General features: G+C 68.1%; 49 protein-coding genes, 2 tRNA genes and 1 pseudogene. 27 read left to right on the top strand and 25 right to left on the bottom strand.

Translation table 11 applies throughout. The features are described from left to right. Positions 1-175 precede the first annotated feature (175 nt). From MKK65_RS08815 to MKK65_RS08780, 8 genes and pseudogenes are all read right to left on the bottom strand, one after another. A complete protein-coding gene (locus MKK65_RS08815) occupies positions 176-433 on the bottom strand; it encodes a hypothetical protein (RefSeq protein ID WP_243957075.1) in 258 nt (85 codons plus the stop codon). Positions 434-586: 153 nt separating this feature from the next. Next, positions 587-1,251 (bottom strand): annotated as a pseudogene (locus MKK65_RS08810) (response regulator transcription factor). An 18-nt stretch (positions 1,252-1,269) separates the two neighbouring features. Continuing rightward, the gene (locus MKK65_RS08805; RefSeq protein WP_243957074.1) at positions 1,270-3,375 is read right to left on the bottom strand and encodes a PAS domain-containing sensor histidine kinase; all 2,106 of its coding nucleotides are present in this window, start codon (positions 3,373-3,375) and stop codon (positions 1,270-1,272) included. 249 nt (positions 3,376-3,624) lie between these two features. Continuing rightward, positions 3,625-4,122: a PRC-barrel domain-containing protein gene (locus MKK65_RS08800; protein ID WP_243957073.1), complete on the bottom strand. Its 498-nt coding sequence runs from the start codon at positions 4,120-4,122 to the stop codon at positions 3,625-3,627. Between the two features lie 1,273 nt (positions 4,123-5,395). After that, a complete protein-coding gene (gene glmS / locus MKK65_RS08795) occupies positions 5,396-7,222 on the bottom strand; it encodes a glutamine--fructose-6-phosphate transaminase (isomerizing) (RefSeq protein ID WP_243957072.1) in 1,827 nt (608 codons plus the stop codon). A gap of 149 nt (positions 7,223-7,371) precedes the next feature. Further along, positions 7,372-8,751, bottom strand: a complete 1,380-nt coding sequence (glmU, locus tag MKK65_RS08790) for a bifunctional UDP-N-acetylglucosamine diphosphorylase/glucosamine-1-phosphate N-acetyltransferase GlmU (RefSeq protein ID WP_243957071.1) — start codon at positions 8,749-8,751, stop codon at positions 7,372-7,374. A 78-nt stretch (positions 8,752-8,829) separates the two neighbouring features. Then, positions 8,830-10,407: an RNA polymerase factor sigma-54 gene (gene rpoN / locus MKK65_RS08785; RefSeq protein WP_243957070.1), complete on the bottom strand. Its 1,578-nt coding sequence runs from the start codon at positions 10,405-10,407 to the stop codon at positions 8,830-8,832. A 331-nt stretch (positions 10,408-10,738) separates the two neighbouring features. After that, entirely contained in the window at positions 10,739-11,449 is a 711-nt protein-coding gene (locus MKK65_RS08780) for a Crp/Fnr family transcriptional regulator (protein ID WP_058191486.1), read from the bottom strand. Positions 11,450-11,804: 355 nt separating this feature from the next. Here MKK65_RS08780 and MKK65_RS08775 point away from each other — a divergent pair, with 355 nt between their 5' ends. Next, a complete protein-coding gene (locus MKK65_RS08775; protein ID WP_058191485.1) occupies positions 11,805-12,083 on the top strand; it encodes a DUF6894 family protein in 279 nt (92 codons plus the stop codon). A 9-nt stretch (positions 12,084-12,092) separates the two neighbouring features. Here the strand turns inward: MKK65_RS08775 and MKK65_RS08770 are convergent, their stop codons facing one another. From MKK65_RS08770 to MKK65_RS08755, 4 genes are all read right to left on the bottom strand, one after another. Next, the gene (locus MKK65_RS08770; protein WP_243957069.1) at positions 12,093-12,464 is read right to left on the bottom strand and encodes a hypothetical protein; all 372 of its coding nucleotides are present in this window, start codon (positions 12,462-12,464) and stop codon (positions 12,093-12,095) included. A 4-nt stretch (positions 12,465-12,468) separates the two neighbouring features. After that, complete coding sequence (locus tag MKK65_RS08765) at positions 12,469-12,699, bottom strand: hypothetical protein (RefSeq protein ID WP_058191483.1); 231 nt, start codon at positions 12,697-12,699, stop codon at positions 12,469-12,471. A gap of 98 nt (positions 12,700-12,797) precedes the next feature. Beyond that, entirely contained in the window at positions 12,798-14,387 is a 1,590-nt protein-coding gene (locus tag MKK65_RS08760; RefSeq protein WP_243957067.1) for a glucan biosynthesis protein, read from the bottom strand. A gap of 94 nt (positions 14,388-14,481) precedes the next feature. Continuing rightward, entirely contained in the window at positions 14,482-15,147 is a 666-nt protein-coding gene (locus MKK65_RS08755) for an SCO family protein (protein WP_243957065.1), read from the bottom strand. A 240-nt stretch (positions 15,148-15,387) separates the two neighbouring features. On the opposite strand from MKK65_RS08755, the gene MKK65_RS08750 reads away from it, so the two are divergent. Then, positions 15,388-16,290: an MBL fold metallo-hydrolase gene (locus MKK65_RS08750; RefSeq protein WP_243957063.1), complete on the top strand. Its 903-nt coding sequence runs from the start codon at positions 15,388-15,390 to the stop codon at positions 16,288-16,290. 106 nt (positions 16,291-16,396) lie between these two features. Here the strand turns inward: MKK65_RS08750 and MKK65_RS08745 are convergent. After that, positions 16,397-16,473 (bottom strand) — tRNA-Pro (locus MKK65_RS08745). Positions 16,474-16,632: 159 nt separating this feature from the next. Between MKK65_RS08745 and MKK65_RS08740 the strand changes: the two genes are divergently transcribed. The 9 genes from MKK65_RS08740 to MKK65_RS08700 all read left to right on the top strand — a co-directional run bounded on the left by MKK65_RS08740 (position 16,633) and on the right by MKK65_RS08700 (position 26,977). Beyond that, positions 16,633-17,913 carry a glycosyltransferase family 4 protein gene (locus MKK65_RS08740; RefSeq protein WP_243957061.1) on the top strand — a complete coding sequence of 427 codons (1,281 nt, stop codon included), beginning with the start codon at positions 16,633-16,635 and terminating at the stop codon, positions 17,911-17,913. A gap of 107 nt (positions 17,914-18,020) precedes the next feature. Further along, complete coding sequence (locus MKK65_RS08735) at positions 18,021-18,341, top strand: rhodanese-like domain-containing protein (protein ID WP_243957118.1); 321 nt, start codon at positions 18,021-18,023, stop codon at positions 18,339-18,341. A 147-nt stretch (positions 18,342-18,488) separates the two neighbouring features. Beyond that, positions 18,489-19,646, top strand: coding sequence for an efflux RND transporter periplasmic adaptor subunit (locus tag MKK65_RS08730; protein ID WP_058191479.1), 1,158 nt, complete (start codon positions 18,489-18,491; stop codon positions 19,644-19,646). Positions 19,647-19,753: 107 nt separating this feature from the next. Then, a complete protein-coding gene (locus tag MKK65_RS08725) occupies positions 19,754-22,951 on the top strand; it encodes an efflux RND transporter permease subunit (RefSeq protein ID WP_058191478.1) in 3,198 nt (1,065 codons plus the stop codon). 122 nt (positions 22,952-23,073) lie between these two features. Beyond that, positions 23,074-23,592: a hypothetical protein gene (locus MKK65_RS08720; protein WP_243957059.1), complete on the top strand. Its 519-nt coding sequence runs from the start codon at positions 23,074-23,076 to the stop codon at positions 23,590-23,592. An 84-nt stretch (positions 23,593-23,676) separates the two neighbouring features. Next, positions 23,677-24,456, top strand: a complete 780-nt coding sequence (locus tag MKK65_RS08715) for a lysophospholipid acyltransferase family protein (RefSeq protein WP_243957057.1) — start codon at positions 23,677-23,679, stop codon at positions 24,454-24,456. Positions 24,457-24,604: 148 nt separating this feature from the next. Beyond that, on the top strand, positions 24,605-25,051 hold the full coding sequence (locus tag MKK65_RS08710; RefSeq protein ID WP_058191475.1) for a hypothetical protein: 447 nt from the start codon (positions 24,605-24,607) through the stop codon (positions 25,049-25,051). 141 nt (positions 25,052-25,192) lie between these two features. Next, a complete protein-coding gene (locus tag MKK65_RS08705) occupies positions 25,193-26,299 on the top strand; it encodes a DUF2125 domain-containing protein (RefSeq protein WP_243957055.1) in 1,107 nt (368 codons plus the stop codon). Positions 26,300-26,317: 18 nt separating this feature from the next. Beyond that, the gene (locus tag MKK65_RS08700; RefSeq protein ID WP_243957053.1) at positions 26,318-26,977 is read left to right on the top strand and encodes a phosphoribosylanthranilate isomerase; all 660 of its coding nucleotides are present in this window, start codon (positions 26,318-26,320) and stop codon (positions 26,975-26,977) included. Positions 26,978-26,987: 10 nt separating this feature from the next. On the opposite strand, the gene MKK65_RS08695 is transcribed toward MKK65_RS08700, so the two are convergent. From MKK65_RS08695 to MKK65_RS08670, 6 genes are all read right to left on the bottom strand, one after another. Then, the gene (locus MKK65_RS08695; RefSeq protein ID WP_058191472.1) at positions 26,988-27,359 is read right to left on the bottom strand and encodes a LapA family protein; all 372 of its coding nucleotides are present in this window, start codon (positions 27,357-27,359) and stop codon (positions 26,988-26,990) included. Positions 27,360-27,378: 19 nt separating this feature from the next. After that, positions 27,379-27,690, bottom strand: a complete 312-nt coding sequence (locus tag MKK65_RS08690) for an integration host factor subunit beta (RefSeq protein ID WP_007559930.1) — start codon at positions 27,688-27,690, stop codon at positions 27,379-27,381. A 62-nt stretch (positions 27,691-27,752) separates the two neighbouring features. Continuing rightward, the gene (sppA, locus tag MKK65_RS08685; protein ID WP_243957052.1) at positions 27,753-28,715 is read right to left on the bottom strand and encodes a signal peptide peptidase SppA; all 963 of its coding nucleotides are present in this window, start codon (positions 28,713-28,715) and stop codon (positions 27,753-27,755) included. A 317-nt stretch (positions 28,716-29,032) separates the two neighbouring features. Further along, a complete protein-coding gene (locus MKK65_RS08680) occupies positions 29,033-30,163 on the bottom strand; it encodes an FAD-dependent oxidoreductase (RefSeq protein WP_243957051.1) in 1,131 nt (376 codons plus the stop codon). Positions 30,164-30,530: 367 nt separating this feature from the next. After that, positions 30,531-32,243, bottom strand: a complete 1,713-nt coding sequence (gene rpsA, locus MKK65_RS08675) for a 30S ribosomal protein S1 (RefSeq protein WP_058191469.1) — start codon at positions 32,241-32,243, stop codon at positions 30,531-30,533. A gap of 749 nt (positions 32,244-32,992) precedes the next feature. Next, entirely contained in the window at positions 32,993-33,841 is an 849-nt protein-coding gene (locus tag MKK65_RS08670) for a transglutaminase-like domain-containing protein (RefSeq protein WP_243957050.1), read from the bottom strand. Positions 33,842-34,165: 324 nt separating this feature from the next. Between MKK65_RS08670 and serA the strand changes: the two genes are divergently transcribed. Next, positions 34,166-35,416 carry a phosphoglycerate dehydrogenase gene (serA, locus tag MKK65_RS08665; RefSeq protein ID WP_058191462.1) on the top strand — a complete coding sequence of 417 codons (1,251 nt, stop codon included), beginning with the start codon at positions 34,166-34,168 and terminating at the stop codon, positions 35,414-35,416. Between the two features lie 136 nt (positions 35,417-35,552). Next, on the top strand, positions 35,553-36,029 hold the full coding sequence (locus tag MKK65_RS08660; RefSeq protein WP_152997451.1) for a hypothetical protein: 477 nt from the start codon (positions 35,553-35,555) through the stop codon (positions 36,027-36,029). Positions 36,030-36,080: 51 nt separating this feature from the next. On the opposite strand, the gene MKK65_RS08655 is transcribed toward MKK65_RS08660, so the two are convergent. Next, the gene (locus MKK65_RS08655) at positions 36,081-36,341 is read right to left on the bottom strand and encodes a hypothetical protein (protein ID WP_243957049.1); all 261 of its coding nucleotides are present in this window, start codon (positions 36,339-36,341) and stop codon (positions 36,081-36,083) included. A gap of 218 nt (positions 36,342-36,559) precedes the next feature. Between MKK65_RS08655 and MKK65_RS08650 the strand changes: the two genes are divergently transcribed. Beyond that, positions 36,560-36,775, top strand: a complete 216-nt coding sequence (locus tag MKK65_RS08650) for a hypothetical protein (protein WP_058191465.1) — start codon at positions 36,560-36,562, stop codon at positions 36,773-36,775. 329 nt (positions 36,776-37,104) lie between these two features. On the opposite strand, the gene MKK65_RS08645 is transcribed toward MKK65_RS08650, so the two are convergent. From MKK65_RS08645 to MKK65_RS08635, 3 genes are all read right to left on the bottom strand, one after another. Beyond that, a complete protein-coding gene (locus MKK65_RS08645) occupies positions 37,105-37,437 on the bottom strand; it encodes a hypothetical protein (RefSeq protein WP_243957048.1) in 333 nt (110 codons plus the stop codon). A 413-nt stretch (positions 37,438-37,850) separates the two neighbouring features. Next, complete coding sequence (locus MKK65_RS08640) at positions 37,851-38,429, bottom strand: NADPH-dependent FMN reductase (protein ID WP_243957047.1); 579 nt, start codon at positions 38,427-38,429, stop codon at positions 37,851-37,853. Between the two features lie 21 nt (positions 38,430-38,450). Next, positions 38,451-39,056 (bottom strand): cell wall anchor protein, encoded by a 606-nt coding sequence (locus MKK65_RS08635; protein WP_243957045.1) that lies wholly within the window; start codon positions 39,054-39,056, stop codon positions 38,451-38,453. Between the two features lie 634 nt (positions 39,057-39,690). On the opposite strand from MKK65_RS08635, the gene MKK65_RS08630 reads away from it, so the two are divergent. From MKK65_RS08630 to MKK65_RS08595, 8 genes are all read left to right on the top strand, one after another. Beyond that, the gene (locus tag MKK65_RS08630; protein ID WP_007559906.1) at positions 39,691-39,780 is read left to right on the top strand and encodes a K(+)-transporting ATPase subunit F; all 90 of its coding nucleotides are present in this window, start codon (positions 39,691-39,693) and stop codon (positions 39,778-39,780) included. Positions 39,781-39,802: 22 nt separating this feature from the next. Next, positions 39,803-41,518 (top strand): potassium-transporting ATPase subunit KdpA, encoded by a 1,716-nt coding sequence (gene kdpA / locus MKK65_RS08625; protein ID WP_243957044.1) that lies wholly within the window; start codon positions 39,803-39,805, stop codon positions 41,516-41,518. Position 41,519: 1 nt separating this feature from the next. Beyond that, positions 41,520-41,717: a hypothetical protein gene (locus tag MKK65_RS08620; RefSeq protein WP_243957043.1), complete on the top strand. Its 198-nt coding sequence runs from the start codon at positions 41,520-41,522 to the stop codon at positions 41,715-41,717. Between the two features lie 50 nt (positions 41,718-41,767). Continuing rightward, the gene (kdpB, locus tag MKK65_RS08615; protein WP_243957042.1) at positions 41,768-43,858 is read left to right on the top strand and encodes a potassium-transporting ATPase subunit KdpB; all 2,091 of its coding nucleotides are present in this window, start codon (positions 41,768-41,770) and stop codon (positions 43,856-43,858) included. Between the two features lie 22 nt (positions 43,859-43,880). Further along, complete coding sequence (locus tag MKK65_RS08610) at positions 43,881-44,486, top strand: K(+)-transporting ATPase subunit C (protein ID WP_058191457.1); 606 nt, start codon at positions 43,881-43,883, stop codon at positions 44,484-44,486. 274 nt (positions 44,487-44,760) lie between these two features. Next, positions 44,761-46,020, top strand: coding sequence for a hemolysin family protein (locus MKK65_RS08605; protein WP_279596608.1), 1,260 nt, complete (start codon positions 44,761-44,763; stop codon positions 46,018-46,020). A gap of 166 nt (positions 46,021-46,186) precedes the next feature. Next, on the top strand, positions 46,187-48,904 hold the full coding sequence (locus MKK65_RS08600; protein WP_243957040.1) for a sensor histidine kinase: 2,718 nt from the start codon (positions 46,187-46,189) through the stop codon (positions 48,902-48,904). Beyond that, entirely contained in the window at positions 48,901-49,611 is a 711-nt protein-coding gene (locus tag MKK65_RS08595) for a response regulator (protein WP_243957039.1), read from the top strand. The genes MKK65_RS08600 and MKK65_RS08595 overlap by 4 nt, the downstream gene beginning before the upstream one ends. Positions 49,612-49,663: 52 nt before the next feature. On the opposite strand, the gene MKK65_RS08590 is transcribed toward MKK65_RS08595, so the two are convergent. Together MKK65_RS08590 and MKK65_RS08585 are read right to left on the bottom strand one after the other, a co-directional pair. Then, the gene (locus tag MKK65_RS08590) at positions 49,664-49,894 is read right to left on the bottom strand and encodes a hypothetical protein (RefSeq protein WP_243957037.1); all 231 of its coding nucleotides are present in this window, start codon (positions 49,892-49,894) and stop codon (positions 49,664-49,666) included. 525 nt (positions 49,895-50,419) lie between these two features. Further along, the gene (locus MKK65_RS08585; protein WP_243957035.1) at positions 50,420-50,863 is read right to left on the bottom strand and encodes a CHRD domain-containing protein; all 444 of its coding nucleotides are present in this window, start codon (positions 50,861-50,863) and stop codon (positions 50,420-50,422) included. Positions 50,864-50,998: 135 nt separating this feature from the next. On the opposite strand from MKK65_RS08585, the gene MKK65_RS08580 reads away from it, so the two are divergent. The 5 genes from MKK65_RS08580 (at position 50,999) to MKK65_RS31355 (ending at position 57,020) form a co-directional block, all read left to right on the top strand. Continuing rightward, complete coding sequence (locus MKK65_RS08580) at positions 50,999-53,017, top strand: OPT family oligopeptide transporter (protein ID WP_243957034.1); 2,019 nt, start codon at positions 50,999-51,001, stop codon at positions 53,015-53,017. Positions 53,018-53,084: 67 nt separating this feature from the next. Then, positions 53,085-53,161: transfer RNA gene (locus MKK65_RS08575), tRNA-Met, on the top strand. Positions 53,162-53,364: 203 nt separating this feature from the next. After that, positions 53,365-54,687 carry a tyrosine-type recombinase/integrase gene (locus MKK65_RS08570; protein ID WP_243957033.1) on the top strand — a complete coding sequence of 441 codons (1,323 nt, stop codon included), beginning with the start codon at positions 53,365-53,367 and terminating at the stop codon, positions 54,685-54,687. Positions 54,688-54,906: 219 nt separating this feature from the next. Then, positions 54,907-55,869, top strand: a complete 963-nt coding sequence (locus tag MKK65_RS08565; protein ID WP_243957032.1) for a DUF1837 domain-containing protein — start codon at positions 54,907-54,909, stop codon at positions 55,867-55,869. Beyond that, positions 55,866-57,020 carry a DEAD/DEAH box helicase gene (locus MKK65_RS31355; protein WP_243957031.1) on the top strand — a complete coding sequence of 385 codons (1,155 nt, stop codon included), beginning with the start codon at positions 55,866-55,868 and terminating at the stop codon, positions 57,018-57,020. Before MKK65_RS08565 ends, MKK65_RS31355 begins: the two co-directional genes overlap by 4 nt. Positions 57,021-57,092: the final 72 nt, after the last annotated feature.

The following is a 57,092-nucleotide window of genomic DNA, read 5'->3' as shown; positions in this document are numbered from 1 at the left end:
ACGTGCAAGGCAGACATCGCGTCGGTTAGTTCTTTGACGGGCTGATCTCGGAGCCCCACGTGAAACATCCGGTTCCCGTGGAGCTTCACAGATTGCGATCGCGCACCGAGACGAGGTACGGAGTTCCGACCCGGAACAGTCTTCGTGACGGTGCGCGTGTAGAAAAGGGCGCGCGTTACTTCACGCCACTCGGCTGCCCGGTCGGGCCCATGCCATATCCAACGCCGTTTGGCGCCGAGGAAGATGCAGTGCCCGCACCGTTACGCGGCATGCGCGCGCGATGTGCATTCTTGCGGTAACGGCTCATCCGCACCCACGTCGTCGGTGCGCCGGTCATCCGGACGCCGTGATCGGTCTCTCCGGCAGAGGCCGGCGCGGAGACACCAGCAAGAAGGATCAGACCGGCTGCTGCGGTCATCATTTTGATCGCCATAGATCGTATTGCTCCCAGGTCCGCGGAAAAGTCCGCGAGGACTGGCGATCGAACATTTCTACAACGAGCGGGTTCCTGCCGGGTTTGTCAGGTAAAGTCCTACAGGGCCGGCGTTTCTGAGTAGATGGACCCGGGCTGATAGCGTTCCGGGGCCTAGCGCAGCGTCAGCGCATCAAGCCAGCCATGGGCCGCACCGTAGCGGATGATCTCAGCGCGCGTCTTCAAGCCGAGCTTCTCGGCAGCGCGCGCCTTGTAGGTCTCGACCGACTTGATACTGACCTCCATGCGATGCGCGATCTCCTTGTTGCTGAACCCTTGGGCAATCAATCGGAGCGTTGCGGTCTCGCGCGGGCTGAGGGTCTCCCGCCCCTGGCCGCCCCCAACGCTGCTCTTGGCCGAAGGCTGGTCGGCAAGAGCATGGCCCGCAATGGATGGGTCCAGGTACAGGCCGCCAGCCGCGACCGCCCGCAGCGCGCGAAGGAGATCCTCTGCCGCTGAGCGCTTCAGCAGATACCCCCGCGCACCAGCCCGCAAGAGGGGCTGGACGTACGCCGCGTCCTCATGAACCGTGAGAACCAGCACCTGGGTTCCCGGGCATTCAACCGAGATCCGTTCCGTCATGCTAGGCCGTTGAGGCCGGGCATCGAAATGTCGATGACGGCCACATCGGGCTTTGCGGCATGAATGAGCGATAAGGCTTCGCTCCCGCAGGTGGCGTCACCGACGAGCACGATGTCCAGGTCGGCGGCGAGCAATGCTCGGATCCCGGCCAGGACGATTGGGTGGTCGTCAGCCAGAACGACCCGGATGCGGTCCAAGATGCTATTCCTCGGGCGTCAGGTGGGGCGCGGAAGCGGGATGTAAACGAAGAGCGCTGCGCCGGATCCGGGCGAGGATTCGAGCGTGAGCTTGCCGTTGAGGAGGGACAAGCGCTCGCGAATGCCGGACAATCCCAGCCGGGGTTTCGGCCCTGATCCTTCCGGAGATCCGACAGGGCAGGCATCTGTATCGAAACCGACGCCATCGTCCTCGATGATGACCCGTACTTGCTCCGGGCGTCGTTCCACGGACACGCTGACGTCGGAGGCCTGCGCGTGCTTGAGGACATTCGTCAGGGCCTCCTGCACGATCCGGTAGATTGCCGTCTCGATTCGCGTGGGCAGGCGAACGCTGTCACCGATAAATTGCAGGTCTGAGCGGATGCCATGCCGCTCACTCCAATCGCGCAAAAGCGTTCCGAGGGCCTCGCGCAAACCGAGATCGTCCAGGGCGGTCGGCCGGAGATCGACGGCGGCGTGGTGAATGTCGCGACCGATCTCACCGGCGATGGTTTGCAGCCAGTGGAGTTGCTCCAGAGCCTGCGGTGGCGGGGAGGAGCTCTTTAACAGCCCTTCCAAATTCTTCAGGCCAAGCGAGAGGCCCGTGACGGTCTGCCCGACCTGATCGTGAAGCTCCCGCGCGATGCGGCGCTGCTCATCCTCCTGCGCCTCGTTGAGCTTGCGAAGCAATTCCGCGTGATCGGCCTCGGCACGCTTGCGCGGTTCGATGTCGGATATGACCCCGTAGAAGAGGCTGGTCGAGGTGTCTGCATCCAACACAGGCGTACGACCAGTCAAACGGACCCAATTCGGCTCCGATCCCGACCGGTTGACGCGGAACTCCACGTCGAGCGTCGTTCCGTCCGCGAGGCTTCCGCGCAAGGCCTCGGCGAGGCGTTGCCGGTCGTCGACGGAGATCGCACTGAGGGCGTCATGCGCATCGGTTTCGGTCTCGCGCAGGCCCGTCACCCCCGCCTTCCAGCCGAGAAGGTGAGCGGCTCGTGCGGATCCGGTCACGCGTCCCCGCGCCGTGTCCCACCGCAGCGTGCCGAGTTCCGCCGCCTCGGCGGCTACTGCACCCTGCTCCTCGCTCGATCGAAGCGCCAAGGCGAATTGCGCCTGCTCTCCAGAGCGCCGTTGCGCCATGTCCCGGCCCACAAGCCCGACAAGTGCAAGGGCCAGCCCGACGCTGAGCACGCTTCCTCCAGCCAGCACGTAGTACGAACGCGCGACCGGCGCGTCGAGCTTTGCCGCCGGCACGCTGAAATGGACCGACCAACCGCCGGTATCCTTGAGGGTGCGGTACACCACCTCGACGTCGGAGCCTTCCAACGCCGAGCCCATGTAGAATCCCTGCGGAGCGCGTCGGATGGCCGCCAGCAGGGCCGCGTCGGCGGGGTGGCCGAGTTCCTCCGCTTCCGCCCGGGTCCGGGCAATGGTGTTTCCGTCCGCATCGACGATCGTTCCGACCCAACCTTCCGGCGCACAGGCGTTGCGCAGGATCGCGCTGACCGCCTTTGTGGCCAGACCTATGGATAGAACGTAAGGAAAGGCGGCGCCGCGGATGACAGGGACGCGCAGGGCGACGAGACGCTTGCCCGAGATGGGCCCGACCGGACCGATGCCGCCCACGGTGGGGCGTCTCGTCCTCATGACTTCGTCAAAGCTCTTTCGATCGGCTGTCGGGCCGAGTCCATCCGTGAGGGCTCGAAGAAGGTTGACGACTTGAATGCCGTCGGACCCGGAAAGTTCGACGGTCTCCCATAATGGGTGCGCGCGTTTCAAACGCTCCGCTTCGGCGTAGAATATGGTGAAATCCGGCTGATCGAGGCTGGTTGCGGCGGCCTGGACTTCAAGGGCGGCCATCTGCATGGCGATGTCGGCGGCAACCCGCTCGGCCACGCGGGCCGCACTGATAACGGCGGCATGGCGGGTGAGATCACGCTGCTGCTGCGCCATCACCGTGGCGACCCAACCGCTCAGCAGCAGGACCGGGATGGCGGCCGCCAGAGCCAAGGCCACCAGGGTTCGGCCGCTGCCCCGGCCCAAGCGTCGCCGGCCTGTCTTCTCAGCCGGGCCTACGCCCCGGATATTCAGAGGCACGTGTTCGAGGATCCCGTGCACGCGACGCCCCCTCCTTGTCGGTGGAGTTGATCGCGTGGTTCGGTCATTTCCAGTCCGACCATATGCCTCGATAGATCCGTTGGATGTTGCACGTGACGTCTGCAACTCGGACCGTTGTCTAAAAGCTCCAAGGATCGAGAGATAAAGACGGGAACAAGGGGAGTGATCGTACCGTCTCGCCGAGCCCACTGCCCGGCAGAGGCCGCGAGGGACCGCGCCCGCGAGTGGCGCGCCCTCGCGGGTTAAAAATCAGGTATTCTTCTTGTTGTATTTGAACGCGGGAGCGTTCTTCAAAGTATCCTTGTCGGTGTCGACGATCGCCTTGATGGATCCATCGGCCTGATGCAGGAAGATCGTCGCTGGATCGACGAGCACGTATCGTTCGCCCAACCCGAGGAAGCCGCCGACACTCACGACGACACCCGTGACGGTCTTGCCGTTGTCGATCACCAGATCTTCGATTTCGCCGACGTTTTCGTTCTTGTTGTTGTAAAGTGTCTTTCCGACGAGCTTCGAAGACATGATGTCCGCCGGCTTGGCCGTGATGAACCTGATCTTGACCGTGGCAGAGTTGGCCATCGTCAGGCCGCCAGCGCCGTCGGTTGCAGTCGGCATCGCTGTGCCGGCCGGCGGCGCTGCCATCGGTTTCGCCTGCGCGTCGGGATGGGACGTCGATTTATCCTCGGCGAACGCCGGGCCGGCAAGCAACGACCCTGCGAGGAATGCAAGACAAACGATATTCTTCATAGTTGAACCTTGATCTCAATGATGGAATTCGGAGCGGTGTACCGAACGTCGGACTTGCGCCGTTGGGCGACGCAATCGGCGATGGGCGTGACGAACCGTATCGGGGCGTAAAGCACCGTTTGAGGCGCGAGTGATGGGCGAGGCTTTTTAGAAACTTCGTATCGCTCACGGACCAATCTGTGACTCGCAGACCGGGATTGCAGTCAGAGAAGACCGCAGTCCCGTCAGGACAATCCTGACATCCGCTCGGTTCACCGTCTTATGCCGCTTGTCGGAGACGTAGAAACGCATCGCCGACGGTGCGTTGCTGGCCATCGAGCCTTCGCATTCATCTGGTTTGACGAACCAGCGGCGGCCTGAGAGAAAAGATGGTTGGGCGTGTTGAATCGATAAGATCTTAGCACGGGCGTTGCCATAGACGACGAGCAATCCATTGACGGCTCAATCCGGTATGGCAGCATTCATCCTTCGGCGTTGCCCGGTCGTATTGCGCAGCCGAGCAAGGGTATCGGTATCGATGGCCGTAACCCATATTTTGGGCAATGTTGCGCTAACGTCAGTCCGATCTAGGTCCAGGGGAGCTTGATATCAGTCTCTTCCATGTTCCATGAATGATATTATCGATCGTCGATTATTTCTGGCCCATGCCGGCAACAAAGAAAGCCCCGGGCTTGCGCCACAGGGCTTAGGCTTGGGTTCGAGAATGCCGTTCTGACCAGCGGAGGGCTTGGTCGGGGATGAAGACGTCTACGCCAGCGTCAGTTGATCGGGGGATTTGACAGTGGCGTAGACGTCATCGGCTTGAGACCGACGGGCTCGTCTTTAAACGACCACTCCCGGCTTTGCTTGTCAGGTAAAGTCCTCCCTGCAATCCGCTTCGGAACCGCGATGCTATATCGCTGTCGTGCCCCGCGACGAGCCTCTCCGGAATCCGTCCGCGGCAAGGACGCGCTCAAGGGACCCATCGCGCGCTCGCCACATCGCACGCTTGTCAAAGCCTTCAACAACGCGCGCAGTGGACTGGTTCTGAGCGTGTCGAAGGACGTGCTGCGATCGCCTGCCGGGGTGGTCGAGCGAACCTTTGCCTGGGGGACGCGATGCCGAGACAAGCTTTGGGAGCCTGACGCCACCTCGCTCGCAGACCTTCATGAGGCTGCTTGCGTCGGTTTTAGTCTCCGACAAACCGAACGTCTCATGGCAACGTCATCATACGCACGACAGATGCCACGCGATTCGACTGACCGCGGACGAAATTCCCCGATCGGCGGTGGGGTTACTCGACGGTGACGGACTTTGCGAGATTCCGGGGCTGGTCGACGTCTTTACCCATGAACACCGCGGTGTGGTAGGCTACCAGCTGGATCGGCACCGCGTACACGATCGGTGCCACCGTGGCGTCGAGATCCGGCATGGTCACGGTGGCCATGGTGTCGAGCCCGTGCTCGGCCGCGCCCTTGGCGTCGCCGATCAGCACGATGCGCCCGCCGCGCGCCGCGACCTCCTGCATGTTCGAGACCGTCTTCTCGAACACCGCGTCATGGGGCGCTATCACGATCACCGGCACGCTCTCGTCGATCAGGGCGATCGGCCCGTGCTTCAACTCGCCTGCGGCGTAGCCCTCGGCGTGAATGTAGCTGATCTCCTTGAGCTTCAGCGCGCCTTCGAGCGCCATCGGGTAGCTGGTGCCGCGGCCGAGATAGAGCACGTCGCGGGCCTTTGCGACGTCGCGGGCCAGCAGTTCGATCTCGGATTCCCGGGTCAGCGCCTCGGCCATCAGGCCCGGGGCCTTGATCAGCGCGTCGACCAGCCGGCGCTCGCCCTCGGCGTCGAGGGTGCCGCGGGCGCGGCCGGCCGCGATGGCCAGGCACAACAGCACGGTCAACTGGCAGGAGAACGCCTTGGTCGAGGCGACGCCGATTTCGGGGCCGGCGAGCGTCGGCATCACCACGGAGGATTCCCGTGCGATCGTCGAAGTCGGCACGTTCACGACGCAGAGCGTGTGCTGGCCCTGGCTCTTGGCGTAGCGCAGCGAGGCCAGGGTGTCGGCGGTCTCGCCCGATTGCGAGATGACCAGCGTCAGCCCGTCCTTCTCCAAGGGCGCCTCGCGGTAGCGGGCCTCGGAGGCGACGTCGATCTCCACCGGCAGGCGCGCGACCTGCTCGAACCAGTAGCGCGCCACCAGCCCGGCATAGAAGGCCGTGCCGCAGGCGGTGATGTAGACGCGGCTGAGCTTGGCGAAATCGAAGGGCAGCGCCTCGGGCAGCATGACCCGGCCGTTGGCCATGTCGACGTAGTGGGCGAGCGTGCGGCCCACCACCTCGGGCTGCTCGTGGATCTCCTTCGCCATGAAGTGGCGGTACTCGCCCTTGTCGATCCGGTAGGCCTGCGTGGCGATCTTCTGGCGCGGGCGCTCGACGCGGGCGCCCGCCTCGTCGCGGATCTCGGCGCCGTCCCGGGTCAGGATCGCCCAGTCGCCTTCGTCGAGATAGGTGATGGCGTCGGTGAACGGGGCCAGCGCCAGGGCGTCCGAGCCGAGATAGGTCTCGCCCTGGCCGAAGCCGATCGCCAGCGGCGCGCCGTGGCGGGCGCCGATCAGCAGGTTCTCCTCCCCGGAGAAGATGAAGCCCAGCGCGAAGGCGCCGCGCAGCCGCGGCAGGGCGGCGGCCACCGCGTCGACCGGGCTCATCTGCCGATCCATATTGCGGCTGACCAGCTGGGCCACGACCTCGGTGTCGGTCTGGCTCTCGAACACGACGCCATCGGCTTCGAGTTCGGCCTTCAACTCGCGAAAATTCTCGATGATGCCGTTATGGACGACGGCCAAGCGCTTGGTGGCGTGTGGGTGGGCGTTGGTCTCGTTGGGTCGGCCATGCGTCGCCCAGCGGGTGTGGCCGATGCCGATCGTGCCGGTGAGCGGCTCCTGCGCGAGCCGCGCCTCCAGATTGATCAGCTTGCCCGAGGCGCGGCGGCGTGCCAGCTGCCCATGCTCCAGGGTGGCGATGCCGGCGGAATCGTAGCCGCGGTATTCGAGCCGCCGCAGGGCCTCGATCACCTGCCCCGCCACCGCGTCGCGCCCGACGATGCCGACGATGCCGCACATGGACGTGTCTCTCGCTGTAACGCCCGGCCGTTGAGCGCGGGCACGCCGCGCAAGGTCCAGGCCGCCCCGCGCAATGCGGTGCCGAGCGTGCCTTGTACCGGATGGTGACGGCGCAGGGCCACCCCTGACCGCGCTTCGGCGTCCCGGCTTCAGGAACTCTTGCCGCGCCGGGCCTTCTCGGCCAGCAGGGCCGCGCGCTTCTCGGCTGCCCAGCCCGGCTTCACCGTCTGGCGGCCGCGGGCAATCGCCATCGCGCCGTCGGGCACGGCGTCGGTAATCACCGAGCCGGAGGCCACATAGGCGCCCTCCCCGATCGTGACCGGGGCGACCAGCGCCGAGTTCGAACCGATGAAGGCGCCGGCGCCGATATTGGTCCGGTGCTTGAGCACGCCGTCGTAATTGCAGGTGATCGTGCCGGCGCCGATATTGGCCTTCGCGCCGACCTCGGCGTCGCCGAGATAGGTGAGGTGTGCGGCCTTGGCCCCCGGTCCCATCCGGGCGTTCTTGAGCTCGACGAAGTTGCCGAGTTCCGCGCCGGCCTCAAGGACGGCATGGCCACGCAGCCGGACGAAGGGCCCGATGCGCACGCCCGCCTCCAGAACGGTGTCGGTGAGGTGGGCGAAGGCCCGGACCGTGCAGCCGTCGCCGACCCGCACGCCGGGGCCGAACACGACATTCGGCTCCACCACGACATCGCGTCCGAGGATGGTGTCGTGGCTGAGGAACACGGTCTCGGGGGCGACGAGCGTGGCGCCGCCTAGCATGGCGCTGCGGCGCAGCCGGGCCTGGATCGCGGTCTCGGCGACGGCGAGCTGTACCCGGTCGTTGACGCCCTGCGCCTCCGCCTCGTCCACGGGCACGACCGTGACCGAGAGCCCCTCGGCGACGGCGAGCGCCACCGCGTCGGGCAGGTAGTATTCGCCGGCGGCGTTGTCGTTGCCGATGCGCGTGAGCAGCGCCAGCGCATGTTGCCCCGCGAGCGCCATCAGCCCGGCATTGCACAGGGTCACGGCCCGCTCTGCCAGGCTCGCATCCTTCTCCTCGCGGATCGCCAGGACGCGGCTACCCTCGGTGAGCACCCGGCCGTAGCCGGTCGGGGTCGGGCTCTCGAACGCCAGGACCGCCACCGCCGCGCCCTCCGCGAGCGGCGCGCGGAGTCTCAAAAACGTTTCGGCGCTGATCAGCGGCGTATCGCCGAAGGCGATGACCACGTCGTCGTCCGGGCCTTCGAGCACGGCCCGGGCGGCCAGAACCGCGTGGGCGGTCCCGAGCCGCTCGGCCTGCGGGAAAACCTGCGCGCCGGGCGCCTCCCGGGCGATCTCGGCGGCGACGTCCTCACGGCCGGGCTCGGCCACCACGGCGATCCGGCCGGCGCCCGCGGCCTGCACGGCCGCCAGCACATGGCCGAGCATGGTCCGCCCGGCAATCCGGTGGAGCACTTTCGGCAGGTCCGAGCGCATCCGCGTGCCCTTCCCGGCCGCGAGCACGATGGCGGTGAGGCTGCGCGGGGGCGTGGCGGGAGGAGTCATTGCGGGTCCGGGCGTCATGATTCGGCGCGCCCCGGATGGGCCGGACGCCGGCGCGACGCAAGACCGTCCCGGCGGATCTCAGCGCAGGGCCAGCGCCCCGTGATGGGCCGAGCCGTGGGCGTAATGCTCCCGGCGGCGCTCGATCGAGCTCGGGATCCGGAGAGATTCCCGGTACTTGGCTACGGTCCGGCGGGCGATGTCGACGCCCTCGCTGCGCAGCTTCTGCACCAGTGCGTCGTCCGACAGCACGTCGTCCGGCGTCTCGCCATCCACCAACTGCTTGATCCGGTGACGCACGGCTTCCGAGGAATGGGCCGCCATACCGGCCGCGCCGGGGATCGCCGCGGTGAAGAAGTACTTCATCTCCAGGGTGCCGCGGCTGGTGCCGATCGCCTTGTTGGAGGTGACACGGGAGACGGTCGATTCGTGCATGCCGATCGCCTCGGCCACGGTCTTAAGGTTCAGCGGGCGCAAATGCGTGACGCCGTGGACGAAGAATCCATCCTGCTGGCGGACGATCTCGGTGGCGACCTTCAGGATCGTGCGGGCGCGCTGCTCCAGGGAGCGGGTGAGCCAATTGGCGTTCTGCAGCGCCTCCGACAGGAACGCCTTGTCGCCGTCGGCCGAGGCGCCGCGAACGACCCGGGCATAATAGCTCTGGTTGACCAGCACGCGCGGCAGGGCCTCGCCGTTGAGTTCCACCAGCCAGGATCCGTCCGGGGCGGCGCGCACGAACACGTCGGGGATCAGCACCTCGACGCCGCTCGATCCGAAGGCCCGGCCGGGCTTCGGGTCGAGCCGGCGGATCTCGCCCAGCATCTCGACGAGGTCCTCGTCGTCCACGCCGCAGAGGCGGCGCAGGGCGCTGAAATCGCGCTTGGCGACAAGGTCGAGACGCGAGACCAGGGCCTGCATGGCCGGGTCGAACCGGTCGCGCTCGCGCAGCTGGATCGCCAGGCATTCAGCGAGGTCCCGGGCGGCGATGCCGGGCGGGTCGAAGCTCTGCACCAGGGTCAGGACCAGGGCCACAGTGGTGGGCTCGGCGCCGAGGCGCTCGGCCACGCCCTCGACCGTCTCGCGCAGGTAGCCGGCCTCGTCGACCGCATCGATCAGGAATCCGCCGATCAGCCGCTCGGCCGGATCGCGGGTTGCCAGCTCAAGCTGGCCCGCGAGGTGATCGCGGAGGGAAATCTCGGCCGTCAGGGCGGCCTCGAAGTCGGGGGCGTCGGAATCGAAGCTGCCGCCGCTGCTGCCGTACGGCGGGGGCGTCAGCGAAAGCATGTCGCCCGCGGCGGATTCCTGGACCTGCGTCGGGGCGTCGTCCGGAAAGACGTTGTCGAGCCGCGTATCGAATTCGGTCTCGATCTCGCCGCGGCTTGGGTTGAGCTCGGTGGCGAGCCACGAATCAGACTCGGCGCCATCAAAGCCGTCACCGGAGGCCGCCTCGTCGGACGGGCCGCTCGCCTCGGCTGCGTCGGTCGGTGCTGAGCCTTCGGATTCGGCGCGTTCCAGCAGCGGGTTGCGCTCCAGCTCGGCCTCGACATAGGCAGCGAGATCGAGGTGCGACAGTTGCAGGAGTTTGATCGCTTGCAGGAGCTGCGGCGTCATCACCAGGGCCTGGCCCTGACGCACTTCCAGCCGTTGCACCAAACTCATAAGAGGCCCCGATGCCCTTTCAGCGTTATTGACCAGCCGAGCAACGTTGCTTGCGGCATGGTTATTGCATCTCGTGCCCGATCACCTCTAAACCGATCTTATGCGCGCGTCAAAGATCGCCGACGCTGATCGGTGTTGGCAACGGATCGAACGTTGCGCGCGTGGTGCGCAGGCCACAGAGGGCCACCGCTCAGTGTCACGGATAGCGTTTAACGAAGCTGTGCATCCACGCCGCCGCTAACGGTCTGGTGCCGACAGCACGCGATCCCGTGCCGCTTGGATCCCATGCCATTCGGCACGGACGTGAGGACGCGCCACGACCGTCGAGGCATCAATCCTTCGCGAGGAGCCTCTCGTATTCGGCCTCGGCCGGCCCGTAGGCGTCCCCGGCCAGATCCTCGAGTTTGTCGCGATCGATCACGATGATTCGCCCGCGCCGGGCTCGGATCATGCCCGAGCCTTCCAGCACGTGCGTCGCGGTCGTGACACCGGGACGCCGAACGCCGAGCATCATCGCCAGAAATTCGTGCGTCAGGATCAACTCGTCCTTCTGCAGCCGGTCGTGGGTCATCAGGATCCATCGGGCGAGCCGCGCCTCGATGGTGAGATCCGTGTTCGCGTAGACGGTATGTCCCACCTGCACGATCAGGCTCTGGACGTATCGCCCGAGCAGGCTGCGCAGGGTCGGGCTCTGGGCCAATGCCGTCTGCAGGGCCTGCGCAGGAAGCCGCAGGGCCACGAGATCGGATTGGACCAGGGCCGTGTGCGGCGTACGGTCCGTGCCGAGCACGAGCGGCGCGCCGCACATCCCCTCGTATCCGACAACCCCGATTTCGATCCGACCTTCGAGTGTGTCGGCAACCAGCGACACGATGCCTTCCTCGACGAAATGGGCGTGGGCGATCGGCTCGAGCGGCAGGATCAGCAGCTCGCGCAGCGGCACCGAGACGGTCTCGAGCGCCGGCGCGAGGCGGGCGAAGTCATCGGGTGTCATGAGACGGAGCAGCCGATTTCGGACGCCGTCCTGCTTCGGTCGATCCAAGGCTCCGCTCCACAGTCGGGGTTAGGGCGCGGACGGTCTCACAATCATCGGCGCTCAAGCGTGTCAGCTCGCGATCGGATCGAGGTAAACGGCCGCAGCTTGACCACAAGCAAAATTAAGCTGACTTCCAGTCTATGTACGGTTTCAGACGATAACGGGTCCGCATACCGGATCTGTTCCGATCAAACGTTGGAGACAGCATTCGTTCCCATGCGAAACATTCCGCGTCCGCAGCGTAGAACGCCAAACAACTTTCGCGCCTGCGTAGTGATGGCGCACGACGCCTTGACCCACGTTAGCGACAATAATCGTCCGGCGAGGCTAGTATCTCCTTTGCCTCAGGAGCCGGTGTGCCGTGCGCTACTTCACCGATTTCATCGAGGGCGAGGTGCTTTCTCGCGACGAGGAAGGCCTTGAATTCTCCGGCCGGCAGGATGCGTGCCGATCCGCTGCAGAAGCGTTGGTGGAAGTCGCCAACGATACGCTTCGCGTCAAACAGAATGCGCCGTTTGCCTCCGATCCCATCGGTCTCCATTTGGAGGCGCAGGTGCGAAACGAAGCCGGAACGATCGTTTTCCGGGCTCACCTCACCCTTGTCCTGGACTGGCCCGAGAGCGTGGCCGCCCCGAGCTGACCCAGCCGGTCACCAGCCGCAATTGGGGATCGGCGGTTGTGGCTTGGCCAGCGCCGCCTTCTCGATCGCCACCATCGGACCCCAGGCGTATTTCTGCGCGTGTGGGGTGACGTTGGCGAACAGGCAGCCGAGCTGGAAATGGCTGGCGCCTATCTCGCCCGAAAAGCCCATGCAATCCAGGAAGGTCCAGGTCTTCGGGACCGGGGTCATCGAGCGCCAGCGCGGCATTGCCACCGGCGCGCAGACCTTGACCGCTCCGGTGCCGTCATCCGCGTTCAGGGCGCTCTCCGGCGTCTGGGCCCCGGCCGGTGCCGCCAGGAGAGGCAGTGTGGCGAGGACCGCGGAGAGCAGGCCGGGATAGCGCGACGTGGGTGTGTTCATCGGGTCAGTGCATCGTCCGCCACAGGGTCGCGAGGATCGCGAAGCCCATCACGTTGTACAGGATCGCCCAGATCCACACGCCCATCACGGCCCGGCTCGGCTCGCGCGGACTCTGGCGACCGAGGCGCAGTCGGTTCCGATCCTCAGGCGTCGGCCAGATCGCGCCGCGGGGCGCTTTCAGCAGGCGGGTCAGGGCCTCGGGTAGAGTGAGGCCGGGCGGCGGTTCGCCGTTCATGACGGCCTCGGATGCGGCGGGCGGCTCGGCGCCGCCCGGGATGACCTTACTACAGACGGCCGCCCCGGGCCGGCAATGCGACGGAGCGGCCTTTCGGCCTACAGCACCGTCCCCGGCGCCTCGGGATAATACTGATAGGCCCAGGTCTCGGAGAGCAGGCGGTCCCCGTTCTTGAGCTTGAGCCGCATCTCGACCGGATCGGGCCCGTCCGCAAAAACCTTCAGGAAGACCCGCCAGGGGCTCGGCTTACCGTAGGGCGCCCAGGTCGCCCCGACCTCCTCGGCACTGCCGCGCGACAGCGTCAGCACCACCTGAGCCTTCTCTGGATCGAGGCCCGCCAGGGCCGCCCCCTCGAATTCCAGGACGAACTGGCGCACGAGGTTCGCCCGGCCCGGGCGCCTGTCCGGGGCGGACAGCCAGGACGCCTTGGTCGCCCGTGTCGCGACACAGCGGGCGAGATCGGTGGCGACCGGCTCGGTCACCGGCCAGTGCAGGCGATAGGCGAAGCTGCGCTCCGCCCCCGCGGCCGGCGGATCGGCCGGCACCCACATGGCGCCGATATTGTCGTCGGTCTCCTGGTGCGTCGGGATCTCGACGAGCTGCACGCTGCCGGCCCCCCAGTCGCCCTGCGGCTCGACCCAGATATGCGGGCGGTTCTCCTCGAACCCGTCGTCGATATAGGTTTCGAACGACCGGTCCCGCTGGAGCAGGCCGAACCCCTTGGGCGAGCGGTCCGCGAAGGCGCTGACGCTGAGGCGCGGCGGATTGTTGAGCGGACGCCAGATCAGCTCGCCGGCGCCGGTCTGAATCAACAGCCCGTCGGAATCGTGCACCTCCGGCCGCCAGTCGCTGGCGAGGAACCGGCTCATCCCCTCGGAATACCAGAGCATCGAGGTCAGCGGCGCGACGCCGAACCGCTCGACCGCCTTGCGGATGTAGAGCGTGCAGGCGACATCGATCACCACATGCGGCTCCTTGCGGGCGGTGAACCGGTAGGCGCCGGTGAGGCTCTGACCTTCGAGCAGGGCCAGGATCGTGACCGCCCCGTCCGAGGCCGGCGACACGTAGAAGCGGGTGAAGACCGGGAACTCCTCCGTCTTGCCCGGTCCCGGTGCCGTGTCGATGGCGATACCCCGGGCCGAGGCGCCGTATTGCGCCCCGTCGCCGGCGGCGCGGAAATAGGAGGCGCCGAGGAAGGCCAGCCAGTCGCCGTCGGCGCCCGGCTGGTCGGCCGGGACCTTCTGGAAGCGGACGCCGGCAAAGCCGGCGCCGTCGGGCAGGTCCTTGCCGGGATTGCCGGGCGGGTAGGCGAAGAGATCGCGGGAATACAGCACCTCGCGGGCCTGGCCGCCTTCGAGGGCAAAAATCTTCACCGGATGTCGGAAGAAGTTGCCGAGGTGGAAGAAGGTGACTGGGTACGGGCTTTCCGAGAACAGCGCGTGCGCCGGCGGATAACGGATCTCCTGGAGGGGCCCGTAGGTCAAGGCGTCGAGGGTCGGCGAGGCCGGTGCCTCGGGAGGGGGCGCGTAGGGGCGATCGCGCAGGGTGCGGGCCAGCGCCTTCAGCCGTTCGAAATCCATCGGTTCCGGCTGCGCCAGGCGCGGACCGCCGGACGCGGCCCGGGCGGGACGCGCGAGGGGCGAGAGGGCCAACAGGCCCACGGCTGTCAGGGCGCGTCGCGTGATCAAGCTCGAATCTCCGGGAATCGCCGGTCGGACGACCTGCTTCGCCCTCTAGTCACGCTTGCATGACCGCGCAATTGACCGCGGCGGCGGCCTCCGTTCAGCTTCGCGGGCCGCAGGCGTTGGTGGGGCCGTCGGTTTCCCAGAGCGCGGCGCCGCCCCCGGGGGCGCATTGGCCCGGCAGCGCCAGGGTGATCAGCTTGGACAGGGTGCGATCCTCGTTCTCGCCGTAGCCGATCTCCCCGACCATCCGGCCGGCCTTGTCGAACAGCCCGACGGTGGCGGAATGCTCCATCGTGTAGTCGCCGCCCGGAACCGGCACGCGCTTGTAGGCGACGTGATAGGCGTCGGCCATGCGCGCTACCTGCTCTGGGGTGCCCACCAAGCCGCGGATCCGCGGATCGAACGCGGTCAGGTACTCCCGCAGGCTCTCGGGCGTGTCGCGCTCCGGGTCGAGGCTGACGAACACGACGTTGATGCGGTCGGCGTCGCGGCCCATCCGGCCCAGCGCACCGGAGAGCGTCGTGAGCGTCGTCGGGCAGACCTCCGGGCAATGGGTGAAGCCGAAGAACAGGGCGGAGGGCTTGCCGCGCAGGTCGGCCTCGTTCACCGGGCGGCCGTCGAGATCCGCCATGGCGAAGCTGCCCCCGACCCGGCGGGGATGGCTGAACTGCGAGCTCTGCTGCAGAACGATCGCCCCCGTGCCGGTGGCGACCAGGGTGACGAGTGCGGCGGACGCGATGAGGGCGAGCGGGCTCGGTGCCATGCTTTGACCTGCGGCGGGAGCGTCGATGGGATCCATATGGGGTCGGGATCGCCCTGCGCGATCCCGCTGCGGCGATCCGGGAACTCACTTCTACGAGCCCGGTTTGCGGTACACCAGCGGCCGATGCTTCCCCTGCCAGAGCGGATGCAGCCGCGGCGGGGAAGACCTCCCGGTCGCGCCGACCCGGGCAGCCTTGCCGATACCGGTCTGCCCGGGCAGCCCCCAAGGGAGCCGCCCCGCATGGCCCAGCAGATTCCGGTCGATCCGAAGGCCCGCGCCGACGATCCGGCACGCGATGCCGAGCGGGACGATTCCACCCATGAGATCACCGGAGACGTCGCCTATCAGCGGCTCGTCCTCGTCAACGTCGTGTTCGTCGGCGCCCCCGGGGCCGGCGACCGCGGCTGGGTTCTGGTCGATGCCGGCGTGATGGGCGCCAAGGGCGCGATCAAGGCCGCGGCCGGAAAACGGTTCGGCGCCGGCGCGCGGCCCACCGCGATCGTGCTGACCCACGGCCATTTCGATCATGTCGGCGTGCTGGAGGATCTGGCCGAGGAATGGGACGTCCCGGTTTTCGCGCACGCGCTGGAGCGGCCCTATCTCGATGGCAGCGCATCCTATCCGGCACCCGATCCGAGTGTCGGCGGCGGCCTGCTGGGCCGCCTGTCGCCCCTCTTCCCGACGAAACCCGTCGACGTATCCCGCCGCCTGCAGGATCTGCCGGGGGACGGAGCCATCCCACCGATGGGAGGCTGGCGCTGGATCCACACGCCCGGCCACGCGCCGGGCCACGTCTCGCTCTGGCGCGAGACAGACCGCACCCTGATCGTCGGCGACGCCTTCGTCACCACGGCGCAGGAATCGGCCTACGCAGTGGCTTTGCAGGAGCCGGAGCTCCACGGTCCGCCGATGTATCTGACGATCGACTGGGGCGCGGCGCACCATTCGGTCCGAGCGCTCGCCGGCCTGGAACCTGAGCGCGTCATCACAGGCCACGGCCGCCCGCTTCAGGGTCAAGAGATGCGCCGTGCGCTCCACGCCTTGGCCGAGGATTTCGAACGCGTCGCGGTTCCCGAGCACGGACGTTACGTGGCGGCGCCTCTGCGGGCCGCCGACGGTTCGGCCTACGCGCCACCACAGTGAACGCCGCGCGCATACGGCGATGGGCTTCACCGAAGCCCCATCTGACCGTCTGGATATATAAAGATGGTCGCCCGCGCTGTCAGAGGGGCGCTGGGCAAGGTCGATATGGTCGGAGTGGCCGGACTTGAACCGACGACCCCCTGTCCCCCAGACAGGTGCGCTACCGGGCTGCGCTACACTCCGACGCCACGTGGGCCTGGCGCTCTTAGCCGTCGCGCCCTCCCCGCGCAAGCCCTTCACGGTGGATCGGCGGCGCTAGCCCTCTCCAGCCCGGGCGGGTACGGGGATCGTCTCCCGCTCTATTTCGCGCGCCGAGCCGCCTGCGCCACGCCAACGAGGACCATGACGGACCGACCGATCGCCTTCGATCTCACCCGCCTCGTCACGCGGCTGCGCCATGCGAGCCCGTCGGGAATCGACCGGGTCGATCTCGCCTATGCGCGCCATTTCCTGGGCCGGCCCGGGCCGGGTGTCGGCGTGGTTTCGACGGCCTACGGGCCGCGGGTCCTGGACCGCGCGCTGGCTCTGGGCATCGTGGAGGCGGTGGCGGCGGGCTGGGTCGAGGATCGGGACGCGCTCTCGGATTCGGTCTATCGTGGCCTCTCGGCGCGGCTCGGCGGCCCGGTGGCGGCCGCCCCATCGGCTCCGGCCGCGCGGACAGGCGGGCCACAACGCCGCCGGATCCAGGCCCGGACGGCGATCGACATCGCCCTGCGGGGGCGCCCCCTCACCGCCCTGCCCCGGGACGCCCTCTACCTGCACACCTCGCACCTGCGTCTCGACAAGCCCGGCCGGTTCGACTGGCTTTACGATCGGCGGGATGTGCGCGCAGCGTTCTTCGTCCACGACCTCATCCCGATCACGCATCCCGAATACGGGCGCGACGGCGAGGCCGACCGCCACCGGGTCCGGATGCGCACCATCGGCCGGCACGCCGCCGCGATCCTGGTCAACTCCGCCGATACCGGCGCCCGCACCCTCGATCATCTGGCGACCGAAGGGTTCGGCCGGCCTCCGGTGGCGGTGGGCCATCTCGGCGTCGAGCCGGCCTTCGGGCGCACCGGGCCGCGATTCCGACCGGACCGCCCGACCTTCCTGGTCTGCGGCACGATCGAATCGCGCAAGAATCACCTGCTGCTGTTCCAGCTCTGGCGCCGCCTGGCCGAGCGCCATGGGACCGTGACGCCGCGCCTGGTGGTGGTCGGGCGCCGGGGCTGGGAGGCGGAGAGCGCCATCGACATGCTCGAGCGCTGCCCCGGCGTCCGCGCCCATGCCGTCGAGGTCACCGGCCTTTCGACGCACGGTCTGGCTGCGCTGACCCGCAGCTGCACCGCGCTGCTGATGCCCTCGTTCACCGAGGGCTACGGTATCCCGATCGTTGAGGCGGCGGCCTCCGGCCTGCCGGTGGTGGCCTCGGACATTCCCGTCCACCGGGAGATCGCCGGCGTCTTCGCCCTGTTCCGCGATCCCCTCGACGGCCCGGGCTGGCTGGACGCGATCGAGGCGCTCGCCCGCCCGGACGCTCCGCTCAGGGCTGAACTCGCCGGCCGCCTCGACGGCTACGCGCCGCCGAACTGGGATGGCCATTTCGCGGCAATCGCACCGACGCTGGCGGCGATCTGAACGGACCCGACGTCAGCACCGCGAGTTGCGCCGCCCCGGCCTGACGAATAAGGGAAAGCGTCAGCCTTAAAGGCCGACCCCGGTTGGACGTTACGGAGATCCTGTCGATGCAGGTGGTCGATCTCGATCGCGAGACGGTCAAGCGCGGGTTGAGTGACAGCACAATGCTGATCATCGACGTGCGCGAGGACCATGAATACGAGGCCGGGCACATCCCCGGCGCCGTCTCGCATCCGCTCTCCACGTTCGATCCGCAGGCCGTGGCGGCCCTGATCGCCGCCGATGGCCGTAGGCCGGTCCTGTCGTGCGGGTCGGGCGTCCGGTCGGTCAACGCGTTGATGGCCGCACAGAACGCCGGACTCGACATCTCGGAGCACTACAAGGGTGGCTTCAAGGATTGGTACGCGGCCGGCGAAGCATTCGAGTAGCCGTTTAAAACAATCCGCCCTGTTCGGGGCGCGATGTGCGCTCTCGCACAAGAAGCAGGAGGGCGCGCGGGTTAGGGCGCGTCTACCAAGGACGCTATCGTCAAGCTCGGTTCGACCGACCGGTCGGCCAACGGACAGCAGGACCCGATGCGCAGCCGGCTTTCCAGCCTCTTCCCCGTGCTCTCCGGTCTTGCTGCCGGCGTTCTGCTCGCGGGTCCCCTGGCACCGATCGCTCACGCCCAGGCACCCGGCGGCCCGCCGCCGAAGGTCACCGTGGCCAAGCCGGTGGTTCGCGAGATCGTCGAGCAGGACCAGTATACCGGCCGCTTCGATGCGATCGAGTATGTCGAAGTCCGCGCCCGGGTTACCGGATACCTGGAGAAGATCAACTTTACCGACGGCCAGACGGTGAAGAAGGGCGATCTGCTGTTCGTGATCGACCGGCGCCCCTACAAGGCGGCCTTGGAGCAGGCCCAGGCCGCCCTCGCTTCCGCTAAGGCCCGCCAGTCCTTCTCGCAGACCGACTTGGAGCGCGCCCAGACCCTGTCCCGGAGCGGCAACATCTCCGAGCAGGTGACCGACCAGCGCCGGCAGGCCTCGCTGACCGCCCAGGCCGACGTCGACAGTGCCCAGGCGGCGCTGAACAACGCACAGCTCAACTACGATTTCAGCGAGGTGAAGGCACCGGTCAACGGCCGGATCAGCCGGCGGCTCGTCACCGAGGGCAACATCGTCAGCGCCGACCAGACGATGCTGACCACGATCGTGTCCCTCGACCCGATCTGGTTCAGCTTCACCGTCGATGAGAAGTCCTTCCTCAAGTATCAGAACAGCCTCGGCATCGGCATGGGCCAAACCCAGCAGGGCAAGGGCGTGCCGATCATGATATCCCTCTCCGGCGAGGCGAAGCCGACCCGCAAGGGCACCCTCGACTTCGTCGATAACCGCGTCGACAACGCCACCGGCACGATCCTGCTGCGCGCCACCGTCCCGAACGCCGACCAGTACATCAAGCCCGGCCTGTTCGGCATCGTTTCGATGCCCGCCACCAAGCCGTTCCAGGGCGTGATGATTCCCGACGAGGCAGTGGCCGCCAACCAGGACAAGCGCATCGTCTACGTGCTCGGGCCCGACAACGTGATCCAGCAGAAGGACGTGGTGCTGGGTCCGAAGGTCGACGGCTACCGGGTGATCCGCAGCGGTCTGAAGGGCGACGAGACCCTGGTGGTCAACGGCATCGCCCGCGTCCGCCCGGGGGCCAAGGTGACCCCGGAGACGGTCGAGCTGCCCCCGAGCAAGACGTGAGCCTGATCAGCTCGACACGATTGCATGCGTGCGCGCCGCGCCGCGTGCGCCGCACCGACGACGCAGGGCCCCGACCGGGTGACCGGCGGGCCTCAGAGGTTTGACCGATGCGTTTCGCCCATTTCTTCGTCGATAGGCCGATCTTCGCGTCGGTCACGTCGATCGTCTTCCTGATCCTCGGCTTCGTCGCCTACGAGAGCCTTCCGGTCTCGCAATACCCCGAGATCGTGCCGCCGACCGTGACGGTGCGTGCCTCCTATCCGGGCGCCAACGCCGAGACCGTCGCCGCCACGATCGCGACACCGATCGAGCAGGAGGTCAACGGCGTCGACAACATGCTGTACATGACGTCGTTGTCGACCAACGACGGCAACATGCTGCTGACCGTGACCTTCAAGGTCGGCACCAACCTCGATATCGCCAACGTGCTGGTGCAGAACCGGCTCTCGGTGGCGCAGCCGCGCCTGCCGCCGGACGTGCGCAACCTCGGCGTCACCGTGCGCAAGGCCTCGCCCGACCTGATGCTGGTCGTGCACCTGCTCTCGCCGAACAAGACCTACGACCAGAATTACCTCGCCAACTACATCTACCTGAACATCCGCGACGAGCTGCTGCGCCTCGACGGCGTCGGCGACATCACGGTGTTCGGCGGTAACGAGTACGCCGAGCGGATCTGGGTCGATCCGAACAAGCTCGCTGCCTACGGCCTCTCGGTCACCGACGTCACCACGGCCCTGCAGGAGCAGAACGTCCAGGTGGCCGCCGGCCAGCTCAACGGTCCGCCCGCGGCCAAGGGCGAGGCCTTCCAGCTCGTCGTCCAGTCGCAGGCCCGCTTCAAGACGCCGGAACAGTTCGCCGAGGTGATCATCAAGGCCCAGGACGGACGCCTCGTCCGGGTCAAGGACATCGCCCGCGTCGAGATGGGCCAGAAGGACTACACGACCAACTCCTACCTCAACGACACGCCCGCGGTGGGCATCGGCGCCTTCCAGCGGCCGGGCACCAACGCCCTCGAGGCGGCGACCTCGGTCAAGCAGGTGATGGAGACGGTCAAGAAGAACTTCCCGCCGGATGTCGAGTACCGCATCGCCTACAACCCGACCGAGTTCATCGAGGAGTCGATCCAGGAGGTCTACAAGACCCTGTTCGAGGCGGTCGGCCTCGTGGTCATCGTGGTGCTGGTGTTCCTGCAGAGCTGGCGGACGGCCCTGATCCCGGTGATCGCGATCCCGGTGTCGCTGATCGGCACCTTCGCGGCGATGGCGGCCTTCGGCTTCTCGCTCAACAACCTGACCCTGTTCGGGCTGGTGCTCGCCATCGGCATCGTGGTCGACGACGCGATCGTGGTGGTGGAGAACGTCGAGCGCAACATGGCCGAGGGGCTCTCGGCCGGCGATGCCGCGCACAAGACCATGGACGAGGTCGGCGGCGCGGTCATCGCCATCGCTCTGGTGCTCGCCGCGGTGTTCGTGCCGACCGCGTTCATCCCGGGCATCTCGGGCCAGTTCTACAAGCAGTTCGCGCTCACGATCGCGGCCTCGACTCTGATCTCCGCGTTCAACTCGCTCACCCTGTCCCCGGCTTTGTGCAAGCTGCTGCTCGTGCCGCACCATGCGCGCAAGGAGCCGAAGTTCTTCCTGACCCGGTTCGTGAACTGGCTCGCCAACGGCTTCAACCGCGCCTTCGACGCCACGTCGAACGCCTACGGCCGCACGATTCGGGTCCTGACCGGCGGGTTCGTCGGGTTGGCGGCGATGCTGCTGGTCTATGCCGCGGTGATCGCCGGCACCCTGCACCTCGCCCAGACGACGCCAACGGGGTTCATTCCGGACCAGGATCAGGGCTATCTGATCGGTGTCGTTCAGCTGCCTTCCGGCTCCTCGCTCGATCGCACCACCGACGTGATCCTGCGGGCCGCCAAGCAGGCTAGGACGGTGCCGGGTGTCGCCAACGCTGTGATCATCGCGGGCTTCGACGGAGCGACCTTCACCAACACCACCAATGCCGGCGTGATGTTCCTCACCCTTACGGGGGCGAAGGAACGCGCTGGTCAGGGGCGCAGCGCCGGGGTGATCACCGGCGAGGTGCTCAAGGCGACCTCCGACATCCAGGAAGCCCGCGTCATCGTGATTCCGCCCCCGCCGGTGCGCGGTCTCGGCAACGGCGGCGGCTTCAAGATGCAGATCGAGAGCCGCCAATCCTCGGAGATCGGTCCGCTGATGGCCGCCGCCGGCGAAGTGATCGGCCAGGCGAACCAGAGCGCGGATGTGCAGCGCGTTTTCACGACCTTCGACAACGCGACGCCGCAGCTCTTCCTCGACATCGACCGCACCATCGCGCGGATGCTGAACGTGCCGCTCGCCAACGTGTTCTCGTCGGTCCAGGCGGATCTCGGCGGCACTTACGTGAACGACTTCAACACCCTGGGCCGCATCTACCAGGTGCGCCTGCAGGGCGATGCCGCCTTCCGCTCGTCGATCCAGGACATCTCGCAGATCAAGGTGCGCTCCTCCACGGGCGCACTGGTGCCGATGGGCACGCTCGCCTCGGTGCGCGACGTGACCGGCCCACAGATCGTTCAGCGGTTCAACCTCTACTACTCGGTCCCCATCCAGGGCGTGGCCAAGCCCGGCGTCTCGACGGGACAGGCCCTGACCGCCATGGAGGAGATCGCCAAGAAGGTGCTGCCCGACGGCTACGCCTACGATTGGACCGAGATCGCCTTCCAGCAGAAGGCCGCGAGCGGCACCGCCGGCGCCGTCTTCGCCCTGGGTGTGCTGCTGGTCTTCCTGGTGCTGGCCGCGCAGTATGAATCCTGGGCGCTGCCGCTGGCGATCCTGTTGGTGGTGCCCACCGGCGTGCTCGCGGCGCTCGCCGGCGTGCAGTTCCGGGGTCAGGACAACAACATCCTGACCCAGATCGGCTTGATCGTGCTGATCGGCTTGGCTGCCAAGAACGCGATCCTGATCGTCGAGTTCGCGCACGATATCGAGCAGCGCGAGCACCGGGGCCCGGTCGATGCGGCGGTGGAAGCCTGCCGGTTGCGCCTGCGCCCGATCCTGATGACCGCCTTCGCCTTCATCCTCGGCACCCTGCCGCTGGTGATCGCCACCGGCCCCGGTGCCGAGATGCGCCAGGCGCTGGGCACCGCGGTGTTCTTCGGGATGATCGGCGCGACCTTCTTCGGCCTGTTCCTCACGCCGGTCTTCTACGTGGTGATCCGCCACTTCTCGCTCTGGCTCGGCCGCCTGCGCGGAAAGTCATCGCATGGCGACCATGGCGGGGCGGCCCCGGCCCACGGCTGAGGCGGGACGCCGTTCTGCCGGCGACCGAAAGATCGCTCACTTTCCAAGCCGCGCCCGACCCTGACCGGTCCGGCGCGGCTTTGTTTTACGAAGGCCTGCCGTCTTCGGTGTAGAAGCCTGCCATGCACGTCCTCGGCCGCCTGCTCCTCGGAGCCTTCGCCCTCCTACTCGCCGTCCCGGCCGGCGCCGCGATCCTCGTGCTCGCGCTCCTCGTCGACCCGACGGCTAATGCCTGGCTCACCGGCGGGGCGCTCGCGGGCGTGGACATGGCCCTGTCCGATCTCTCAGCCGGGCTCCCGCCGGAAGGGCTGGCCCTCCTGATCGCCGGCCTCGCCCAGGCCCTGTTCGTCCTGCTGTTCGTGCCGCCAGCCCTGGTCGGGTTCGCCGGGGAGATCTTCGCGCGCCGCGGCTTCCTCTGGTACGGCGCCGGGGGCGGCCTGCTGACCGCCGCCCTGCCCTGGCTGGCGCGCGGTGCCGTCCGTCCTGAGGCGACGGGCGCCGCTCCGGGCCTTTTCGCCGCCGAGGCGCGCCTGACGCTGATCCTGTTCATGGTCGGCGCCAGCGCCAGCCTGATCTACTGGATGGTCGCGGGACGCAGTGCCGGGTTCGCGCGGCCCATACGGCATACCGGGGGCGCATGAACGTTTGGTCCGGCGTCGGACCGTCCACGCTTGGCCGCGGGCGCCTCTGCGCGCTAGAGGAAGACCGCCACGAAGCGGATTCCGATGCTCGCCCTGCGCTCCCTCGCTTTCAACGTCTGCTTCTACGCCATGACCACGCTGCTGGCGCTCGGCGGCTTGCCCACGCTGGTCTCCCGCCGCGCGGTGCTGCAGCTGGCCCGGCTCTGGGGACGCCTGACCCTGTGGCTGCTGCGCAGGGTCGCCGGCATGCAGGTCGAGTTCCGCGGCCTGGAGAACATCCCGAAGGGGCCGCTGCTGGTGGCGGCCAAGCACCAATCGGCTCTGGAGACCCTGGCGCTCTGTACGGTTTTCCCGGAATTCGCCTACATCCTGAAACGTGAGTTGCTGCTCATCCCGCTGATCGGGTGGTACCTATCCCGCAGCGGCATGGTGGCGATCGACAGGTCCAAGGGTGCCCGGGCGATGAGCCTGATGAACGCGGCGGCGGCCGACGCCATCCGGGAGGGCCGCCAGCTCATTATCTTCCCCGAAGGCACCCGCCGTGCGGTGGGCGCGCCGCCCGCCTATAAGCAGGGTCTGTCACACCTCTACACCGCCCTGAAGGTGCCGTGCCTGCCGGTGGCGCTGAATACGGGACAGTTCTGGGCGCGCAACAGCCTGATGCGCCGGCCGGGCACGGCCGTGATCCACTTCCTGGAGCCGATCCCCCCGGGCATGGACCGCCAGGAATTCCAGGCGCTGGCCCAGGAACGTCTGGAGGTGGCGTCCAACGCCCTGCTGGCCGAAACCCCGAAGGCCGTTGCCGCCGATGCGGGTGGGGCGTCGGCCAAGGAGGCCCCGGCCGGGGCGGCTCAGCGCCGCTGATGCATTGCCGGGCGTCGGAGCGTTTTTGCCAGCGCCAGCATGACGATGGGCCGGTTCGCAGCTTGTGGATAACTCCCGCGATCACCACATCCTTCCTCAGGAACATTGTGCTTGACGCCTGTGGATATCGCGCGGTAGGTTGGAACAAATGGCGAACAGAAGAGCCCTGTCCTGGTCGGCCGCGCTTCGCGACCTGAAGGACGATCGCACGCGGAGACAGGATGTGCGTGAAGAACGCCTCAAGACCACCGCTGGCCTGCGCGGCACGCCGGCCCTCCCGCTCTCGGCTTGGCGCGGGCGCTCGGGACGGCGCTACGTGGTCGGGGTCCATCCGGCCGGCGCCTTCGATCTCGAGGAGATGGCGGAGGCCGTGGTGATCGCCGTGCGCCGTGACGACACCGGCATCGCTGAAATGGTTTCGGTGGCGACCTCGAACGAGAGCCCGCGCGACCATCTCCGGCGGACCTGGCTCGACCGCGTGCGAACCCGCGGCGCCACCGAGTTGCACGTGCATCGCCTGGCCGACGATGCGGCAGAACGGGTGGCGATCGTCAACGACCTGCAGCTCGATACGATCGAGCCGGCCCAGGCCTGATCGGGAAATCGCGTCTGGAGGGGCGGATCCGTCCGCCCCACCGTCGACCGACTCCGGCACCGCCCCAGTTTCGCCCCGTGCATGGCCTCAAGGCGAGGGCTGTGACGCCCAAGCCGGGACTGATGACGGGGAGCGGAGTGCATGGATCAGGATCGGACGCAGCCGGGCCGTGATGGGCAGGCCTCGCTGGCGCAGACGGCGCGCCGGTTCCGGCTCGGGCTGTTCCTTCCCTATATCCTGCTCGCCTTGCTTGTGGTCGCTTGGTCGATCGCCTGGTTCTGGATCCGGGGCCGTGCCGCCACCGAGATCGATGGCTGGATCGCCCGCGAGGCAGCTGCGGGCCGCAACTGGGCCTGTGCCGACCGGTCGCTCACCGGCTATCCGTTCCGGATCGAGCTGCGTTGCAGCGCCGTCACCCTCGAACGGTCCGACGGCCGCTTCCGCCTCGGCCCCTCCACCGCGGTGGCGCAGATCTACCAGCCGCGCCTAGTGTTGTTCGAGAGCGCCGGCCCGTTCCATGTCGAACAGGGCGCGCTGACCGGTGATGCGTCCTGGGGCAAGCTCCAGGGCAGCGTCCACGGGGCGTCGGACGGGTTCACCCGCGCCTCGCTGGTGGTGGACGGCCCGAACGTCACCGTTACCGGCGCCGATCCGGGTCCGATCGCGATCGCGGGCCAGCATCTGGAGCTGCATGCGCGGCCGACCCCGGGCCGGTACGAATCGGAGGGCGCAATCGATGTGAGCCTGCAACTCGCTCAGGCCGCCGTGCCGCAGCTCGACGCGCTCACCGGCAATCCTGCCCCCGCCGACCTGTCCCTCGACGCGACGCTCACCCAGGCCACCGTCCTGCGGACCGGGCCGGTACCGCGGGAGCTCGAGCGCTGGCGCCAGGCGGGCGGAACGCTCGATCTCGCGGCGCTGTCGCTGGCCAAGGGCGCACAGCGCGTCCAGGCCAAGGGCACGCTCGCTCTGGACGATGCTCACCGCCCGGTCGGGCAGCTCGATCTGCGGGCGGCCGGGGTGGATGCTCTGATCGGCAGCGTCGTGGGTCAGCGCTTCGGATCGGAGAAGGGGGCACTCATCGGCCAGTTGGTCGGCGGCCTGCTGGGGTTGGGACGGCAGCCCGGGCCGGACGCGCCGGCGGACACGGCACCGCTCAAGCCCTTGCCGCCGCTGAAGTTCGTCAATGGGCGGATCGTGTTCAGCGGCTTCCCGATCCCGAACCTCTACCTGCCGGTCCTGTACTAGATCGGCTACAAGGATCCCATGTCAGCCCCGACCCTTTCGGCCCGCGTCAAGATCTGCGGGCTCAGCACGCCGGAAACCGTCGACGCGGCGCTGAAGGCCGGCGCCGACTGGATCGGGCTCGTGCACTTTCTTCGAAGTCCCCGCCACGTAACCTTCGAACAGGCTTCGAAGCTGGCAGCGCAGGCCCGCGGACGAGCCGAACGCGTCGTCCTCCTGGTCGATCCGGACGATGCTCTTGTGCGCGCGGCGGTCGAGGCTGTGGATCCGGACCTGATCCAGCTGCACGGGCGCGAGCGCCCGGAGCGGGTGGCGGCGATCCGTGCGCTCGCTGGACGGCCGGTGATGAAGGCGATCGGCGTCGCGACCCGGGCCGATCTCGAATCGATCCCGGCCTACGACGCGGTGGCTGACCGAATCCTGCTCGATGCCAAGCCGCCGGCCGGCGGCGGGCTCCCCGGGGGGAATGGCCACCGATTCGATTGGGCGATCCTGGCCGATGCCGTCCTGCCCGCCGGGACCATGCTGTCGGGCGGATTGGACGCCGGCAACGTCGGTGGGGCCTTGATCCGCACCGGGCTCGGCGCAGTGGACGTGTCGTCGGGGGTCGAATCGGCGCCCGGCCTCAAGGATCCGGAGAAGATCGCGGCCTTCGTGGCGGCCGTGCAGGCCGCACGCTGACTGCGTCTGCTCAGCGCGGCGCCGGCAAGGCGGTGCGGCCGGTATTGGGTACCGTGTAGGCGGTGCCCTGCGTCTCGCTCTCCGGGGCGTAGGCGCGCAGACGGTTGGCCTCACGCTCGTAGCGGGTCGCCTCCCGGCGATGGTAGCGGACATTCGCCCGGGTCTTACCCTGGCCCAGCCAGGTGAAGACGCCACCGACCACGATGCCGAGCGCCACCGCGCCGAACAGGATTGCGTAGAGCGGCAGGTTCACGCTGAACACCGGCGCATCCGCATTGAACGGGTCGAAGGACAGCGGGACCGGTGCCCGGTTGGCGACCGCCAGCAGGATCACCAGGGCGGCGATCGGCAGCAGCACGAGGCTTTTCAGGAAACGGATCATCGCACTCACAGACCTCTTCCTACTCGGCCGCCGACGCGCTTTCGCCGATGCCCGCGGCGTTGAGGCGCTGGCGCATCTCCTTCCCGGTCTTGAACACGGGAATCGCCTTCTCGGACACGGCAACGGCCGCGCCTGTGCGTGGGTTGCGTCCCTTCCGCGCTTCTCGGCGCTTCACCGAGAAGGCGCCGAAACCGCGCAGCTCCACCCGGTCGCCCCGGGCCAGCGCATCCGAGATGGTGTCGAGGATCGCGTTGACCAGGATTTCGACGTCGCGCTGGTAGAGATGCGGGTTCTGCTCGGCGATCTTGAGGACGAGCTCCGACTTGATCATGGCGTCTGGTCTTCTCGGGGGATCGGGGCGGGCGACTGGAGCTGCCGTCTCCGGCGGGGCGCTCAGGGCTCCGGGCGCCAGAGAACGAGCAGGCCGCCATTCGCGGTCTCGGCCTGGGTGCCGACGGCCCGCAACCGCCCGGCGAGCCCATCGAAGCCCAGCAGGTCCGCGCCGACGCCGGCGGCCGACCAGAGCGAGAAATCGCCCTCCTTGCTGGGCTTCCAGTCCTTGATCGGCAGGTCCTTCGCGACGCCCCGATTCGCCTCCAGCCACGCCACGGCCTGGCGCTCGCCGCCCAGCTCGTCCACCAGCTTCAGGGGCACGCTCTGGCGGCCGCTGAACACCCGCCCATCAGAAACGACGGCGAGCTGGCCGGGATCCATGCCCCGACGCTCGGCGACCAGGCCCTTGAACCACGCATAGGTGTCGCCGACCACGGCCGCCAGGGCGGCGCGCGCCTCCGGGGTGGTGGGCGTGAAGCCCGAGGGCTCGGCCTTGAGCGGCGAGGACTTCACCGATTCGACCTTCACGCCGACCTTGTCGAGGAGGCCCGAGAGGTCGGGGTACTGAAACAGCACGCCGATCGACCCGACCAGGCTGGTCTCACGGGCGACGATGTGGTCGGCCGCGATGGCGGTGATGTAGGCGCCCGAGGCCGCGGTGCCGTCCACGAAGGCCACGATCGGCTTCTTGGCGGCCAGCGCCCGCAGGTTGCGGAAAATCTCTTCGGAACCGGTGGTGGTGCCGCCCGGCGAGTTGATCGAGACGACCACGCCCTTCACGGCGTCGGAGTCGCCGACCCGCTTCATCAGCTTGGCGGTCGATTCGCTGCCGGCGATGAAGCCCGAGACGGAGATGCGGGCGATCTGCGGGCCGACCGCGAAGGCGCCGTCGGCGCCGGCCCGGACCCGGTAGCCCAACGCCCCCACGGCCACGATCAGGCCGCCGATCCCGAGCACCCGCCACAGGGACAGCCTGCGGCGCAGGCGCCGGCGGTCGATCAGCAGTTCGGCGTCGGCTGCCATGCGGTCGCTTCCCTTCGCCTCCCCGGATCGCCCCCGTGACGGGGTGCGGGGGCGAGGCCCCGCGCCGGGCAAGTCCTTGGTTTCCTTTACCTCGCGCGGCCGGAGCCGCCCGAGGCCGGTGTTCTAGAGCATTTTCCGCGGGCCTGGATATGGGCCGCGCGAAGAAAATGCGGCAGCCTCGGGCCGACCCTCAAGCCAGACTGTCTTCGACTGCCTCGTGCAACGACGATCCGGCCGTTTCTGAGGGAAGAACCATCGGCTGCGGGGGAGATCCCGAGTGATCCCGCGCCGGTCGCCGGCCGCCGCGTCGGGGGCGCTCATGAAGCGCCGCGCGCGAACAGGGCGACGACGTCGTGGGGCGTGCCATCGCCGAAGAACCGCGCGAGATTCGCCGCGGCGGCGGTGGCGACCGCGGTGCTGCGGGGAAACAAATCTCGCTCGTAGGTGGTGAGTGCGGCGTCGCGATCCTCGGGCGTCGCGACCAGGGCCCGGGCGAGTTCCGCCCCGTCGGTCAGGGCGAGGTTCGCCCCCGCGCCCGAGAACGGCGACATGAGGTGCGCGGCATCGCCGAGAAGCGTGACGCCGGGGACGGGCTCCCAGCGATGATCGGCCGGCAGCGCGTGGATGAGCCGCAGGATCGGGTCGGTGTCGCTGTGCCCGACGAGGGCGGTGAGGTGCGGCGCCCAGCCCGCGAATTGCTCCGCGATGCGGGCGAGGGTCCCGCACCCATCCCGGACGTCGAGAGCGGCGAGCCAGTCTGCCGGCTTCCGCAGGGCGGCGTAGACGTGCAGCGTCCCATCGGCATATCGGTGCGCGAGGATGCCTCGGCCCGGGGCGAGGGCCATCAGCGTGCCGGTGCCGATCATCTCCGCGCTGTCCCGATGTCGCGCGGCTCCGTCGATCAGGCGCGTCTCCACGAACGCGATGCCGGTATAGGCGGGATGCGCCCGCGTGAGCCGCGGGCGGACCTTGGACCAGGCGCCGTCCGCACCCACCAGCAGGTCGCACGTGACGGTCGCGCCGTCGGCGAAGGCGATCGCGTGGCGTCCGGCAGCGCGGGCGGTGACGGACACCACCGTGCGGCCCCATCGGATCGTTTCGGGCGGCAGCGAAGCGATCAGCAGCTGTCGGAGGTCGCCGCGACCGATCTCCGGGCGGCGGCCCGGGGGATTGCCGGGGCTGTCGAACAGGACGGCGCCATCCGCACCGACGATGCGCTTCGCGTCCTCTCCGGGGCGGATGCGGGCGAGGAAGCCCTCGAACAGCCCGGCGGCCTTCAGCGCGGCCTGGCCGGTGTCCTCATGAAGGTCGAGCAGACCACCCTGGGCCCGCGCCTCCGCGGACGGTTCGGCTTCGTAGATCGTGGCTGCGATGCCTTGGAGATGGAGGATACGGGCCAGCACGAGACCGCCGAGGCCCGCGCCGATGACGGCGATCGCCTGTCGCATGGGTGCGCTCCTGCGACCGCAGGTTCACAGCGCCCCGGGCGTTGCTGGCTGCGGCGCCCGACAGGGTCGGGCTGCTCTTCCGGAGACGCTGGCCGAGCGGCGTGACTTCCGCGATCGGCCTGTGTGCGACGGCCCGAAACCGGGCCGCCGTTTTTCGCGACAATCGTCAGCGTACCGCGCGGTCCCGGGTCGGACAACCGGCTCCGGTCCGCGCAAGGTCAACCCCTCTGCCCGCATCCGCCCCGTGGTGCGCCCCGCTTCGACAAGGCACAAAAGAAAACCCGCGCGGGACAGGTGTCCCGCGCGGGTTTTCTGATCGATCCGAAGCCGCCGCCCGGTCGAGCCGGGCGGCGAGGTGCGGAACGTCTTAATCTTCGTCGGTGCGCTTCTTGTTGAAGGCCGCGCCGAGGATGTCGCCGAGCGATGCGCCGGAATCGGCGGAGCCGAACTGGGCCATCGCCTCCTTCTCCTCGGCCACTTCCAGGGCCTTGATTGAGACCTGGACGCGGTGGGCCTTGCGGTCGAACTGCACGACCCGGGCATCGAACTTCTCGCCGGCGGCGAAACGCTCGGGGCGCTGGTCGCCGCGGTCGCGGGCGAGTTCGGCGCGGCGGACGAAGGTGGTCATATCGGTGTCGACGATCTTCACCTCGACGCCCGAATCCTTCACCTCGACGACTTCGCAGGTGACGATCTGACCCTTCTTGATCTCGCCGGCCTCAGCGAAGGGGTCACCGCCGAGCTGCTTCACGCCCAGCGAGATCCGCTCCTTCTCGACGTCGACGTCGAGAACCTGGGCGCGGACCATGTCGCCCTTCTTGAACTCCTCGATGACCTGCTCGCCGGGACGGTTCCAGTCGAGATCCGACAGGTGGACCATGCCGTCGACATCGCCCTCAAGGCCGATGAACAGGCCGAACTCGGTCTTGTTCTTGACCTCGCCTTCGACCTCGGAACCGACCGGGTGCTTCTCGGAGAAGGCCTCCCAGGGGTTCTGCAGGGTCTGCTTGAGGCCCAGCGAGATACGGCGCTTGACCGGATCGACTTCCAGGATCTGAACCTCGACCTCCTGGGAGGTGGAGACGATCTTGCCCGGATGGACGTTCTTCTTGGTCCAGCTCATCTCGGAGACGTGGATCAGGCCCTCGATGCCCGGCTCCAGCTCCACGAAGGCGCCGTAATCGGTGATGTTGGTCACGCGGCCCTTGAGCTTGGCGCCCTCCGGGTAGCGGGCGGCGATGCCCTCCCACGGATCGGCGAGCAACTGCTTGATGCCGAGCGAAATGCGGTGCGTCTCGTGGTTGATCTTGATGATCTTGACCTTGACCGTCTGGCCGATGGTGACGACCTCGGACGGATGGTTCACGCGGCGCCACGCCATGTCGGTGACGTGCAGCAGGCCGTCGATACCGCCGAGATCGACGAAGGCGCCGTACTCGGTGATGTTCTTGACGACGCCGTCGATGACCTGACCCTCTTCGAGGTTGGCCACCAGCTCAGAGCGCTGCTCGGCGCGGCTCTCCTCGAGCACGGTGCGGCGCGACACGACGATGTTGCCGCGGCGGCGATCCATCTTGAGGATCTGGAACGGCTGCGGGGTGCCGAGCAGCGGGGTGACGTCGCGGACTGGGCGGATATCGACCTGCGAGCGCGGCAGGAACGCCACGGCGCCGTCGAGATCGACGGTGTAGCCGCCCTTGACTTGGTTGAAGATCGTGCCGGTGACGCGGTCGTTGTTCTCGAACGACTTCTCGAGCTTGACCCAGCTCTCCTCGCGGCGCGCCTTGTCGCGCGAGATCACGGCTTCGCCGAGCGCGTTCTCGATCCGGTCGACGTAAACTTCGACCTCGTCGCCGACCTTCAGCTCGCCTTCGCGGCCCGGGCCAGTGAATTCTTTCAGTGCGACACGGCCTTCCGTCTTGGCGCCGATGTCGATGACGGCCACGTCCTTCTCGATCGCGACGACGCGACCCTTGACGACGGACCCTTCGGTGATCTCGTGTTCGAGGAAGCTTTCCTCGAGGAGGGCGGCGAAATCATCGCGGCTCGGGCCACGCCCCAGAGCGGTACCTGCGGACATTCTCTCTCCTGAACGGCCCCCGGCGGAGGCCCTTTGCGTCGGCGGCTCGCGTTGCACACACCCCCGGTTCGCCGCGGCCGCTCCCGAAACCTTGAGGGAGAGGCGGCCGGTCCCGCGGGATCCGGCTTGCCGACGCGTCGATACGGATGACGAGGGCGATCCAGCCGGCGACGCGGCGGCGCCAAAATGAGCGCGCGCGAGCGGAATCCGGGAGGACGCGCGCTGCATACAGCATCGGCTGTACGACTTCAACCGAGCGGGTTTCCCGGCAACGGACGCTGTTTGATGGGGCTGTCCTATCAGGATGGGCTGGCTTGGCCGGCTGCCGATACGGTGTTCGACCGGGCGCTCAGAAGGCCCCCTCACCGCGCCGTCGCGAGCGGAAATACCCGTCGCTGGATGTGGCGCGGGTCCTCTCGCCCGTGCGGGCTACGACGTTCACACAACGGTTTTTGGAAGGCGCGACGCGCGCTCCTTCTCCTTGAGGGAGGAGGTGGGGGTGGCTCAGAAGGCACCGCTGCGCCTCATCCGGCGCCACCCCCCACCCCTGACCCCTCCCCGCAAGGGGGAGGGGAAACGCGTTTTCTTTCAGAGACTTGCGGTAGAGCTTTTCGTGGTTGTGAATCCGCTAGCCCGCACGGGAGAGGGAGCCTGTCGCGACTTGCCTCGAACGGGCGCGTCACCGGCAGGGCTGCATATCCCTTGCGCTGCTCTCGCCCTCAAAAGCGGGACCGCTCCAGTCCCCCCAATCAGGCAGCCTGGGCCAAAACGGCCTGCTCTTCATCAACCTCATCGGTGTGGACGTCGAACCGTACCAGGTAGGCGGTCCCGAAACTGGTGGTCAGGGCGCAGTCGGTGGCGTCGCGGCCCCGGGCCATGACGATCCGGGCAATCCGTGGCCGGTTGTGCCGGGCGTCGAACGTGTACCAACGTCCGCCTTCGGGACCTTCGAGGTAGACCTCGAACCACGCCGAGAAATCCATTGGCGCCGGGTCCTTCGGCACGCCGATATCGCCGAGATAGCCGGTGGCGTAGCGGGCCGGGATGTTCATGCAGCGGCACAGGGTGATCGCGAGATGGGCGAAGTCCCGGCAGACGCCGACCTGCTGGGTGTATCCGTCGAAGGCCGTGCGGGTGGCGTCGGCCTGCTGGTAGTCGAACCGCAGACGATTGTGGGCGAAGTCGACGATCGTCTGCACCCGCGCCCAGCCCTCCGGGGCGCCGCCGAACAGCGACCAGGCAATGCCAGAGAGCTTGTCGGTGTCGCAGTAGCGCGAGCCGAGCAGATACGGCAGCACGTCGTCCGGCAGGTCCTGGACCGGAATCTGTCGCGCCTCGGGCGCCTGCACGTCCGGCAACCCGCTATCGGCGATGGTGAAGTCGGCCGCCATGGTGATCCGGCCGCCGGGGGCGACGATCCGGGTGCAGACATTGCCGAAGGCGTCGACGGACTGGTGCGCTGCAACCGGCGGATCGAAGGTGATCACCTCCGGGGTGACGAGGTCGCTCCGGCGCTCGGGGCGCACGTTGAGCAGCAGGTTCATCGGCGTCGGGCCGAAGGTGTCGAAGGCGATGGTGAAGCCGGTGCGGACGTGCATCGTGAGGAACCGTGGACGAAGCCAGCACCGAGCGGCGCTGTCGGGTGGGCGCATGTAGTAATGGGGCCTAAAATACTCAGGCGGCGCAGTGGTTCCGCCCTGTATGCCAGTTGTTGGCTGTTGGCCTGCTCGAATTTGCGGCAGCTGGTGCCTCCCGGCCCACGGCGCTGCTGGCCCTGCGCGATCGTCGCGCAGCCCTGCCGTGCCCGGCGCCATGTTGCGTCGCACAGGGCAGGCTCGTATCGCTGCCGCCGATCAAAGACCCGCGGGCCGGGCCGCGCGCTGGCGTGCGGGCTCCGGTCCGCCGCCGGACGAACGACGCCCATGACCCTCGACAAGCTCTCCCTGCCCAAGGACAAGATCCGGGTCCTGCTGCTCGAAGGCATCAACGACAGCGCCGTCGCGCTGATGCAGGCCGCCGGCTACACCAACCTGACCCGGCTGCCGAAGGCGCTCGACCGGGAGGCCCTGCACGAGGCGCTCCAGGGCGTGCACATGCTCGGCATCCGCTCGCGCACGCAGCTCGACGCGGCGGCCTTCGCGGCGGCGGACCGGCTGCTGGCGGTGGGCTGCTTCTCGGTGGGCACCAATCAGGTCGAGCTGGAGGCGGCGCGCCATCGCGGCATCCCGGTGTTCAACGCGCCGTTCTCCAACACCCGCTCGGTGGCGGAGCTGACCATTGGCGAGATCGTGATGCTGCTGCGCCGGATCGTGCCGCGCTCGGTGGGCGCCCATGCCGGCCGGTGGGACAAGTCGGCGGCGGGCTCCCTGGAGGTCCGCGGCAAGACGCTCGGCATCGTCGGCTACGGCAATATCGGCACGCAGCTCTCGACGCTTGCCGAGGCGATGGGCATGCGGGTGCTGTTCTACGACCACACCGACAAGCTCCGCCACGGCAACACCGAGCCGACCAAGACCCTGCACGACCTGCTCGGCCAGTGCGACGTGATCTCGCTGCACGTCCCTGAGACCGACGCCACCGCCAACATGATCGGCGCAGCCGAGATCCGGGCGATGAAGCCGGGCGCGTTCCTGATCAACAACGCCCGCGGTACGGTGGTGGATCTCGACGCGCTGGCCGCGGCCCTGCGCGACGGCCACCTCAAGGGCGCGGCCATTGACGTGTTCCCGGTGGAGCCCGGCTCCAATGCGGAAGCCTTCGTGAGCCCGCTTCAGGGCCTCGAGAACGTGATCCTCACGCCGCATATCGGCGGCTCGACCGAAGAGGCCCAGGAGCGCATCGGTGCCGAGGTCGCCCGTAAGCTCGTGGACTATTCCGATATCGGTTCGACGGTGGGCGCCGTGAACTTCCCGCAGGTCCAGCTGCCGGCCCGGCCGACCGGCACGCGCTTCATCCATGTCCAGCGCAATCTGCCGGGCATGCTCGGGCGGCTGAACGACGTATTCTCCCGCGGCCACGTCAACATCGCGGCGCAGTTCTACCAGACCGATGGCGAGGTCGGTTACGTGGTGCTGGAGACCGACGCCACCGATGCCGATGCCGAGGCTTTGCTCACCGAGATCCGCGCCATCCCGGGCACGATCCGGGCACGCCTGCTCTACGAGCGCCGGTGAACCGCCTCGATTTCGCGTCGGCCGCATCGAACGCGACGGCTGTTGCCGCGTTCGCCTTGCGCGGCGGCGCCAGGCGCTGTTCAAGTCGTGCCCGACCGCTTTGCTGATGGATCGGCCGGTCGGCGGAGGATGTGCGGTGACGAAGCGTATTGGATGCGGATTGGCCGGCCTCGTGCTCGGTCTCGCCGGGACGATCGCGGTCGTCTCCGATGCGTCCGCGGATTGCCTGCGCCGGATCTACAACCGCTCGACCTACGTGCTGGTCGCACGTCAGGACGGTGGTCCGCCCGCGACCCTGCTGCCGGGCCAGTCCCTGCCGGTGCGGCTGTCGCGGCCCGGCCAGATCGCCATCTCGGCCTATTGCGGGCTTCCGGGCTCCGGTGCCGGCCCCGTCACCCAGGCCAGCTTCGATTACGAGGCCGTGCTCGACCGCTGCTTCATCCGGTTCGGAAGCGACGAGTTCTTCGCCTCGCAGCTCGGCCGCGGCTTCTTCGGCACGCAGGAGACCGCACCGTTCACGGTCAACAACCCGAAACAGGGCGATATCGTCCTCGGCCCGTCGGCCCTGCCCGTGTGCCGGGTGCCGAACGCGGTGCTCAGCCGGCGCGGCTGAGCAGGCGGGGTCGTCCTCCGAACGCGGGCGACCGCCGTTTGGGATGATACTCTAGAGAAAATGCCGGAAGACCACCCGCCGGTCCTCGGGGGCGCCCGGCGGGGGTGAGGCCGCCGGCGCCAGGAACGGGCTGGCCAGCCGCAGCGCGATCAGGCTGAGAGCCGCGAGCGCCGGGGCGACGTATCGGAACGGGCGAGCGAACATGAGCGCCTCCGTCGCGGCGTCGCCGATCCAGGCGATGACCCGGGTGCAGCCCTGCAGCGTGGACAGAGCATCGCACTGCAGAGCGGGATGCGGCGTGTTGAAGCGCACATGGGTTACGTCAAGGCGGCTTACCGATGCCCACGGCTCTCGGCCCGCACGCGCCCGACGCTTCGATCCATCCGGGTTACGGACCTCCGATTGCGTCCGCAGCGTCGCTGGCGCCCGCCGGTGCACGCTCCTATGGTGGTCCTTCTGCGGAAGTCTCGCCGCGCACGCCGCGACGGTGCTTCCCTCGCCGAACCAACAGCGTGAACGAGGACGCGCGTATGCTGACCCAGACTGGCAACTCGATCCTGCGGGGGGAGCTCGGCGTCGAGGAGACCATCGAATCCGACAACATCGTCCGGTGGGACGGCGACCGGCTCTATGTCGAGCAGGACGTGTTCCACAACGGCCAACTCGTCCACCGCAAGTACCGGCGCACCGTGACCGAGCCCGTGGCCCAAGCGCTCTGGGCCATTATCAACCGGTCCAAGCAGTGAGGTTCTACGGTTAAAGTCTTGCGCCACGGGTTCGGGGCGCAGGCGTTTTCGGGGGGCGCGACGAGCCTTCATCCCCCGCAGGCCGCGTGACATAGAACATCGCCACGCGCGCTCCTCCCCCTCGTCGGGAGGAGCGGGAGGTGGGGGTGGTTCAGGAGGCATCATTGCGCCCCATCCCGGACCGACCCCACCGCTGGCCCCTCCCCGCAAGGGGTGAGGAGAAACACGCGTCGTTGTCCGTGCCGAAGGCTGATACGCGACCTGTGAAGCGCTGAGCCCGCTGGGGCGACCAGACTGGGCCGCCCGCGTCGGAGCCGGCCCCGCCTCCCCTATGCCGCCACGGCGTTCAGGGGCGCGGCCGCCGAGAGCGGCTCCGTCTGGATCGCGTCGAGGCGGCTATGGGCATTGCCGAAGGCGCTCCGGAGCGTCGTGCTCGCATCCTCCACCGCCACCAGCACCGCCAGCTTCTGGCTCGCGGCGCGATCCGCGATGCTGCGGGCGGCCGAGAGCAGGGATTGCTCCAGGCTCTGGAACTCCGCTGCGGCCTCCTTGCCGGTCTCACGGGTGGCCGCCGCCAGACGCTCGAGCGCCGCCTCGAGGGCATGACGCAGGACAAGCGTGCGCACGCGCTCCTGAAGGAGCGCCCTCTCGTCGAGTTTCATCAGATTGGGTCCGCCACTGGGAACGCAGGGAAGATCTCATACTTCCCCGGACCCCGCAGCCACCTTTTTGCAACAGCGCAATACTGTTTCTCGATCCGCAGGGTGTTGCCCGAGGGCTCGGATCGTTGCTGATCTTTGGTGTGACTTGGATTTTTACCAATAACATTCAAGATTTAACGGGCTGTTTGCCCTGTTTGTGGACCGTTCGACTGGAATCGCGCCGGCATCGAGGCGTGTCGGCCGCAGCGGATTCAAATGGAAGGTGGATATTCGCTGCTTCCTCACAACCACGCGAACGCGGCGTCGACCGGATGACTGGGGCTTTCGGCGCGCGATCCCCAGGCGTTTTGGGCGCGTGGATCGCTTCGCCGTGCGCCAGGACGGTCGCGCGGGACGGACCCGTCGGACAGCCGTTAGTACGGTGTCCCGGCCTGCCGCCGCGCGCGCAGGGCCTCGGCGTACCAAGCCAACTCGTCCAGGAACTTGGCGGCCGCCGTGTCGATCCAGGCGTCCGTCGGCGTACCGGCCTCGTCCAGCACCTTCTGGAGGCGCGGGATCGGCAGGAGCGAGGGGATGCTGGGCATGCCGAGTTCGGCGAGCATCGCCCGGAGCGGCATCGCCGCGCGGACTCCGCCGAACTGTCCGGCCGAGTAGCAGCAGATCGCCGAGGGCCGCCAGTAATACTCCTCCAGGAAGTGGTCGAGTGTGTTCGACAAAGCCGGCGGAACGCCGTGATTGTACTCGGCCGAGACCACCAAGAAGGCATCGGCACCGCGGTAGAGCTGGGCGAGGCGCTCCAGCGGCTCCGGGGCGGTGCCGGCCGGGTATTCCTTGTACATGCGGTCGAGGAGCGGGAGGCCGAGCTCGGCCGGATCGACCAGCGGGGCGACGTGGCCGCGCGCCTCGAGCCGGGCGATCAGGAACCGCGCCGCCCGGAGGCCGATGCGGTCCGAGCGGACGCTGCCGAGGATGACCGGAACGGTGAGAGGCATGGCGATCTCCGATCAGTGCGATCAGGTCTTGGATGTGGCCGTCAGCGCTGTGGCGGCCAAGCCGACCGGTCCGGTGGTCGCGTAGGCGGCGATCGCCTTCGTGACCTGCTGAAGCAACGATTGCAGGCCGTCCTCGATCCCGCTGAACGGGTTCGTCGCGCCGGCCGCGGTGCCGGAGGTCGAAGCGGCCGCCGTGCCGTCGCCGGTGGTCGGGGTCGCGCCCGTGGCGTTCGCGGTATCGGGCGCCACCGGACGAACGTGCGAACCGCGATGATGGTGGACCGGCGCGGCAGTCTGCGCGTCCTGGCCGTCCTCCGCGCCGGGATCGGCGCTGGATTGCTCGGTGATGCTCGACGCGCTGCTGGGCGGGGCAAAGCCGCCCTGGGCGCTAATCTGGCTGTAATCGGACTGCACCTGCAGCAGCGAGGCCATCAGGTCGCTCGACAGGGCCGGGCCGGAGGCGGTGCTGCCGGAGGCTTTCGCCGTGCCGGTCGATGCGCTCGCCCCCTGGCTCGCTGCTGCGAACGCGTTCGCGTCGGTCTGCGGCGCGGAGGCCGACCGCGTCTGCCGCAGGGCGCTGATGAGGTCCCGCTGGAGGCTGCTGCTCGTGACCGAACCGACCGACATGATACGTCCTCGCGAAGTCCTTCTGTGGGAGCAAGCACGGCGCGGTCCAGAATTTTACCAATGATTTCAAGGGCCGAAATGAGGATCGGGCCGGCAGGATCGGCCGCGCGGCAGATTTTGCCGGTGTTGGAGCGGTGTCTTGGCGTTCACGACCGGTTAGCGGCGCATCCCCTTCTCCTTGCGGGCTCGCGGCTTTGCAGAACGCGGGCCGGATAATTCTCGGCTGCAGGAGAAGTCGCTCCGAGGCGGACACGCGCCCTTCCTCCCCCCTCTGCGGGGAAGGGAGACGCGCTTGGGGGTAGCCTTGGTCCTCATCCGGGAGCGATGTGTGACCCGATGGTCCGCACGGGAAAGCAGGCCCCTCGGGGCCTGCTGGCTCGGTGCCGAGCACGGCCTCACCCCCGCCGATCCTCATGCGATCCTTATAAGTTCGCCGCCCGCTCCGTCTCGAACCCTAACGCGGTTCCCGGCCACACTCCGGGTCGGCCGGGATCGGTCGCGGCCTCGCCGCGCCGCCCGCAGAACCGACGCGGATTCATCATGCTCGACCTCATCTTCATCGCCGCGGGGCTGGCCTTCTTCGCCCTGAGCGAGGGCTACGCCCTGCTCTGCGACCGCTTCTGAGGGGGCCGCCATGAGCCTCGACCTCACCCTCGGCGCCCTCACCACCCTCGGGCTGCTCGGCTACCTCACCTACGCCCTCGTCCGCCCCGAGCGGTTCTGAGCGGCCCGAACGGACTCCTCCCATGACCCTCAACGGCTGGATGCAGATCGCGCTGTATTGCGCGGTCGTCTTGGCGCTGGTGAAGCCCCTCGGGCTTTACATGACGCGCGTGTTCAACGGCGAGCGCACCTGGCTCTCGCCGATCCTGGCGCCGGTGGAGCGCGGCTTCTACCGCGCCGCCGGCATCGACCCCCGCCAGGAGCAGCATTGGCTCGCCTATGCCGGCGGGGTGATCCTGTTCCACCTGCTCGGCTTCGCCCTGCTCTACGCGATCCTGCGGCTCCAGGCGCTCCTGCCGCTGAACCCGGCCAAGCAGGCCGCCGTGGCGCCGGACCTCGCCTTCAACACGGCCACGAGCTTCGTCACCAACACCAACTGGCAATCCTACGGCGGCGAGACCACGCTCTCGTATCTCGCCCAGATGGTGGGGCTGACGCACCAGAACTTCCTGTCGGCCGCCACCGGCATCGCCGTGGCCGTGGCGCTGATCCGCGGCTTCGCCCGGGCCTCCTCCGGCACGATCGGGTCGTTCTGGGTCGATGTCACCCGGGCCACACTCTACGTGCTGGTGCCGCTCTGCATCCCCTACGCGCTGTTCCTGGTCTGGCAGGGGGTGCCGCAGACGCTCGGCGCCTCGATCGACGCGACCACCCTCGAGGGGGCCAAGCAGACCATCGCGATCGGCCCGGTGGCGAGCCAGGTCGCGATCAAGATGCTCGGCACCAACGGCGGCGGCTTCTTCAACGCCAACGCTGCGCACCCGTTCGAGAACCCGACCGCCCTGTCGAACTTCGTCCAGATGGTCTCGATCTTCGCGATCGGCGCCGCGCTCACCAACGTGTTCGGCCGCATGGTCGGGGACGAGCGCCAGGGCTGGGCGATCCTCGGCGCCATGGGGATCCTGTTCCTGGCGGGCGTCGTCGTCACCTACTGGGCCGAGGCGCAAGGCGGCTCCGTGCTCAACGGCCTCGGATTCACCGGCGGCAACTTCGAGGGCAAGGAGGTCCGCTTCGGGATCAGCGCCTCGGCCCTGTTCGCCGTGATCACGACGGCAGCCTCCTGCGGTGCGGTCAACGCCATGCACGACAGCTTCACGGCGCTCGGCGGCATGATCCCGCTCATCAACATGCAGCTCGGCGAGGTCGTCATCGGCGGCGTCGGCGCCGGCCTCTACGGCATGCTGGTCTTCGTGATCGTGGCGATCTTCGTGGCCGGCCTGATGGTCGGGCGCACCCCCGAATATCTCGGCAAGAAGATCGAGGCGCGGGAGGTAAAGATGGCCATGCTCGGCATCCTGTGCCTGCCGCTGATGATGCTCGGCGGCACGGCGCTGGCCACCGTGCTGCCGGCGGGGCTGGCCGGGCCGGCCAATGCCGGGCCGCACGGCTTCACCGAGATCCTCTACGCCTACACCTCGGCGGCGGCCAACAACGGCTCGGCCTTCGGCGGGCTCACGGCCAACACCCTGTTCTACAACAGCACGCTGGGCCTCGCGATGCTGGTCGGCCGGTTCTTGGTGAAGATCCCGGTGCTCGCCATCGCGGGGTCGCTGGCCGCCAAGAAGACCCTGCCGGCCTCGGCCGGCACTTTCCCGACCCATGGCGGGCTGTTCATCGGGCTCCTGGTCGGCGTGATCCTGATCGTTGGCGGTCTGACCTTCTTCCCGTCCCTGGCGCTGGGACCGGTGGTCGAGCACCTCGCCGGTTCCGCCGGCCAGACCTTCGCGACAGGAGGCTGAGATGCCGCGCACGCTCCCGACCCGGCGCATGCCGCGCCATCACCTGATGCTGCATCGGGCGCCACCGCCTCGGCACCGGGCCGGCGCGCGGCCGCCGCGGACCTCCGACCTCGTGCTGGCGCTGCTCGGCGTACTGCTGCTCGCGGCCCTGGCGATGATGGCGGCCTGCGCGCTCACCGCCGGCACCTTGGCCCCCTGACATCCCGAGGCGCGCCCGCGCCTCCCCGCCCCTCTCCGGACACCCGATCCATGTCCCGCAAGACCACTTCCCTGTTCAGCCCCGCTCTGGTCGGGCCGGCGCTCGTCGGCTCCGTGAAAAAACTCGATCCGCGCGCGATGATCCGCAACCCGGTCATGTTCGTGGTCGAGGTCGTGGCCGCGCTCACCACCGTTCTGTTCGTCCGCGATGTCGCCACCGGCGCCGGCGACCTGCTGTTCTCCGGCCAGATCATCCTGTGGCTGTGGTTCACCCTGGTCTTCGCCAACTTCGCCGAAGCCCTGGCCGAGGGCCGGGGCAAGGCCCAGGCCGACAGCCTGCGCCGTACCCGCACCGAGACGATGGCCAAGCGCCTCACCGGCCCGGGCGATCGCTACGAGACCGTCCCGGGCACTGGCCTCAAGGTCGGCGACGTGGTGCTGGTCGAGGCCGGCGACCTGATCCCGTCGGACGGCGAGGTCATCCAGGGCGTCGCCTCGGTCAACGAGGCGGCGATCACCGGTGAATCCGCTCCCGTGATCCGCGAATCCGGCGGCGACCGCTCGGCGGTGACCGGCGGCACGCAGGTGCTCTCCGACCAGATCCGGGTGCGGATCACCGCGGCGGCCGGCTCGACCTTCGTCGACCGGATGATCGCCCTGGTTGAGGGCGCCTCCCGGCAGAAGACCCCGAACGAGATCGCGCTCAACATCCTGCTCGCCGGGCTGACGCTCGTGTTCGTGTTCGCGGTGGCCTCGATCCCGAGCTTCGCTTCCTATGCCGGCGGCGCGATCCCGCTGATCGTGCTGGTGGCGCTGTTCGTCACCCTGATCCCGACGACGATCGGCGCCCTGCTCTCGGCCATCGGCATCGCCGGCATGGACCGGCTGGTGCGCTTCAACGTGCTCGCCCTGTCGGGCCGGGCGGTCGAGGCGGCGGGCGACGTCGACACGCTGCTCCTGGACAAGACCGGCACGATCACGCTGGGCAACCGCCAGGCCACGGAGTTCCGGCCGGTCGCCGGCGTGACCGCGGCCGATCTCGCCGACGCGGCCCAGCTCGCCTCGCTCGCCGACGAGACCCCGGAGGGCCGCTCGATCGTGGTGCTCGCCAAGGAGGCCTACGGCATCCGGGCCCGGGACATGGCCGGCCTGAACGCCAGCTTCGTGCCCTTCACCGCCCAGTCGCGCATGAGCGGCGTCGATCTCGACGGCGTCTCGATCCGCAAGGGCGCGGTCGAGGCGGTGATCGCCTCGGTCTCGGCGCAGCCGATGGCGAGCCGGGGCTCGAACGCGGCTCTGGCCTACCAGCCGGAGGCGGAGCCCGAATCGGTGGCCGAGATCCGCGCCATCGCCGAGACGATCGCCAAGGCCGGCGGCACGCCGCTGGCGGTGGCCCGCGACGGCCGGCTGCTCGGCGTCGTCTACCTGAAGGACATCGTGAAGGGCGGCATCCGCGAGCGCTTCGCGGAGCTGCGCCGGATGGGCATCCGCACGGTGATGATCACCGGCGACAACCCCATGACCGCCGCCGCCATCGCGGCGGAAGCGGGCGTCGACGACTTCCTCGCCCAGGCCACCCCGGAGGACAAGCTGGCGCTGATCCGCGCCGAGCAGGCCCAGGGCAAGCTCGTCGCCATGTGCGGCGACGGCACCAACGACGCCCCGGCGCTGGCCCAGGCCGATGTCGGCGTCGCCATGAACACCGGCACGGTGGCGGCCCGCGAGGCCGGCAACATGGTCGATCTCGATTCCGACCCGACCAAGCTCATCGAGATCGTCGGCATCGGCAAGCAATTGCTGATGACCCGCGGCGCGCTGACCACCTTCTCCATCGCCAACGACGTGGCGAAGTACTTCGCGATCATCCCCGCGATGTTCCTCGGGCTCTATCCGCAGCTCCAGGCGCTCAACGTCATGGGTCTCGCCTCGCCGCAGAGCGCGATCCTGTCGGCGATCATCTTCAACGCCCTGATCATCGTGGCGCTGATCCCGCTGGCGCTCAGGGGCGTGACCTACCGCGCGGTGGGCGCCGCCGCGCTGTTGCGCCGGAACCTGCTGATCTACGGGCTCGGCGGCGTCCTGGTGCCGTTCGCGGCCATCAAGGCCATCGACCTCGCCGTCACCGCCCTGCACCTCGCCTGAACCAGTCCTCTGGAAACTCGCCATGCTCAGCCAGCTTCGCCCCGCCCTGGTCCTGCTCACCGTCCTGACGGCGATCACCGGCCTCGCCTACCCGCTCGCCGTCACCGGCCTCGCCGGCCTGATCTTTCCCGCGCGTGCCGCCGGCAGCCTGATCGAGCGCGACGGCCATGTCGTCGGCTCGACCCTGATCGGCCAGAACTTCGCCGGAGCCACCTACTTCCACGGTCGGCCCTCCGCCACGAGCGCCGCGGACCCGGCCGACCCGTCGAAGACCGTGCCGGCCCCCTACAACGCGTCCAATTCCGCGGGCTCCAACCTCGGCCCGACCAGCGCCGCGCTTGCCGAGCGGGTGAAGGGTGACCGCGACGCGCTGGCGGCGGAGAATCCCGGCCAGCCGGTCCCGGTGGACCTCGTCACCACCAGCGGCTCGGGCCTCGACCCGGACATCTCGCCCGACGCCGCCCTGTTCCAGGTGCCCCGGGTCGCCAAGGCCCGCAACCTGCCGGAGGACCGCCTGCGCCAGCTCGTCGCCGCGCAGAGCGAGGGCCGCCTGTTCGGGCTGCTCGGCGAGACCCGGGTGAACGTTCTGGCGCTCAACCTCGCCCTCGATGGGCTGGGCGGTCGCTAGCGGATCGTTCGGCGCGGGACGCAAGGCGATCCCGCTGACGGTGTGACGACCTGGAACGACGGAAGCTGCCTTTCAGCGCGTGATGACGTGATGCTCAGATCGGACCTCGGAGCCCTTGGCGGGGGATCGGCGCGGCCGGACAGGATTTTGTCGGTCGCGCCGGTTTGGCACGCATCCGCCTTGGCTGTTAAGACGGGTCGGGCATTCGAGAAGGTTCACGTCTATTTCCGACGCTGCGTGGTCGACGGCACTGGGGCTGATCGCGGTCCTGGCCCTGGTGTTCGCCAACGGGTTCTTCGTGGCCGCCGAGTTCGCGCTCGTATCGGTGCGTCGCAGCCGCGTCGCCGAGCTGGTCTCGGAGCGACGGGCCAATGCCACCGCCCTCCAGCGGGCGACGGACCGGCTCGACGCCTACCTGGCCGCGACCCAGTTCGGCATCACCCTGTCGTCCCTGGCGCTGGGCTGGATCGGCGAGCCCGCGCTCGCGCATCTGATCGAGCCGGCCCTCGAATGGCTGCCGCTGGGCCTCGGCGCCGTCGCGTCCCACACGGTCGGGATCGCACTGGCCTTCTCGATCATCACCGCCCTGCACATCGTGCTCGGCGAGCTCGCCCCCAAGAGCCTCGCCCTGCAGCGGAGCGAGCGCACCGCCCTGGCGGTGGTCCGGCCGCTCGGCCTGTTCCTGCTGTTGTTCCGGCCCGCGATCCTGATCCTGAACGGCCTCGGCAACGGCGTGCTCCGGCTGTTCGACCTCAAGGCGGGGCACGGCGAAGGTTCGCTGCACTCGACGGCGGAGCTCAACCTGCTGATCCAGGCCAGCCAGGAGGCCGGCCTGATCCGCGAGGTCCAGCAGGAGGCGGTGGAGCGCATCTTCGCCATCGGCGAGCGCAAGGTCCGGGACATCATGACCCCGCGCCACGAGGTCGAATGGGTCGATGCCGACGACCCGCGCGACGAGATCCTCAAGGCCGTGCGTGCCTGCGACCACGCGCAGGTGGTGGTCAGCCGCGGCCACGTGGACGAGCTCGTCGGCGTGGTGCGCAAGCAGGATCTGCTCGATCAGGTGCTCGACGGCCAAGAGATCGACATCGCCGCCGCGACACAGCCGCCCATCGTCGTGCACGAGAGCATGACCATCCTGGCGGTGCTGGAGACCTTCCAGAGCCAGCCGATGCGGATGGCCGTGGTCGTCGACGAGTACGGCAGCCTGGAGGGCATCGTCACCCAGACCGATCTGCTGGAGGCCATCGCGGGCGACATTCCGGAAGTGGGCGAGGAGCCCGACGTGGTCGAGCGGGCCGACGGCTCGCTGCTGATCGACGGCATGATGCCGGCCCGGGAGGCGTTCGAGCGGCTCGACCTGTCCGAGACACCCGATTCCGACGACTTCAACACGCTGGCCGGCTACGTGATCTTCCAGCTCGGCCGGATCCCCGCGGCCGGCGACGCCTTCGAGGCCGGCGGCTGGCGGTTCGAGGTCGTCGACATGGACGGACGCCGGGTCGACAAGGTCCTGGCCGTCAAGGTGGCCTGAACGTCGGGGTCGACGATCCCGGCGGCCCGGTCGCCGTCGGAGACTGAGAGACGGTGACGTCTCCCTTCGCTTGCGCGCTGTGTGTCGATCGCTGACTTCAGCGAAGTCAGGTCGCAGAGCCGTATCGCCCCGCCGAACCCGTCGCGTTCCGACCCCCGAAAAACCCATGCCCGAGACCGGCCGCGATCCGACCCGCCCCACCCCCGAGGCCCTGCTGGAAGCGGCGCGCCGGGAGGCGCGGACCCGCGGCCGGTTGAAGGTGTTTCTGGGCGCCGCCCCCGGGGTCGGAAAGACCTACGAGATGCTGACCATCGGCCGCGCGAAGCGGGAGGCCGGCCTCGACGTGGTGGTGGGCGTCGTCGAGACGCACGGCCGGGCCGAGACCGAGGCCCTGCTCGACGGCTTCGCGGTCCTCCCGCGCCGCGCCGTGCCCTATCACGGCACCGATCTCGACGAGATGGATCTCGACGCCCTCCTGGCCCGCAAGCCCGCCCTGGCGCTGGTCGACGAGCTCGCCCACACCAACGCGCCGGGCTCCCGCCACCCGAAGCGCTACCAGGATGTCGAGGAGCTGCTCGATGCCGGCATCGACGTCTACACCACGCTCAACATCCAGCATGTCGAGAGCCTCAACGACGTGGTGGCGCAGATCACACGCATCCGCGTGCGCGAGACCGTGCCGGACGGCATCCTGGATCGCGCGGACGATATCGAGGTGGTCGACCTCAACCCGGACGACCTGATCCAGCGGCTCAAGGACGGCAAGGTCTACGTCCCGACCCATGCCGAGCGCGCCCTCAAGCACTACTTTTCCCGGGGCAACCTCACGGCCCTGCGCGAGCTCGCCCTGCGCCGCACCGCCGACCGGGTGGACGACGAGCTGCTCAGCCACATGCAGGCCAATGCCATCGCGGGGCCCTGGAGCGCGGGCGAACGGGTGCTGGTCTGCGTCAGCGACGATCCGCGCTCCGCCGGCCTGGTGCGCTACGCCAAGCGCGTCGCCGACCGGCTGCACGCCCCCTGGACGGCGCTGTTCATCGAGGTGCCCCGCGCCGGTGCCGGCAGCGAGGCGGAGCGCGACCGGATCGCCGAGACCCTGCGGCTGGCCGACCGGCTCGGGGGTGACGCCGTCACCCTGCCGGGCGGCCGGCGCGTCGCCGACGACATCCTGGCCTATGCCCGCTCGGCCAACGTCAACCACATCGTGGTCGGCAAGGCGGCGCGCTCCTGGCTGTTCGAGCTGGTGAACGGCTCGGTGGTCCACGACCTCGTGCGCCGCAGCGGCAATATCAGCGTCCACGTGGTGCCGGGCGAGGCCGTGCCGGCCGAGGCCCCGTCGCGCCGGCCGGTGGCCACCGCGTCCCCGGCCGCGACCGTCGCCCCCGGCCCCTACTTGACGGCCCTGCTCGCGACCGCCGCGTCGCTCGGCGTGGCGCTGCTGCTCCAGCCCTATACCGGCGTCGAGAATGCCGATCTGATGCTGCTGACCGGCGTGGTCGCCGTGGCGGTACGCTGGGGGCTCGGGCCGTCCCTAGCAGCCGTCGTCTCGGCCTCCCTCGCCTACAATTTCTTCTTCTTGCCGCCGGTCTACACCTTCACCATCGCCGACCCGACCAACGTCGCGGCCTTCCTGCTGTTCACCCTGGTCGCCGTGCTGGTCTCGAACCTCGCCGCCCGCGCCCGCCGGATCGCCCTGGTCAGTCAGGGACGGGCCACGTCCACCGAGCGTCTGTTCGGATTCTCGCGCAAGCTCGCGGGCTGCGGCACCCTGGATGACGTGCTCTGGGCGACCTGCGCGCAGGTGGCCGCCATGCTGCGGGTCCGGGTGGTCCTGCTCTTGCCCGACGGCCAAACCGTCACCGTGCGGGCCGGCTACCCGCCGGAGGATCGGCTGGATGCGGCCGATCTCGCGGCGGCCCAGTGGGCCTTCGACAACGACAGGCCGGCGGGTCGCGGCGCCGACACCCTGCCGGGCGCCAAGCGGCTGTTCCTGCCGATGCGGACCGGGCGCGGCACGATCGGGGTGATCGGCCTCGACGCGGATGGCGCCGGGCCGATCCTGACCCCGGAGGGGCGCCGCCTGCTCGACGCGCTCGCCGATATGGGCGCGCTCGCCATCGAGCGGGTGCGGCTGGTGGAGGATCTCGACCGGGCCGAGCGTGCCGCCGAGACCGACCGCCTGCGCCAGGCGCTTCTGACCTCGATCAGCCACGACCTGCGCACGCCCCTGGCCTCGGTGCTCGGGGCGGCGAGCACGCTGCACGATCTCGACGCCGACCTCCCCCCGGAGGCCAAGGCCGACCTGCTGGCGACGATCATCGCCGAATCCGAGCGGCTGAACCGGTTCATCGCCAACCTGCTCGACATGACCCGCCTGGAGGCGGGCGCCGTCGCCCCGAACCTCGCCCCGCAGGACGTCGCCGAGATCGTCGACACGGCCCTGCGCCGGGCCGAGGCGGTGCTGGCCGACCATCGCGTCGCGGTCGATCTCGCCCCCGATCTGCCCGTGCTCCGGCTCGACCCGGTGCTGTTCGAGCAGGTGCTGTTCAACCTGCTGGACAACGCCGCCAAATACGCCCCGGCAGGCTCCACCGTCACAATCCGGGGCCGCCGGGAGGGCAACCGGGTGCGCCTCGATCTTCTCGACGAGGGCGACGGCCTGCCCGAAGCGGACATCGCGCGCGTGTTCGACAAGTTCTATCGGGTGCGCAAGAGCGACCGGGTCCGGGCCGGCACCGGGCTCGGGCTCGCCATCGCCCGCGGCTTCGTCGAGGCCATGGGCGGCACCGTCACCGCCGCCAACCGGCGCGACCGCAGCGGCGCCGTCTTCACCGTGACGTTGCCGGTCCCGGCCCGGACCGCGCCCAAGGACATCGCCGCATGAACCCGACCATCCTGGTCATCGATGACGAGCCGCCGATCCGGAAGCTGTTGCGTACGGGGTTGTCCACCCAGGGCTACGTCATCCTGGAGGCGCCGAACGCCGCCACCGCCCTGGAGGTGCTGGGCCGCGACCGGGTCGATCTCGTCATTCTCGATCTCGGCCTGCCGGACATGCGCGGCCACGACCTGCTGGCAACGATCCGGACGCGCCATCCGGAGCTGCCCGTGGTGGTGCTGTCGAGCCGCACCGACGAGGGCGGCAAGGTCGAGGCGCTGGATCTCGGTGCCGACGATTACATCACCAAGCCCTTCGGCATGGCCGAGCTGCTCGCCCGCCTGCGCGCAGCCCTGCGCCACCAGCTCGCCGTCCAGGGCGAGCGCCCGATCTTCCGGGTCGACCGGCTCTCGATCGATCTCGTCCGGCGGATCGTGAAGGTCGATGACGCCGAGGTGAAGCTGACCCCGCGGGAATACGACTTCCTGCGCGTGCTGGTGACGCATGCCGGCAAGGTGCTCACCCACGCGCAGCTGATGCAGGCGGTCTCGGTCTCCTCCGACCCGCAATACCTGCGGGTCTACATGCGCCAGCTCCGGCAGAAGCTGGAGGCCGACCCCGAGCGGCCGCGGCTTCTCCTGACGGAAACGGGCGTCGGCTACCGCCTGCGCGCGCCCGACGACGAGCCGCTGCTCAAGCCGCCTCCGGCCTAGGGCGACGCGCGATGGCCCGCCCTCCCCGCCGAAGCCGGGCCCCCGGACGGCGTCAGAGTTGTAGCGCGATCCGCTCGGCGGAAAGCTGCACGGCATCCGGGCGGTGCCCGGTCTCGCCGACCGCGTAATCGAACGCAGCCTCCCGGTTCTTGAACAACCCGCCGGCCCGCCCGTGGATCTCGATCGCGACCCAATGGCCTTCGGGATCTTGCCCGACGATGAATCGGGCTGATTCCCCCGCCGGGTCTATGACGGGGGCGGTGACTTGGATGATGGGCGACATCGGATGTCTGGGGGTTCCCGCGATCCTTCGCGGACCGCACCGTCAATCTGTGCCGGGACGCATGAGGGTTCGAGCGGGCAACGGGGCCGATCGCGTGAGGGTCTTGTTAGGATCCAGCTCACGGATCCCGTGCAGGCGATCCCCGCAAAGCCAGGAGACCGGTTCTGCGGGCGCTCCGGCGCTCGTCCGCAGCTCACGAAGCCTCCGGGCGAGACGGATCGCGATATCCAACTCCCGAGATGGGATCTCCAAGGCCAGATGCCCGCGCCGTCCTGTCATCGTGCCGGCGAGGAACGAGCCTTCTGCTCCACAGAGCGTTGAAAAACGCCGACCCGTGTCGCCGGTGAGCGACGGTCCCGAGATCGCCGCTGGACCAATCCCGAGCGCAACGGCGAAAAGCCCGGCGCGGGACGATGGCCGGGCCGCGCCGGAGTCCCGAGACGGGCGACGCTGCCTCAGCGAGAGCAGGATGGGGATCGGCCGCCGTACCGGTTCCGCCCTGCCCCGGGGACAGGGCTCCCGCGCCTAACGCGCCCGCTCCACCTGGCCGCGGATCTCCCCCTTCGGGTTCGCGGCGGTGTGGATGTTGAAATACAGCTTGCCGGCTTCGAGGTCGGCGGCCTTGGCATCGTCCAGGGACGCCTCGCCGGAGAACGGGCTGCTGGTCGCGGTCACCGGCACCAGCACGCCGGCATTGGCGCCGGCCGGGGCCGGGCCGTGGAAATGGGCGGCGGTGACGGGGCCGGTCAGGCCGCTATAGGTGCCGTTCCAGCTCAGGCGCTTGGTGGCCGGATCGTAGCTCGCCGTGACGACGCCGGTGCCCTTCGATTCGGTGGCCGGCACCTCGCTGCCGCCCGCAAGCGCGGCCTTGTAGGTCATGCTCTCCCCGGCGGCCTGCGCACCGGACAGGGTCAGCGGCACGGTCAGCGTGAGGAAGGCGGCGAAACTTGTGCTGGCAAGGCGTGTCATCGAACGCTCCGCTTCCATCACGACCCCCGAGCGGGGCCACGTGTCGCAAGATAGGAGAGCGGCGCCGCGCCGGCCATCGGGTTATCGTCCGATGTGAGACAGATGTCCGGCCATGCCGGCCGACGGTGGGGTGCGATGGCGGTGACGGACGCGGGCGCCCCGGCGGGCGGGCACGGGCGGGAGATCACGGCCCGGGGAATCGTGCTCGGCGCACTGATCACCGTCGTGTTCATGGCGGCCAACATCTATCTCGGCCTCAAGACCGGGATGACCTTCTCGTCCTCGATCCCGGCGGCGCTGATCTCGATGGGCGCCCTGCGCCTCGTCGGCGGCGCCGGCATCCTCGAGAACAACATCGTCCAGACCCAGGCCTCGGCCGCTGGCACCCTCTGCAACGTCATCCTGGTCCTGCCGGGCCTCGTGCTGATCGGCCATTGGCACGGCTTCCCGTTCTGGGAGACGAGCCTGGTCTGCCTGATCGGCGGCTGGCTCGGCGTCGCCTTCTCGATCCCCCTGCGCCGGGCGCTGGTCTCGGGCAGCGACCTCCCCTACCCCGAGGGCGTCGCCGCCGCCGAGGTCCTGCGCGCCGGCCATACGGAGACCGGCGAGCGTGGCCTTGCGACCCTGCTGATCGCCGCCGCGGGCTCGGGCCTCGTCGCCTTCGCCACCAGCGGCCTGCGGATCCTGGCCGACGGCGTGCTCACGGCCGCCAGCCTGGGCGGCGCGGTGTTCAGCATCGGCAGCGGCTTCTCCCTGGCGCTGGTCGGGGTCGGCTACCTCGTCGGGATCGGGGCCTGCCTCGCCCTGCTGACCGGGGTGGTCATCGCCTGGGGCCTCATGGTCCCGGTGCTGACCGCCCTGACGCCCCAGCCCGGCCTGTCGCCCGGGGACGCCGCGCAGGCCATCTGGTCGGGACAAGTGCGGCTCGTCGGTGCCGGCATCATCGCGGTGGGCGGGTTCTGGACCGTGGCGACGCTGGTCCGGCCGATCGCCCGGAGCATCCGGTCGGCCCTGGCCGCCGGCCATCCGGCCCGGGCCGCGGCCCGGCAGGACCGCGATCTGCCGCTGCCCCTGGTCGGCGGCGCGGCGCTGGCCCTCTGCGTGCCGCTCGGCGCGCTGTTTGCCGGCTTCGCGGCCGATCTCGGCATTGCCGGCCCGATGCTCGCCGCGGTGGTGGCCGCCGGCCTGCTGTTCTGCCTGGTCTTCGGCGCCGCCATGGCGGCGGTCTGCGGCTATCTCGCGGGCCTGCTCGGCTCCTCGACGAGCCCGATCTCCGGGATCGGCATTCTCACCGCCATGGTCGGCGCCGCGCTGCTGCCGCTGCTCCTCGGACCGGCCGACGACCCGGAGGCGCGGCGCGTCACCGTCGCTTTGGTGCTCCTCGCCGCCTCGGTGATCATCACCGCCTGCTCCATCGCCAACGACAACCTGCAGGATCTCAAGACCGGCCAGATCGTCGACGCCACGCCCTGGCGTCAGCAGGTCGTGCTGATCGTCGGCGTCGCCGTCGGCTCGCTGGTGATCGTGCCCCTGCTGTCGCTGCTCTACGGCGCCTACGGGTTCGTCGGCTCCCTGCCCCGGCCCGGCATGGATCCGGCCCTGGCGCTCACCGTGCCGCAGGCCTCGCTGGTCACCCAGATCGCCGACGGCATCGTCGCCCGGACCCTGCCCTGGCCGATGCTGCTGATCGGCTGCGGCCTCGGTATCGTGATGGTCGGCCTGGAAGTCGCGCTCAAGCGCCGGGCGTTCAGCTTCCCGGCGCTGACCGTGGGGATCGGCATGTATCTGCCGCTCTCCGTGGAGATGACCATCGGGCTCGGCGGCCTCCTCGGCTTCCTGTGCCTGCGCGCCCTGCGCCGCGCCGATGCCGAAGCCCTGGAGGCCTCCCGCCGCCGGGGCGTGCTGATCGCCTCCGGATTTCTGGTGGGCGAAAGCTTCGTCGGAATCGGCCTGACCGCCGTCGACGCGGCCTCCGGCCGATCCTCGACCCTCAGTTTGGTCGGGCCGGATTTTGCAACCCCGGCGACTTGGCTGGGCGGCGCGGTCTTCGCCGCGGGATTCTTCGCAGCGTTCCGGTTCATCCGCGGTCCCGGCGCAGTCCCTGCGCAGCGAAGCGCCCCCGGGACCCCCACATTCCGCGCAGAGAACCGTTGACAGCCCGCGCCCGCCCTCCCTATACCCCGCCCGCTGGTCGCGGCCTCCCGGGGCGCGCGCGGCTCGTGGCGGGGTAGCTCAGCTGGTTAGAGCAGAGGAATCATAATCCTTGTGTCGGGGGTTCAAATCCCTCCCTCGCTACCAACAATTCTGAAGCCCCGCCAAGCACTTAGCGGGGCTTTTTGTTTGCCTTGCTCTGGGCGGATTTCGGCTTTAAATCCTAGAACAGAGCTAGCGCAGCGGGAAAATTATCGTGCAGGCGTAACGGTTTGCTGGGGGCTCTGGGAGCACCCTAGCGCACTTCTAGCGCAGTCCGCCGCACCGCAGTAACCAGACAGGGCCGCATCTTGAGCACCCCTGGCAACGACCCAGCCGAGCGCTACCAGCTGTTTCAGCGCGCCGGCAGCACCCGGTGGCAGGTGCGCTTCAGCATCCGGGGTCAGGGCCAGTTCAAGCGATCCCTCGACACGGACGACCTCCGGGAGGCGGAGCGGCGAGCGGACGCCATCTGGTACGAGGCCACCTACAGAGCCAAGCAGGGCCTCACGGCCAAGGCGCACACCTTCGAGGGTGTGGCCGAGGAGTACATCGCCCAGATCCTGCGCGAGGTGGAGCGTGGTGAGCGGCGAGCCGACCAGGGCAAGAGCGAGCCCGCTGTGATTCGCCGCTACTTCATCGGCTACTTCGGTGCCAAGCCCGTGGATACGGTGAGCGAAGCGGATATGGAGCGCTACGCGGAGTGGCGGCGCACCTACTGGACCGAGGGGCCGGGCAAGCTCATCACGCACATCGAGTACGAGCGTGATGGCCATCGCCTGCGCCGGCCGGTACGGCGATCAGCACCATCCCTGAGCCGTCAGCGCGGTGAGACCGTGGTGCTGCGCGCGCTGCTGCGCTGGGCCTCACGCCAGGGTTATCTCAAGACCCCGCCGGAGATCACGATCAAGGCCCGGCGTGCGCCCGACAATCGGCGGCCCAGCTTCGAGCCCCATGAGTTCGCCCGTTTGGAGGCAGTGAGCCTCAGCCGGTTGGTAGACCCCATCATGGACGGCACGGGTGCAGAGGTGCGCACCAGTGACCGGCGCAGCTGGCGCATCAACCGGCTGGACGATCACACCCGGCGTGATCGCACCCTGTTGCATGCGTACGTGATGATAGGCGCGTTCTCAGGCTTGCGGCCGACGGAAATGTACAACCTCACCTGGGGCGACGTGCTGGGCTATCGCGCAGGCCGAAAAAAGAGCGTGGATGATCGGGACATCCGGCTGCAGGTTCGGGGCAAGGGCAAGAGCGGCAAGGCGATTCCGCAGAAGGCCGCGATCCCGTGGTTCGACACCCTATGGATGCTGTTCCAGCGCAGCATGGATCGAGAGCCGAATGACGCCGACCCAGTGTTCGCGAGCGAGACCGGTAAGCGAATCAGCTCGATCGCGAATGGATTCACCGAATTGGTGAAGGCTGCGGGCCTGGAGCGTGATCACCGAGGAATCAAGCGAACTCCCTACTCGCTACGGCACTTCTACATCAGTGAGCAGCTCGCGAACGGAGCGGAGGTACTGGACGTGGCTCGGAACTGCCGGACCTCCCTGGCGATGATCGACAAGCACTACGGACAAGTGCGTCTTGAGCGTGTGGTGGACCGGCTGCGGCCGGAGTGGACGCGAGCCTAACTCCTCAACCCCCAGCCCATCCCAATTTGAAGCTTAACAGCGCTAGGCTGCTTCCACACCCGCCATGGGGATTGCAATGACGCCAATCTAGGAGCGTGCACAGCTAAGCCCGAACCACCCCTCCCATTTCGCGTGCGTTCGCGAGTAGGCTGCGCCTAGAACGAATGTGCAGCCGCGAGAGCGGTTGCCTGACAAAGCAATGGCGGCGGGAGGAAGAGCTTGGAAGCGGATGTGCTCGCGCCCCTTTCTTTTGACGACTTCAAGACGGCTCTATCAGCAGATCCGAAGGCTTTAGACGTACACCTCGATCTCGTCGAGCGTAACATCGAGGTAGAAGGATGCGAGGTGCGCATCCACTGTCATTGTCTGAAGGTTGATGCAAACGGACGGGTCAGCACGAGACGTCTTGCTGAATTCATGCGGTCCGTGATTGTTGACTACGCCATACCGCGAGCTATCCGTCAACAAGCGCAGGAGCGTGATCTGCGTGAAAATTCCACGGCCGCAACAGTTGGACTGTATTTTCGTGCACTACAGACCTTCACCGATATATCGACCACAGGCGAGGGCGGCGAACTACTTTTATATATACTTGCCGAACGCTTTCTCGGACTGCCACAGATACTTTGCAAGATGGACTTAAAGACAAGTGGACAGATGCATTACAACGGCGCGGATGGCGTATATGCCAGCGTCGACGACGACGGGGTACTCAATTTATTTTGGGGCGAATCAAAAATTCATGCAGATGCGGCGCAGGCAATTCGCGAATGCCTTTCCTCCCTCCGGCCTTTCTTGGTCGAGGAAGAGCATGAGGAAGCGAAACGCGAGCGTGATCTAGTGCTGCTGAGCGAGAAGGCAGATTTAGGCGACCCGAACCTTAACGATGCCCTGCGTCGATATTTTGATGTCTCTGATCCAGCCGTGACGCGCAAGCGATATCGCGCGGTTGCCCTCGTTGGGTTCGATGGCGCCGGCTATCCGGCAGCGGGTGCCAAATGCAGTGCAAACGGAATCATTGACGCGTCCCGCACGGCCCTCCGTAGATGGGCGCGGAACGTGAACAATCGGATCGTTCTCGAAAAGCTTCAGGAATGTCGCATCGAGTTCCTATGCCTACCGCTTCCTTCCGCCGACGATTTCCGCACCGGCGTCCTTGAGGCTCTTGGACTGGCAAAGTGAACGCTAGCGAACTGATTGAATGGCTTCTCAATGATGGGGTAGCGCGCGAACTCGCCACCCTCGTGCGCATCAATGCGTTACAGGACTTGGAAAACGTCGATCCGGTCGAGGCAATTGACGACGCGCTCGAACAGCTTGACTGGAAGCGGCTTCTCTTGGCTGGAAGCATTCTCGCCAAGTCAAAGGCACGACGCCCCCGTGAAGCTGCGCTTTTGATTGCGACCTCCGCCATGACCTGCGCGCCGCGTGGCCCGATCCGAGATGCCTCCGCATTGCTATTCGAGCAGCTGTCTAACCGTGTTGCGGTCGATCTCGCTCAGCGAAAAGCTGAATTTGGAACTGATCTCGATAGCCGGCTTGGCGTAGGTGCTCGTCTCGAACTAACTCGCAACAGGCTGAGAAACTCGGTCGTATTGGAGGCAAGCGGGAGCCTCATGGAAGTAAACGAGTTCCAGCACGATTTCTGGACGGCCGCGAAAAGCGCTGCTTGGCTTTCAGCTTCTGCCCCTACAGCATCTGGTAAAACGTTTTTAGTCGTACAGTGGATCATTGATCAGGTTCGGTCCCAGCGAGTTCGGACCGTCATCTATCTCGCTCCAACCAGGGCGCTGGTAAGTGAGACAGAGGCCAATCTCAAGGGCATGCTAGGTAAAAGCGACACTGATCCATACGCCATTCAAGTAAGTTCTCTGCCATCGGTTGAAAAATACGTCGAGGCCTCTCGTGATGACGCTCCATTAATATTAGTGTTCACACAGGAACGGTTTCACCTTTTCGCAAATACGCTTCATGATCAAGTCAAGATTGACCTCCTCATTGTAGATGAGGCTCACAAAATCGGCGATGTGAGGCGGGGGGTTGTTCTTCAGGATGCGGTAGAACGAGCGTTGCGAGCGAGCCCCGCGGTCCGCGCAGTATTCATCAGCCCCGCTACGCATAACCCCGAAACTTTGCTTGAAGACGCACCGGCAGGGCGCGAACTGCGAGTGGTCGATAGCGACGCTCCAACAGTGCTCCAGAACGTTATCTTCGCGCAACAAGTCCGAAAGCAGACGAAGAAATATCACCTTTCGGTTCGTAGCGGTGATCGGCCCCCACGAGGTGGTCCAAGGGTAGAGTTAGTGCACGGTGGGCCGCTCCGCCACGGGTAGCTTGGCCGGCGGAGCTGGTCTGGCAAGCGCAGCCGGCCAAGCGGAGAAGGCTGGCATGAACACCTCCGGGGC

This window comes from Methylobacterium sp. J-001 (genome assembly GCF_022829565.1).
GTDB lineage: Bacteria > Pseudomonadota > Alphaproteobacteria > Rhizobiales > Beijerinckiaceae > Methylobacterium.
The sequence above is the reverse complement of the archived record's forward strand: the minus strand, read 5'-3'. Positions and strand labels throughout refer to the sequence as shown.

Excerpts from the sequence above, each read along its gene's own strand:
- MKK65_RS08580 (WP_243957034.1), top strand. The coding sequence starts at position 50,999 with ATGGCGGTGACGGACGCGGGCGCCCCGGCGGGCGGGCACGGGCGGGAG.
- MKK65_RS08695 (WP_058191472.1), bottom strand. The coding sequence starts at position 27,359 with ATGATCCGTTTCCTGAAAAGCCTCGTGCTGCTGCCGATCGCCGCCCTG.
- MKK65_RS08595 (WP_243957039.1), top strand. The coding sequence starts at position 48,901 with ATGAACCCGACCATCCTGGTCATCGATGACGAGCCGCCGATCCGGAAG.
- MKK65_RS08725 (WP_058191478.1), top strand. The coding sequence starts at position 19,754 with ATGCGTTTCGCCCATTTCTTCGTCGATAGGCCGATCTTCGCGTCGGTC.
- rpsA (WP_058191469.1), bottom strand. The coding sequence starts at position 32,243 with ATGTCCGCAGGTACCGCTCTGGGGCGTGGCCCGAGCCGCGATGATTTC.
- MKK65_RS08670 (WP_243957050.1), bottom strand. The coding sequence starts at position 33,841 with ATGCACGTCCGCACCGGCTTCACCATCGCCTTCGACACCTTCGGCCCG.
- kdpA (WP_243957044.1), top strand. The coding sequence starts at position 39,803 with ATGACCCTCAACGGCTGGATGCAGATCGCGCTGTATTGCGCGGTCGTC.
- MKK65_RS08630 (WP_007559906.1), top strand. The coding sequence starts at position 39,691 with ATGAGCCTCGACCTCACCCTCGGCGCCCTCACCACCCTCGGGCTGCTC.
- MKK65_RS08585 (WP_243957035.1), bottom strand. The coding sequence starts at position 50,863 with ATGACACGCCTTGCCAGCACAAGTTTCGCCGCCTTCCTCACGCTGACC.
- MKK65_RS08770 (WP_243957069.1), bottom strand. The coding sequence starts at position 12,464 with ATGAACACACCCACGTCGCGCTATCCCGGCCTGCTCTCCGCGGTCCTC.
- MKK65_RS08740 (WP_243957061.1), top strand. The coding sequence starts at position 16,633 with ATGACGGACCGACCGATCGCCTTCGATCTCACCCGCCTCGTCACGCGG.
- MKK65_RS08755 (WP_243957065.1), bottom strand. The coding sequence starts at position 15,147 with ATGGCACCGAGCCCGCTCGCCCTCATCGCGTCCGCCGCACTCGTCACC.
- MKK65_RS08750 (WP_243957063.1), top strand. The coding sequence starts at position 15,388 with ATGGCCCAGCAGATTCCGGTCGATCCGAAGGCCCGCGCCGACGATCCG.
- rpoN (WP_243957070.1), bottom strand. The coding sequence starts at position 10,407 with ATGAGTTTGGTGCAACGGCTGGAAGTGCGTCAGGGCCAGGCCCTGGTG.
- sppA (WP_243957052.1), bottom strand. The coding sequence starts at position 28,715 with ATGGCAGCCGACGCCGAACTGCTGATCGACCGCCGGCGCCTGCGCCGC.
- MKK65_RS08700 (WP_243957053.1), top strand. The coding sequence starts at position 26,318 with ATGTCAGCCCCGACCCTTTCGGCCCGCGTCAAGATCTGCGGGCTCAGC.
- MKK65_RS08715 (WP_243957057.1), top strand. The coding sequence starts at position 23,677 with ATGCTCGCCCTGCGCTCCCTCGCTTTCAACGTCTGCTTCTACGCCATG.
- MKK65_RS08680 (WP_243957051.1), bottom strand. The coding sequence starts at position 30,163 with ATGCGACAGGCGATCGCCGTCATCGGCGCGGGCCTCGGCGGTCTCGTG.
- MKK65_RS08600 (WP_243957040.1), top strand. The coding sequence starts at position 46,187 with ATGCCCGAGACCGGCCGCGATCCGACCCGCCCCACCCCCGAGGCCCTG.
- MKK65_RS08735 (WP_243957118.1), top strand. The coding sequence starts at position 18,021 with ATGCAGGTGGTCGATCTCGATCGCGAGACGGTCAAGCGCGGGTTGAGT.
- serA (WP_058191462.1), top strand. The coding sequence starts at position 34,166 with ATGACCCTCGACAAGCTCTCCCTGCCCAAGGACAAGATCCGGGTCCTG.
- glmS (WP_243957072.1), bottom strand. The coding sequence starts at position 7,222 with ATGTGCGGCATCGTCGGCATCGTCGGGCGCGACGCGGTGGCGGGGCAG.
- MKK65_RS08620 (WP_243957043.1), top strand. The coding sequence starts at position 41,520 with ATGCCGCGCACGCTCCCGACCCGGCGCATGCCGCGCCATCACCTGATG.
- MKK65_RS08635 (WP_243957045.1), bottom strand. The coding sequence starts at position 39,056 with ATGTCGGTCGGTTCGGTCACGAGCAGCAGCCTCCAGCGGGACCTCATC.
- MKK65_RS08590 (WP_243957037.1), bottom strand. The coding sequence starts at position 49,894 with ATGTCGCCCATCATCCAAGTCACCGCCCCCGTCATAGACCCGGCGGGG.
- MKK65_RS08815 (WP_243957075.1), bottom strand. The coding sequence starts at position 433 with ATGGCGATCAAAATGATGACCGCAGCAGCCGGTCTGATCCTTCTTGCT.
- MKK65_RS08640 (WP_243957047.1), bottom strand. The coding sequence starts at position 38,429 with ATGCCTCTCACCGTTCCGGTCATCCTCGGCAGCGTCCGCTCGGACCGC.
- MKK65_RS08650 (WP_058191465.1), top strand. The coding sequence starts at position 36,560 with ATGCTGACCCAGACTGGCAACTCGATCCTGCGGGGGGAGCTCGGCGTC.
- MKK65_RS08800 (WP_243957073.1), bottom strand. The coding sequence starts at position 4,122 with ATGAAGAATATCGTTTGTCTTGCATTCCTCGCAGGGTCGTTGCTTGCC.
- kdpB (WP_243957042.1), top strand. The coding sequence starts at position 41,768 with ATGTCCCGCAAGACCACTTCCCTGTTCAGCCCCGCTCTGGTCGGGCCG.
- MKK65_RS08610 (WP_058191457.1), top strand. The coding sequence starts at position 43,881 with ATGCTCAGCCAGCTTCGCCCCGCCCTGGTCCTGCTCACCGTCCTGACG.
- glmU (WP_243957071.1), bottom strand. The coding sequence starts at position 8,751 with ATGACTCCTCCCGCCACGCCCCCGCGCAGCCTCACCGCCATCGTGCTC.
- MKK65_RS08705 (WP_243957055.1), top strand. The coding sequence starts at position 25,193 with ATGGATCAGGATCGGACGCAGCCGGGCCGTGATGGGCAGGCCTCGCTG.
- MKK65_RS08720 (WP_243957059.1), top strand. The coding sequence starts at position 23,074 with ATGCACGTCCTCGGCCGCCTGCTCCTCGGAGCCTTCGCCCTCCTACTC.
- MKK65_RS08710 (WP_058191475.1), top strand. The coding sequence starts at position 24,605 with ATGGCGAACAGAAGAGCCCTGTCCTGGTCGGCCGCGCTTCGCGACCTG.
- MKK65_RS08730 (WP_058191479.1), top strand. The coding sequence starts at position 18,489 with ATGCGCAGCCGGCTTTCCAGCCTCTTCCCCGTGCTCTCCGGTCTTGCT.
- MKK65_RS08690 (WP_007559930.1), bottom strand. The coding sequence starts at position 27,690 with ATGATCAAGTCGGAGCTCGTCCTCAAGATCGCCGAGCAGAACCCGCAT.
- MKK65_RS08645 (WP_243957048.1), bottom strand. The coding sequence starts at position 37,437 with ATGAAACTCGACGAGAGGGCGCTCCTTCAGGAGCGCGTGCGCACGCTT.
- MKK65_RS08765 (WP_058191483.1), bottom strand. The coding sequence starts at position 12,699 with ATGAACGGCGAACCGCCGCCCGGCCTCACTCTACCCGAGGCCCTGACC.